Source organism: Crossiella sp. CA198, from assembly GCF_052078295.1.
GTDB lineage: Bacteria > Actinomycetota > Actinomycetes > Mycobacteriales > Pseudonocardiaceae > Crossiella.
The window spans coordinates 115343-173013 of the sequence record NZ_JBQJIM010000021.1; the positions used below are offsets into that span (position 1 = coordinate 115343).

Genomic DNA, 57671 nt, shown 5'->3' on the forward strand with positions numbered 1-57671 from the left:
AGTTCCTGCCCTACGCGCAGCGGTCCACCGCGATCGCGACCATGTTCATGCCGGAGACCGCCGTGGAGGTCGACACCAGCACGTACCCCGGCGAGTTCGCCAACATGCTGATGAACTCGGCCAGCACCGACCACGTGCTGCACACCGCGGCCGAGTCCGGAGTGGACACCACGCTGCCGGCCGCGGTGGCGGAGGTCTTCCGCCGGACGGTGGAGGCGGGCCACGGCAAGGTGGGCTTCTCCAGCACCTTCGAGGTGCTGCGCAAACAGCGCGCCTAGTCGTACCGGGGGCTGCCCGGCGTACGCCTGGCAGATGACGCCCGAATCCACCTCGCTGTGGACTCGGGCGTACCCCCGGGCTGCCTAGCGTTGGCCGCGACGACAAGCGGAACGACTAGGGAGTGCACATGCGCATCACGCTAGAGGTCTTCGGCTGGATCGCCCTGGTCAACGGGGTGGGCTCGCTGCTGAACCGGATGATGAACGGCCAGGACTGGGGCTTCCTGATGCGCCCGCTGGCCGAGTACCAGCCCGGCGCCGCCATCGCGTGTGCGATCGCCGGGGTAGCCCTGCTGGCCATCAGTTTTTCGATGAAGGGAGCGGAGAAGGAACGCGCGCGCAGTTAGTCAGCAGCGCTGAATTTCTTTCTCCTGAGTGGAGACGACCATCGGCGACCTCGACCGTGACTGGGCCGTGTGCGAATCCATCTTCATTGTTAGGCAAACCCGTATTCGCCAGTCCCGCGATCACCTGACTAAGGCAGCAAACCCGCCGCGCGGGCCGCGAGTACGGCCTCGGCCCGATCGCTCACCTTGAGCTTGCCGAACAGCCGCTGCAAATAGGTCTTCACCGTCGGCTCGGTCACCGAAAGCCGCTGTGCGATCTCCGGAGTCCGATTCCCGGTGGCGACCAGCCGCAACACCTGCAGCTCCCGCGCGGACAGCCGCGGCGTGCCCCCGCCGTCCTGGACCCGCGCCACCAGCTGGGGCAGCAGATCGGCGGAGATCGGCGTACCACCCGTGCACGCGCCGCGCACCGCGCTGACCAGGTACTCGCTGCTGGAGGACTTCAGAATGAACCCCCGCGCCCCCGCCTCCAGGGCCCTGACCACCTGGTTACGCGCATTGGAGAAGACCAGCAGCGGCACGTCCGGCAGGGTCCGCGCCGCCCGCCGGATGACCTCGACCCCATCCCCGCCAGGCCCCTCGGCCGCCACCTCGACCAGCAACACATCCGGCGCCTCAGCGGTCAGTCCACCCAGGGCCTGCTCCCAGCCATCGGCCCAGCCGACCAGGTCGATGTCGGCCTGATTCCGGAACACCGCGCGCAATCCCTCGGCCACGATCGGCTGCGGATCCACGAGGAAGACCCGGAACTCCGGAGAATGGGTATTCGGCGCTTGACTGGCCGCTAGGGTGCTGTTCATCGCGTTCCCGGGGGTTGAATGGGACGAATGACAACTGCTGTCATCCGGTGCGGACTACAAGGGCTGTCGTCTTGGCGGCGGACATTTCTTTGTGTTCCGATCACGCGTGCTATTTGGTTTTGGCTTTTTCTGGGTGGAGCGTGCTGCTTCGTGCAGATTTTCCTGAGTGTATCACGATTATTGAATTACTTAGTAGGTGCTTCAAACTTTTGATTCCGCGTAATATAGACCCCAGCTCGGGCGATGTCTACCGGCCCGCCGCATGCTTCCGCCAGTGGGCGAGACTGCGGCGGGTGGCGAGGGTGCCTGGGTGGTCTGGTCCGAGGATGCGGATGCGGTCGGCCAGTACCGCTTCGTGATTGGTGATCGCGGTGGTGGTGTCTCCTGCTTGGCCGCGCCAGTAGGCGAGGTTGTGGCGGGTGGCGAGGGTGCCTGGGTGGTCTGGTCCGAGGATGCGGATGCGGTCGGCCAGTACCGCTTCGTGATTGGTGATCGCGGTGGTGGTGTCTCCTGCTTGGCCGCGCCGGTTGGCGAGGTTGTGGCGGGTGGACAGGGTGGTGGGGTGGTCTGGTCCGAGGATGCGGATGCAGTCGGCCAGCAGCGCCTTGTAGTCGGTGATCGCGGTGGTGGGGTCGCCTGCTGGGCCATGCCAGTAGACGAGGTCGTGGCGAGTGTTGAGGGTGTCGAGGTGGTCTGGTCCGAGGATGCGGATGCGGTCGGTGAGAACCGTTTGGAGTTCGGTGATCGCGGTGGTGGTGTCTCCTGCTTCGCTGCGCCAGTAGGCGAGGTTGTGGCGGGCGGTGAGGGTGCCGACGTGGTCTAGTCCGAGATGTCTCTCAGCAACGGTCCGCAACTGCTCGAAGTAGCTGGCGGCCTCGGATACTCGTCCGCACTGACCCAGACTGCGGCCCGCCTCGAATAGCACGACATGGCCGCTCGAATCCCAGAGGTGTTGCTCGGCGATGGCGTGCAAAGTCATGGTGTTCGCGCGAAGCACCTGGGACAGCGTTGTGTCCTTCTCAATCTCAGGCCACACCTCGGTCAGGGCATCCGCTGCACACCGGGCAAGTGACTTCAGTTGAGTCTCGAACAGGCTGTCGCGGGTTGTCCGCTGCACCAGTGCGTGCACCCGGACCGCGCGGTGTGGCTTCTGGGCATCGTGGTTGATCAAACTCAGTCTATGTAGGCAGCGCAGGGCATCTCGTGCCCCGGCTGCGGTCACCGGGTGTTCCGCGACCTTCCCCAAGTACTCCCGAACCGCCTCGCTCACAAAGACATTGCCCGGAATCCCGTTCGGATCCAGCACGCTTGCCAGTTCCAGCAAGGGCTTCGCGAGCCCGGCCGGGTTGAGGTCGTTCGCCAGCTGCACCGACAACGCCCAGGTGCGAGCCACCGGCTCCCGATGATCCTCCGGCAAGCAGTCCTGCTCTGGAGCCAATGACTCCAGTGAGTTTCCCTGATCCGCCAAGCGTTCCCGGTACTCGGCACAGGTGATGTCCCGATCGAGCACATAGGCCGCCGCCTGAGCCAACGCCAGCGGCAGGTGCCCCAGATCGTTCGCCAGATTCTCCGCCTCTGCCAACAGATGCGAGTGATCGGCGAGCTTGAGTTCCAGGAACGCCAACGATTCCGCCGGACTGAACGTGTCCACATCGACAACCCGCCGGTTCGTCCCTCGCATCGCCGAGTCCCGGCGCCGAGTCGTCACCACCACCTGCCCGACGCTCGTCGTCGGCGGCCACAGATCCCTGAGATCCGCCGGAGACTGCACGTCATCCAGCACGATCAGCCAACGCCCGGTCATCGTGGCCAGGTAAGCCAGGAACCGCTTCGCCGGCGCGTCCGGATCCGTCGACTGGTAACCGGTCAAGTCCGCGATGATCGTCGCGTACTCCGTCAGGATCGCCTGCCGCGAGGTAGCCGTGATCCACACCAGCAGCTCAACCTGATCCGCCACCGACTCCGCGTAGTTCGCCGCCAGCTGAGTCTTGCCAACCCCACCCAGTCCGGCCAGCACACTCGTCCCACCAGCCGACCCCGTGAGCACCGCCGTCGCCCCCGACGCCACCGTCGCCGCCAGCTCCTCCGCGACCGCCCGCTCCTGAAAGCAGTCCACCCGCGACGGCACCACCCCATACCGCCGCGGCCCACCAGCCTGCTGCGGGACCTGGTTGTAGTGCACGCCGCCATAGATGGCCCCCGCCTGCACGCCTTCGAGGCGCTCGGCCGAGTTGTGCGTGTCCGAACCCATCCCCGAATGATCCCGCACGCTCCGTGTCTACCCAGTCACAGCCCCATACCGCTCCGCTTCTCTAGATGTCCATGACAACTTCAGTGTCGAGTGAAATCCCGCCGTTAACACCGAAACGTGCTGCAAGCGTCACAGTCACCGAGCGTTGTCTGGAGAGGAACAAGATCAGGGGAGACGACCGTCACTCTGGGTGGTTATGGTTACGGAAGGTAGCAATCTTGTCCCCGAATTAGGGACCTAAACGCACCCGCTTGGCTCAATCTTGTTTCGGTCAATTGTGCTTCTCGGCCCAATTTATTTACTGATAGTTGGCCTATGTGTGCGCCGTCTCTTGTCCACCGGCGGGCGCTAGTCCGTCTGGCGGTATTGACGCAGGGGGGTCGTGTTGCATTGTTACCGCTGTTCTGCGTTTGATCTGCCTTCGGGAGTCGCGGCCCGATGAGTCATGTCACCGATGAGGGGTCTGTCGTTCCATGTCGTCATACCGCGACGCCTGCGTGGCACAAGTCACTGTTGAGGCCGAGTGGCTGTCCCGCACCCTGTCCACCCTGGTCCGCAAGCATCAGGTTCCTGGCGCCCAGCTCGCTGTGCAGGTCAACGGCGAGACCATCACCGCCGAGGCCGGCGAGCTGCGCTACGGCGGCGGCACACCGGTAACCCGGGACACCGCCTTCCCGATCGGCTCGGTCACCAAGGCCGCCACCGCAGCGCTGGCGATGCTGCTGGTCGCCGACGACGATCTTGAGCTGGACTCGGACGTCACCGAGCACCTTCCTGAACTCGGCGCGCCGCTGACGCTGCGCCAGTTGCTCAGCCACACCAGCGGGCTGGCCTCCGGGCCGGACTCGGCGGTCGCCGCCACGATGTCCCTGCGCCGCTTCGTCTCCGAGCACTGCCGCACCCCCGAACTGGTGCTGCCGGCCGGCGCGGGCTTCTCCTACTCCAACCTCGGTTACGCCGTCGTCGGGCGGCTGATCGAGGAGGTCACCGGCATGACCTGGTGGGAGGCGATCGAGTCGATCCTGTTCCGCCCGTTGGGCATCCGGCCCGCGTTTGTGGTCGCGCCCAACCCGCTGACCTCGGTCAACGTCGCCAGCGGGCACGCGGTCAACACCTCGCACGGACGCACCCGCCCGGTCCTGCAGTCCCTCGTGCTGGGTGAGGCCCCGGCCGGGGCACTCGCGATCAGCGCCGCGGACCTGCTGCGTTTTGGTCTGCTGCAACTGGATCCGGCGGAGAGCGGCCTGCCCGAACTGCTCCCGGCCGAACTGGCCGAGGAGATGCGCCGCATCCAGCCGGGCGCGGACCCGATCGGCCTGGCCGACGGGTGGGGGCTCGGGTTCGGCGTCTTCCGCACCGGGGTGCAGCAGTGGGTCGGGCACGACGGCAACGCCGACGGCACCGACGCGCACCTGCGGGTCAACGCCGACAGCGGCCAGGCCGTCGCCTTCACCAGCAACGGCAACACCGGCATCGGCCTGTGGGCGGAACTTGTCGACGAGCTGGCCGCGGCCGGGATCGAGGTCGGCAGCTACCGGCTGGACGTGCCGGGGCAGCGCACCACGGTGCCGCCGGAGATCTTCGGCAGCTATCACAACGGCGACACCGAGTACACCGTCACCCCGGCCGAGGACGCCACGCTGCGCCTGGCCATCGACGGTGAGATCGTCGCCCGGCTCACCCCGCACGAAGGGCTCATGTTCGCCCAACAGGACTGGGAATCGGGACAACTCGTCCATCCCGGCCGTTTTCTTCGCGACCCGGTAACCGGTGTGCTGGACCGAATTCAGGTTTCCGGCCGACTGGCCCGGCGCACGGTCGGCAGCGGCCGCTGTTAGCAGCGGGAACTGACCCGCTTCAACGCCGTCCGACTAGCTCCTGCATACGCCGTCTGCTGGCGTGGTTTTGCCGCGCCTGAAAGGTTTTGAGTTCATGTCCGCACGCGAGGTGTCCCTGCCCGCCCACGCCCTGCCGTCGTCACTCACCGCGACTGAGTCGACCGGCTTCGTGAGCGCGGCGGACTTGCTGGTGGCGCACAACAGGACTGACCGCGCCGTCAGGCAGGTGACCCTGCCGCAGCTGGTCGAGGCCCAGGCCGCGCGCACCCCGCAGGCGGCCGCGCTGCTGGACGACGAGGGACCGGTGTCCTTCGCCGAACTGGAACGCCGGGCGAACCGGTTGGCTCATCGGCTGATCGGACTCGGTGCCGGCCCGGAGCGGATCGTGGCGCTGCTGCTGCCCCGCTCGGTGGACATCGTGGTGGCACAGCTGGCCGTGCTCAAGGCCGGTGGCGCTTACCTGCCAGTGGATCCGGCCTACCCGGCCGAGCGGATCCGGCTGATGCTGGCCGACGCCGCGCCCGCACTGGTGATCGACGAGGACTTCCTGGCCGCGACCCCGGACGGCCTGCCGGACACCGCACCGACCGACGCGGACCGGCTGTGTCCCTTGGACTTGGACCACCCGGCCTACCTCATCTACACCTCCGGCTCCACCGGCCGCCCCAAGGGCGTGGTGGTCACGCACGCCGGACTGGCCAGCTTCTCGGCCGCGGAGATCGAGCAGTACCAGGTGAAACCGGGCGACCGGGTGTTGCAGTTCTCCTCGCCCAGCTTCGACGCCTCGGTGCTCGAACTCTGCCTGTCGCTGCCCGCCGGGGCGACCCTGGTGGTGCCGCCACCCGGACCGCTGCTCGGCGACCACCTCGCCCAGGTGCTCGCCGACCGCCGGATCACGCACGCGCTGATCCCGCCGGTAGCCCTGGCCACCGTGCCGGAAGGCGTTGACCTGCCGGAGTTCCGCACGGTGATCGTGGGCGGCGACGCCTGTTCCGCCGAGCTGGTCGCCCGCTGGGCGCCCGGCCGCCGGATGATCAACTCCTACGGGCCGACCGAGTCCACCGTGGTCGCCACCTGGAGCGATCCCCTCGTCTCCGGCGGGGTGCCCTCGATCGGCCGCCCGATCTGGAACACCCGGGTGTACGTGCTCGACGAGCAGCTCAACCCGGTCTCCGGCGGAGTGGACGGCGAGCTGTACATCGCGGGCCGTGGGCTGGCCCGTGGCTACCTGAACCAGCCGGGGCTGACCGCCGACCGCTTCCCGCCCAACCCGTTCGGCCTGCCCGGCGAACGCATGTACCGCACCGGCGACCTGGTCCGCTGGACCGCCGACGGCGTGCTGGAGTTCCGTGGCCGGGCCGACGACCAGGTCAAGATCCGCGGATTCCGGATCGAGCCCGGCGAGATCGAGACCCTGCTCCGGCGGCAGCCCACCGTGGCCGAGGCCGTGGTGGTGGCCCGGCAGGACCAAGGCCTCAAGCGGCTGATCGGCTACATCGTCCCGGCCAAGGGTCAGGAACCGGATCCCGCGCACCTGCGTACCGTGCTCGCCGAGTCCCTGCCCAGTCACATGGTGCCAGCCGTGCTCGTGGTGCTGGCCACACTCCCGTTGAGCCCCAACGGAAAACTCGACCGCACCGCACTGCCCGCGCCCACCGGAGTGCTGCCCGGCGGCGAGTCCGCGGTGCCGCCGCGCACCGCTGCCGAACGGGTGCTGGCCCGGATCTGGGCCGAGGTGCTCGGCCTGCCCGAGATCGGCGTCACCGACGACTTCTTCGCCCTCGGCGGCGATTCGGTGCTGGCCTTCCGTGCCCTGGCCCGCATCCGCGCCGCCTTCGACATCACCCTGTCCCCGCGGCTGTTGTTCGAGACCAGCACCATCCGCGCCCTGGCCGCCCAACTGCCTGAACCGTCCACTGTGGACAACACGATTCCGGCCGCGCCCGTCGGCCGGGTGCCACTGTCCTCGGCACAGCACCGGATGTGGGTGCTGGACAACCTGACCGGTGGCACCGAGTACAACACCGGGGTCGGCCTGCGCCTGACCGGACCCCTGGACGCCGACGCGTTGCGCCGTGCCCTGGCCGCCCTGGCCGCCCGGCACGACTCCCTGCGCACCACCTTCACCGAGTCCGGCGGTCTGCCCGAACAGGTCATCGCCGCCACCGGCGACATTCCGCTGCGCACCACCGAGGCCGGTCCGGGCACCCTGGACGATGTGCTCGCGGCCGAACTCGACCGCCCGTTCGACCTGCGCCGCGGCCCGCTCACCCGGGCCCTGCTGGTCCGGCTGGCCGCGCGGGACCAGGTGTTGTTGCTGTGCCAGCACCACATCGTCACCGACGGCGCCTCGGTCGCGCTGCTGGTGGAGGAACTCGCCGAGCTGTACGCGGCCGCCAGGGACAACCGCGCTGCCGACCTGCCCGAGCCCACGCTGCGCTACGCCGATTACGCGGCCTGGCAACAGGATCGGCTCAGCAGCCCGGAACTGGCCGGACAGCTCGCCTACTGGCGGGAGCGTCTGGCCGGGGCCGAGGCCCTGCAACTGCCCACCGACCGCCCGCGCCCGCCGGTGCGCACCAACCCGGGCGCGGTGCACCGGCACCTGCTGCCCGCCACCCTGGTCGACAAGCTCACCACCGCGGGCCGGGATCGCGGCGCCACCCTGTTCATGCTGCTCACCGCCGCGGTCCAGGTGCTCTTCGCCCGCTATAGCAACCGGCAGGACATCGCCGTCGGCACCGCCACCTCCGGCCGCAACCGGGCCGAACTGGAACGCCTGGCCGGGTTCCTGGTCAACACCGTGGTGCTCCGGTCCACTGTGGACCCGAAAATGTCGTTCGCGGAATTCCTCGGCCAGGTCCGGGAAACCGTGCTGTCCGGCTTCGCGCACGAGGACGCGCCATTCGACCGGCTGGTCGAGGAACTGCGCCTGGACCGGGACGCCAGCCGCACCCCGCTGATCCAGGCCCTGGTGGTGCTGCAGAACGCGGTCGTGCAGCCGAGGGAGATCGGCGAACTGCGGATCAGCGAACAGGATCTGCCTCGCCCGCGGGCCCGGTTCGACCTGGTGTGTGAGTTCTGGCCGCGGGCCGAGGGCCTGACCATCGCGGTGGAGTACAACACCGACCTGTTCGACGCCAGCACCATCGCCCGCCTCACCGAACACCTGGAAGTGCTGCTCAACGGCGTGCTCGCCACCCCGGAAGCCCCACTCGGCGAACTGCCACTGCTCACCGGGGCCGAGCGGCACCAGGTGCTACGCGGCTGGAATGACACCGCCCTCGAAGTCGCGCCCACCCTGTACCCGGACCTGTTCGCCCAGCAGGCCGCCCGCACCCCGGACGCGCTCGCGGTCACCCACGCCGGCCGCGCGCTGACCTACGCCGAGCTGAACCGGCGGGCAAACCAGTTGGCCCGCCTGCTGATCAGTCGCGGCGCCGGGCCGGAACGGTTCGTGGGCATCACCATGCCACGCACCGAGCACACCATTGTCGCGCTGCTGGCCATCCTCAAGTCCGGGGCCGCCTATCTGCCGATCGACCCGGCCTACCCGGCCGACCGGATCGAGTTCATGCTCGCCGACGCCGCGCCGGCGCTGGTGCTCACCGCCGAGGAGATCGAGCGGATCCGGCCTGAGCTGGCCGGACTGTCCGATGTGGACATCACCGACGCTGACCGGCTGCGCCCCCTCGATCCGGCGCACGCCGCCTACACCATCTACACCTCGGGCTCGACCGGCCGCCCCAAGGGCGTGGTCATCGCGCACGAGAGCCTGGCCGACCTGACCGCCTGGGCCGCCCGCGACTTCGGGTTGACCGGACTGTCCACTGTGGTCGCCTCCACCTCGCTCAACTTCGACGTCTCGGTGTTCGAGATCTTCTGTCCGCTGGTGCTGGGCGGGGCCATCGAGGTGGTCGACAACGTTCTCGCGCTGGGGGAGGAGCGCGCCGAACCGTGGCGGGCCAGCCTGGTCAGCGCGGTCCCCTCGGCACTGGCCCAGGTGCTGTCCCAGGGCGCGGTCACGGTGTCCGCTGATCACGTGGTGCTGGCGGGCGAGGGCCTGTCCGCGCACGCCACCCGGGAGATCCAGGCCGCGCTGCCCGGCGGGCGGATCGCCAACATCTACGGCCCGACCGAGGCCACCGTGTACGCCACGGCCTGGTACTCCGACGGTGTCGAGCGGGACACCGCGCCGCCGATCGGCAAGCCGGTCAGCAACATCCAGACCTACGTGCTCGACCCGAACCTGCGCCTGGCGCCGATCGGCGTGCCCGGCGAGCTGTACCTGGCCGGGCGGGGCCTAGCCCGCGGCTACCTCAACCGGCCCGGCCTGAGCGCGGACCGGTTCATCGCCAATCCCTACGGCGCGCCCGGCGAACGCATGTACCGCACCGGCGATGTGGTGCGCTGGAACGCCCAGGGCGACATCGAGTACCTGGGCCGGGCCGACGACCAGGTCAAGATCCGCGGCTTCCGGATCGAACTCGGCGAGGTCGAGGCCGCGCTGCTGAGCCACCCCGCGGTCACCGACGCGGTCGCGGTGGCCCGCACCGACGGCGGCCACCAGCGCCTGGTCGCCTACGTGGTCGCCGACACCCCGGTCGACTCGGCCGACCTGCGCACGCACACCGGCTCCCGGCTGCCCGAGTACATGGTCCCGGCCGCGGTCATCCAGCTCGACCGACTTCCGTTGAACCCCAACGGAAAGCTCGATCGCCGCGCCCTGCCCGCGCCGGACTGGGCGGCGGTGGCCGGTGGCGAGTACGTGGCCCCCGGCAACGCCACCGAACGGGTGCTGGCCGACATCTGGGCCGAAGTGCTCGGCCTGGACCGGATCGGCGTCACCGACAACTTCTTCTCCCACGGCGGCGACTCCATCCTGAGCATCCAGGTGGTGGCCAAGGCCCGCGCCGCCGGACTGCAACTCACCTCGCGGGAGGTGTTCCTGCACCAGACCATCACCGCGCTGGCCCCGCAGGTCACCGCGGTGGCCACCCGCCGGATCGCCCAGGGCCCGGTCACCGGCGGCGCCCCGCTCACCCCGATCCAGCACTGGCTGTTCGAGATCCAGCCGGAACACCCCGAACTCTTCGCCCAGCACCTCACCGTCACCCTCGCCGAGGGCGCCGACGAACGTGCTTTACGCACCGCGCTGTCCGCGCTCGTCGAACACCACGACGCCCTGCGCATGCGGTTCGAGCGCACCGAATCCGGCTGGCAGCAGCACAACGCGCCCATCGGCGACACCGAGGTCGGCAACGCGCCGCTGACCCTGGCCGGGGAATCCCTGCTGCGCGCGGAAATCCGCGACCTGCCCGGCGGGCGGCGCGCACTGTTCCTCGCCGTGCACCACCTCGTCGTCGACGGCGTGTCCTGGCGCATCCTCCTGGAGGACCTCGCCACCGGCTACGAACAGGCCGTACGCGGCGAGCCGATCCGGCTCGGCACGAAGACCACCTCCTTCCGCGACTGGGCGATCCGCCTCGCCAAGCACACCGAGTCCGGCGGCTTCGACGCCGACCTGGACCACTGGACCGCCGTCGGCGAGCAGACCCCGCTCCCGGTCGAACGCACCGGCCCGAACACCGTGGCCAGCACCGAGGTCGTCACCGTCCGCCTGGACGAGCACCAGACCCGCGCGCTGCTCCAGGACGTGCCAGCCGCCTACCGCACCCAGGTCAACGACGTGCTGCTCAGCGCACTCAGCCGGGTGCTCACCCGGTGGACCGGGCAGGACCGGGTGCTGGTCGACCTGGAAGGTCACGGCCGCGAGGAACTCTTCGCCGACCTGGATCTCTCCCGCACCCTCGGCTGGTTCACCACCATGTTCCCGGTCGCACTGTCCACACCAGACACTGACTGGGGCCGCACGCTCAAGGCGGTCAAGGAGCAGCTGCGCGCACTGCCGCACCGCGGCCTGTCCTACGGCGCCCTGCACCGCCTCACCGACCGCCTGCCGGACCAGTCCGCACCGCAGATCAGCTTCAACTACCTTGGCACCTTCGAGGCCCCCGCCGCCGCCCTGTTCGACGGGCTGCACGAAGAACTGGCCCTAGCAGCCGACCCGGCAGCCACCCGCCCACACCTCCTCGATGTGGTCGGCCGGGTGGACCGCAAGTCCCTGGAATTCAGCTGGTTCTACTCAACCGACCGGCACACCGAGCCCGCCATCCGTCGCCTGGCCGAAGAACTGCTCACCGCGCTGCGCGAGATCATCGAGCACTGCACCCGATCCGGCGGCCGCACCCCATCCGACTTCCCGCTCGCCAAGCTGGAACAGTCCACTGTGGACAGTCTGGCCGGTGACGGCCGGGACGTCGAGGACATCTACCCGCTCACTCCGACCCAGGCCGGCATGGTGTTCCATCGCCTGGCGCAGGGCGACACCGGCGTCTACTTCCAGCAGCTCACCTTCCAGCTCGACGGTGTCGCCGACCCGCACCGGCTGGCCGAGTCCTGGCAGCAGGTCAGCGACCGGATGCCGGTGCTGCGCAGCCACATCGTGTGGCAGGGCGTGCCCGAGCCGGTGCAGCTGGTCCGCACCCAGGTCCGCGTCCCGGTCCGGCACCTGGACTGGCGCGGTCTGGACGACGCCGCGCGGCAGGCTGAGCTGGACGCGTTCGTGACCGCGGACCGGGCCGCCGGGATCGCGCTGGATCAGGCGCCACTGCAACGGATCGCGCTGGCCAGGATCAGCGACACCGAGGTCCAGGTGGTGTGGACCTTCCACCACGTGCTGCTCGACGGCTGGAGCGTCTTCCAGGTCCTGGACGACGTCTTCGCCGCACACTCCGGCCGCCCGCTGCCCACCCGTCGCCCCTTCGGCGACTACCTGCGCTGGATCGACCGCCAGGACCGCGAAGAAGCCCTCGCGCACTGGCGATCCGCCCTCGCCGGGATCGCCGACCCCACCGCGCTGCCGTATGACCGGCAGCCCGCGGAGACCCAGCACCACGAGTCCACCGCCAGCGTGCTGCGTTCACTGGACACCGGCACCACGACTGAGCTGCGCGAACTCGCCCAGCGGCACGGACTCACGCTAAACACCCTGGTCCAGGGCGCTTGGGCGCTACTGCTGGCCCGGCACAGCGGTCAGGATGATGTGCTCTTCGGCGCCACCGTGTCCGGCCGCCCCGCCGACCTGGCCGGGGTCCAGGACATCACCGGCATTTTCATCAACACCCTGCCCACCCGGGTACACATCCACAATGGACAGACGCTGGCCGGTTGGCTGCGCGCGATCCAGGACACCCAGTCGGCGGACCGCCGCTACGACTTCCTGCCGTTGCCGCAGCTGCGTGCCTGCACCGACCTGCCGGAGCGGGGCAGTCTGTTCGACAGCATCGTGGTGTTCGAGAACTACCCCTTCGACGACACCGCCGCCGCCACGCACGGCCTCGGCCTGCGTGAACTGCGCGGGGTGGAGACCACCAACTACCCGCTGACCCTGGTCGCCTACCCGCACGACGAGTTCAAGGTCAACCTCGGCTACGACCCGGCCCTGTTCGAGCCCGCCACCGCGGAACGCCTGGCCGAGCACCTGCTCACGATGCTCGCCGCGATCCCCGCGCACGCCGACCGACCGGTCGGTGAACTGCCGATGCTCACCGAGGCCGAGCGCCACCGGGTGCTGGTGGAGTGGAACAACACCGCCACCGACCTGCCCACTGGCACGGTGCCGGAAGCCTTCGCCGCCCAGGTCAGGCGCACCCCGCACACCACCGCGGTGATCACCGACGACGGCACCCTGACCTACGCCGAACTCGACGACCGCAGCACCGCCCTCGCCCAGCACCTGATCGGCCTCGGCGTGGAAACCGAACAACCGGTCGGCCTGCTGCTGGCCCGCTCCGCCGACGTGGTCATCGCCGAACTGGCCGTGCTCAAGGCCGGTGCGGCCTACGTGCCACTCGACGTCCGCGCCCCCGCCGCCCGGCTGACCCGCCTGCTCACCGAGACCGGCGTGCGGGTGCTGCTCACCGACCAGACCTGGGCCGCCACCGCCCAGAAAGTCCACAGTGGACAGATCCTCCGGGTGGACGAGGCGATCGTCACCCTGGCCGTGCCGCTGCCCGCCGTGCACGCGGACAACCTCGCCTACATCACGCACACCTCCGGCTCCACCGGCATCCCCAAGGGCGTGGCCGTCCGGCACCACGACATCCTCGCCCTCGCCGCGCACCGCCGGTTCCACCAGGGCGGGCACGCCAGGGTGCTGCTGCACTCCCCGCTGGCCTTCGACGCGGTCACCTACGAACTGTGGATGCCGCTGCTCAGCGGTGGTCAGGTCGTAGTGGCCCCGGACGGCGATGTGGACGCCGAGGTGTTCCGCCGCATGATCGGCGAGCACGGCGTGACCGCGATCTTCCTCACCGCCGGCCTGTTCCGGCTGATCGCGCAGGAGGACCCCGGCTGCTTCGCCGGCGCCCGGGAGGTCTGGACCGGCGGTGAGGTGGTGCTGGCCGAGTCGATGCGCCGGGTGCTAACCGCCTGCCCCGGCCTGCTCGCGGTGGACGTCTACGGCCCCACCGAGACCACCACCTTCGCCACCCACCACGACCTGCCGGTCGCCGCCGAGGTGCCGGAGTTGCTGCCGATCGGCCGCGCCCTGGACAACATGCGGCTCTACGTGCTCGACCGCGCGCTGCGCCCGGTGCCCGCCGGGGTGCCCGGTGAACTGCACATCGGCGGCTCCGGTGTGGCCCGCGGCTACTACGGCCGCCCGGGACTGAGCGCGACCTGTTTCGTGGCCGATCCGTTCGGCGCGCCCGGCGAACGCATGTACCGCACCGGCGACACCGTGCGCTGGAACCGCGACGGCGAGATCGAGTTCCTCGGCCGCACCGACGACCAGGTCAAGATCCGCGGCTTCCGGATCGAGCTGAGCGAGGTCGACAACGCGCTGCTCCGGCACGAAGCACTCGGCCAGGTGGTGGCCGCGGTGCTGCTGGACGGCTCCCGCCGCAAACGCCTGGTCGCCTACCTGGTCCCGGCCGAAGGCCACCCGGTCCCGGCCGCCGCCGAACTGCGCGAGTTCCTGGCCAAGTCGGTGCCGGACTACCTGGTGCCCTCGGTGTTCGTGCCGCTGACCGCACTCCCGTTGAACGCCAACGGAAAGGTCGACCGCCGCGCCCTGCCCACCCCGGACTGGGGCCTGGTCGCCGCCGCCGGATTCGTCGCACCCAGCACCGAAACCGAACGGGTGCTCGCCGACATCTTCGCCACCGTGCTGAACCTGCCCAGGGTCGGCGTGGAGGACAACTTCTTCGAGCTGGGCGGCGATTCCATCGTCAGCATCCAGGTCGTCTCCCGCGCCCGCCAGGCCGGAATCGGCCTGATGCCACGGGATTTGTTCCGCACACCCACGGTCGCCGGACTGGCCGCCACCGCCACCGAGACCACCCGGCCCAGCACCGACCAGGGCCCAGTCACCGGCGAGGCCCCGCTCACCCCGATCCAGCACTGGTTCTTCGCCACCCAGACCGCGGAGCCCGCGCACTTCACCCAGTCCGTGCTGCTCGACCTCACCGAACGCCCCGACCCGGTGCTCCTGGATGAGGCCCTGCGCGCGCTGGCCCGCCACCACGACGCACTGCGCCTGCGCTTCACCGGCGGCAGGCAACAGCACGCGGACACCCCGGCCGAAATCCTCCAGCTCGGCGGCCCCGCCGACCACACCGGCCTGGACCTCGAACACGGCCCACTGCTCAAGGCCGTGCTCCTGGACAGCGACCAGCTTTTCCTGGCCGTGCACCACCTTCTGGTCGACGGCGTGTCCTGGCGCATCCTCCTGGAGGATCTGGACACCGCCTACCAGCAGCTGCGCGCGGGCAACCCGGTCCGCCTGGAAGCCAAGACCACCTCCTTCCGCGACTTCGCCCGCACCCTGACCACCCTGGCCGCCAAGGGCGAGTTCGACGCGGAAATCCCGTACTGGAACAGCGTTTCCGCCGACCCGGCCATCCCGGTCGACGGCAGCGGCGCCAACATCGTGGCCGGGGAACGGAACCTGACCGTCGCACTCGACGAGCAGACCACCCGCGCCCTGCTCCAGGACGTGCCCGGCGTCTACCGCACCCAGATCAACGACGTGCTGCTCACCGCGCTCGGCCGGGTGCTCGGCGAATGGACCGGCCGGGACCGGGTGCTGGTCGACCTGGAAGGCCACGGCCGCGAGGACCTCGGCGGCGACATCGACCTGTCCCGCACGGTCGGCTGGTTCACCACCATGTTCCCGCTCGCCCTGCCCGGTTGCCCCGGCCTCGGCTGGGGCGAGGCACTCAAGATGGTCAAGGAACAACTCCGCGCGATTCCGCGGCGTGGCCTCGGCTACGGCGCGCTGCGCCACCTCACCGACCGCCTGCCCGCGCAACCGACCCCGCTGGTCGGCTTCAACTACCTCGGCCAGTTCGACCGTCCACAAGAGACGGACAGCCTGATCGCCGGACTGCCCGAGGGTCTCGGCGGCGAGTCCGGGGCGGGCAACCAGCGTCCGCACCTGCTCGACGTCATCGGCAGCGTCGAGTCCCGGCGGCTGACCTTCACCTTCTCCTACGCCCAGGGCAGCCACGCCGAGACCACCATCCGCGCACTGGCCGAGGCATTCCGCGCCGCACTGGTCGAGGTCGTCGAGCACTGTGCCCAGCCCGGCGCCGGTGGCCGCACCCCGGCGGACTTCCCGCTGGCCCGCATCACCCAGTCTGAAGTGGACACCCTGGTCGGCGACGGCAAGGAGATCGCCGACCTCTACCCGCTGACCCCGATGCAGGCGGGCATGGTGTTCCACAGCCTGATGGAAGAGGGCAGCACCGCCTACTTCAACCAGGTGCAGCTGCGACTGACCGGCGTCACCGATCCGGCCGCCTTCGCCACCGCCTGGCAGCAGACCGCCGACCACAACCCGGTGCTGCGCAGCCGGATCGTCTGGGAGGGCGTCAGCGAACCCCTCCAGCTCGTGCCGCGCACCGCCGTCATCCCCACCCGGCACCTGGACTGGACCGGTCGCACCAACACCGAAGCGGATCTGCGCGAACTCCTGGATGCCGACCGCGCCGAGGGCTTCGGCCTGGCCACCGACTCGCTGCTGCGGATCGCGGTGATCACGCTGTCCGGCAACGAGATCCTGCTCGTCTGGACCTTCCACCACGTGCTGCTCGACGGCTGGAGCGCGGCCCAGGTCTTCGGCGAGGTCTGCGCCCGCTACGCCGCGCTCACCGGCGGAGCCCCGCTGCACCCGGTGTCCCGCAGGCCCTTCCGCGACTACCTGGACTGGCTCGCGAGCCAGGACTCCGAACAGGCCGCCACCTACTGGCGGAACGCACTGGACGGCTTCAGCACTCCCACGCCGTTGCCGTTCGACCGGCAGTCCCGGGAGGCGCACCGCGCCGCGTCTTCCGGGACCGTCCGGGCCCAGCTCAGCACCGCCGACACCACCCGGCTGCGCGAGGTGGCCCAGCACAACGGACTCACCCTCAACACCGTGTTCCAGGGGGCCTGGGGCCTGCTGCTCTCCCGGTACAGCGGCGAGTCCGAGGTGGTCTTCGGCACCACCGTTTCCGGCCGCCCCGCCGACCTGGCCGGGGTGGAGTCGATGGTGGGCCTGTTCATCAACACCATCCCCACCAGGGCCGACATCCACAGTGGACAGTCGCTGCTGCCCTGGCTGCGTGAGTTGCAGACCACCCAGGCCGAATCCCGGCGGTTCGACTTCGTCTCCCTGGCCCAGTTGCAGAGCTGGCTGAACCTGCCCGGCGGCACCGGGTTGTTCGACAGCATCGTGGTCTTCGAGAACTACCCGTTCGACCCGGCCGCCATCGCCGCCACCGGCCTGACCATGGCCGAATCCCGGGACGAGGAACCGACCAACTACCCGGTCAGCGTGGTCGTCTCCCCGGGTGCCGAACTGTCCTTCGCCCTGGACTACGACCCGGACCTGTTCGACGCGGACACCGTGCAGGCCATGGCCGACCGCCTGGCCCTGCTGCTCACCGGCATCGCCCGCGACCCCGAACACACCCCGGCCCAGCTGTCCCTGCTCACCGACGCCGAACGCCACCGGGTGCTGGAAACCTGGAACGCCACCGCCCACCCGCTGCCCACCGGCAGCCTCGGCGAGCTGTTCACCGCCCAGGCCACCCGCACCCCACAGGCCATCGCACTGGCCTTCGACGGCGGCCAGTACAGCTATGCCGACCTGGAAGCTCGCGCGAACCGCCTGGCCCACCGGCTGATCGCCCTCGGTGTCCGCCCGGAGCAGCCGGTCGCCCTGCTCGCCGAACGCGCCCCGGAACTGGTGGTCGCCGAACTGGCCATCGTCAAGGCCGGTGGCGCCTATGTGCCGCTCGACCTGCGCGCCCCCGCCGACCGCCTGCGCCTGGTGCTCGCCGAATCCGGGGCCAGGGTGCTGCTCACCGACCAGCACCGCTCCGCCACCGCCGCCGAAGTCCACAGTGGACCCACGATCCGGATCGACGAGCCCCTGGACGGCCCGGCCGAACCGCCCACGGTCCCCGTGCATGGCGACAACCTGGCCTACGTCATGTACACCTCCGGCTCCACCGGCACGCCCAAGGGCGTCGCGGTCCGGCACCGGGACGTCAGCGCACTCGCGCACGACCGCTGCTTCCGCGGTGACGCGCACGAGCGGGTGCTGCTGCACTCGCCGACCGCCTTCGACGCCGCCACCTACGAGGTGTGGGTGCCGCTGCTCAACGGCGACCGGGTGATCGTCGCCCCCAGCGGCGACCTCGACGTGGACACCCTGCGCCGCCTGGTCACCGAGTACGGCATCACCGGACTCTGGCTCACCGCGGGCCTGTTCCGGCTGATCGCCCAGGACGCCCCGGACTGCCTGCACGGCGTCCGCGAGGTCTGGACCGGCGGCGACGTCGTGCCCGCCCCTGCCGTGCGCCGGGTCCTCGCCGCCTGCCCCGGACTGTCCGTTGTGGACGGATACGGCCCGACCGAGGCCACCACCTTCGCCACCCACCACCGGATCCCCTCGGGCAGCGCCGTGCCGGACCTGGTGCCGATCGGCCGCCCGCAGGACAACATGCGGGTCTACGTCCTGGACGCCGACCTGCATCCGGTCCCGCCGGGCATCGCCGGTGAACTGCACCTCGCCGGAGCCGGTCTGGCCCGCGGCTACCTCAACCAGCCCGGCCTGACCGCGGACCGCTTCCTGCCCGACCCCTTTGGCCCGGCCGGAACCCGGATGTACCGCACCGGCGATGTGGTCCGCTGGACTGCCGAGGGTGTGCTGGAGTTCGTGGGCCGCGCCGACGAGCAGGTCAAGATCCGCGGTTTCCGGATCGAACTCGGCGAGATCGAGGCCGTGCTCGCCGCACAGCCCGGCGTCACCGAGGCCGTGGTGCTGGCCCGCGCCGACCAGGGCGTCAAACGCCTGGTCGCCTATCTCGTCGGCGCCGACCTGGACGTGGCCGCGATCAAGGCCACCGCCGCCGACCTGCTGCCCGACTACATGGTCCCGGCCGCGTTCCTGCTGCTGGACCGGCTGCCGCTGAGCCGCAACGGCAAACTCGACCGCCGCGCCCTGCCCGCCCCGGACTTCGCCGCCCTCGCACAAACCGGTTATGTGGCACCGCGCACCGAGACCGAACAGGTCCTCGCCCAGGTGTGGGCCGAGGTGCTCGGCCTGCCCAGGGTCGGCGCCGCGGACAACTTCTTCGCCCTCGGCGGCGACTCCATCCTGAGCATCCAGGTGGTCTCCCGCGCTCGCCAGGCCGGCCTCGGCCTGATGCCCCGGGACCTGTTCCGCGCCCAGACCATCGCCGACCTCGCCGTGCTGGTCGCCGACGCGCAGCCGGACACCGCCGAACAGGGCGAGGTCACCGGCGAGGTCCCGCTCACCCCGATCCAGCACTGGTTCCTGGCCGGATCAACCGCGAACCCGGGCCACTTCAACCAGGCCATGACCCTGGACCTGGCCCCCGACGTGGACGAGTCCGCACTGCACACCGCACTCGCCGCCCTGGTCAGCCAGCATGACGCGCTCCGCCTGCGCTACACCCGCGACGGCGACACCTGGCGCCAGCACAACCACCCGGTCAGCGACACCGACCTGAGCACCGAACAGCCGCTCGGCGAGTTCGACCTGACCGGCCCACTGCTGCGTGCCCACCGGGACGGCGACCAGCTCCACCTGTGCGTGCACCACCTGGTCATCGACGGCGTGTCCTGGCGCATCCTCCTCGAAGACCTGGACACCGCGTACCGGCAGGCGATCACGGGGGAGACCGTCCACATCGGACGTAAGACCACCTCCTTCCGCGACTGGTCGCACCGCCTCACCGAACACGCCCGCACCGGCGGCTTCGACCACGAGCTGGACCACTGGACCAGCACGAACATCACGGCGAATATTCCGGCAGACCTCAACGGCCCCAACACCCTTGCCTCCACCGCCTCGGTCACCGTGCACCTGGACGAGACCGAGACCCAGGCGCTGCTCCAGTCCGTGCCGCCGGTCTACCGCACCCAGATCAACGACGTGCTGCTCAGCGCGCTCGGCCGGGTGCTCACCGAGTGGACCGGCCAGGACCGGCTGCTGATCGACCTGGAGGGCCACGGCCGCGAGGACCTGTTCCCCGGGGTCGACCTCTCCCGCACGGTCGGCTGGTTCACCACCCTGTTCCCGGTCGCACTGTCCACACCGGACACCGGCTGGGCAGTGACCCTCAAGTCCGTCAAGGAACAGTTGCGCGCCATCCCCGGTCGCGGCCTCGGCTACGGCGCGCTGCGCTGGCTCACCGACCGGCTGCCCGGCATCGCCCCGGCCCCGGTCAGCTTCAACTACCTCGGCCAGTTCGAGTCCGGCACCGGCGCCGGACTGGTCCGCGGCAGCAGCGGCATCCAGTCCGACGTCAGTCTGGACGGCGACCGGGACCGGATCTTCGACATCGTCGGCGCGGTCGAGCAGAAGCAACTCCAGCTCACCTGGTTCTACTCCACCAACCGGCACACCGAGGCCACCGTCACCGCACTGGCCGAGCGGTTCCGCACCGCGTTGCGCGAGATCATCGAACATTGTGCCCAGCCGGACGCGGGTGGTCGCACCCCCTCGGACTTCCCGCTCGCCGGACTCGACCAGTCCACAGTGGACAAACTGGTGGCCGCCGGTGACGTCGAGGACAGCTACCCGCTGACCCCGATGCAGACCGGCATGGTCTTCCACGGCCTGTCCCAGCAGGAGCAGGGCGTCTACTTCGAGCAGGCCAAGTTCGTGCTCGACGGCGTCACCGACCCGCACCGCCTGGCCGCCGCCTGGCAGCAGGTGGTCGACCGCACCCCGGTGCTGCGCAGCCGGATCGTCTGGTCCGGCGTGCCCACGCCGCTCCAGGTCGTGCAGACCAAGGTCACCGTCCCGGTCACCCACCTGGACTGGACCGCACTGTCCGAAGAGGACCGTCGCACCGCCCTTGCCGAACTGCTGGAACAGGACCGGGCCACCGGCCTCGACCTGACCGCGGCCCCGCTGCTGCGGGTCACCCTGGCCAGACTGTCCGCGAACTCGGTGCAGGTCGTCTGGACCTTCCACCACGTGCTGCTGGACGGCTGGAGCGTTTTCCAGGTGCTCTCCGACGTCTTCGCCGCGCACGCCAAGCGCCCACTGCCCAGCCGCCGCCCGTTCGCGGACTACCTGCGCTGGCTGGACGCCCAGGACCACGGCCAGGCCGAGGTGTACTGGCGCGAGGTGCTCACCGGCTTCGACACCCCGACCCCGCTGCCACTGGACCAGCCCAAGACGGCCGCGCACAACACCCGCTCCGGAACCTGGACCGGGTTCGCGCTGCCGAAGACCGAGGCGAGCAGGCTGTACGAGTTCGCCAAGCGGCACCGGCTCACCCTCAACGCGGTGGTCCAGGGCGCCTGGGCACTGCTGCTGTCCCGGTACAGCGGACAGGCCGATGTCTGTTTCGGCGCAACGGTCTCCGGCCGCCCCGCGGACCTGCCCGGCGGCGAGGACATCACCGGCATCTTCATCAACACCCTGCCGGTCCGGCTCACCGTCGACCCGGCCGCCGACCCGGTCACCTGGTTGCAGGACCTCCAGTCCGCCCAGGCCGAATCACGCAGGTTCGACTTCGTGGCCCTGTCCCAGCTCCAGTCCTGGAGCCAGATCGAGGGCGGCACCGAACTCTTCGACAGCATCGTGGTGTTCGAGAACTACCCGATCAACGACGAGGTGGCCGCCGCCAACGGCCTCGGCGTCCGCGAACTGGAAGCCATCGAGACCACCAACTACCCGATCAGCCTGGTCGTCTCGCCGGGGGAGAAGTTCCACCTGGAGTTCGGCTACGACCCGGACCTGTTCACCGCGGGCACCATCGAGCGGATGGCCGGGCACCTCACCGAAGTCCTGCGCGCACTCGCCGCCGACACCCGGGAACCCCTGTCCCGCCTGGACATCCGCACCCCGGCCGAACGCGAGCAGCTCCAGGCCTGGAACAACACCGCCGACCACACCGCGCCGACGGTGTTCCCGGAACTGTTCCAGGCCCAGGCCGAGCGCACCCCGCTGGCGGCCGCGCTGATCATCGGCGAATGCGAGATCTCCTTCGTCGAGCTGGAACAGCGCGCGAACCGGTTGGCACACCAGCTGATCGGCCTGGGCGTGGGCCCGGAGACGATCGTGGCACTGCGGCTGCCGCGCTCGGCGGAGATCGTGATCGCCCAGCTCGCCGTGCTCAAGGCCGGTGGCGCCTACCTGCCGATCGACCCGAACTACCCGGCCGACCGGATCGAGTTCATGCTCACCGACGCCAAGCCGGTGCTGGTCATCGACCAGGACTTCCTCGCCGAGCAGGGCACCCGCACGGACGCGCCCACCAACGCGGACCGCAACGCCCCACTGCGACCGGAGCACCCGGCCTACGTCATCTACACCTCCGGCTCCACCGGCACCCCCAAGGGCGTGCTCGTCACCCACGCCGGACTCGCCAGCTTCTCGGCCGCGGAAATCGAGCACTACCAGGTCAATCCGGGCGACCGGGTGTTGCAGTTCTCCTCACCCAGCTTCGACGCCTCGGTGCTCGAACTCTGCATGTCGCTGCCCGCCGGCGCCGCTTTGGTTGTCCCGCCGGAAGGTTCGTTGCTCGGCGAGCAGCTGGCCGAGGTGCTGCGCGACCAGCGGATCACCCACTCGCTGATCCCGCCGGTCGCACTGGCCACCGTGCCCGAAGACGCCGACCTGCCGGACTTCCGCACGGTGATCGTCGGTGGCGACGCGTGCACCGCAGAACTCGTCGACCGCTGGGCCCCGGGCCGCCGGATGATCAACTCCTACGGGCCGACCGAGTCCACCGTGGTCACCACCTGGAGCGATCCGCTGACCCCTGGCGGGATCCCGCCGATCGGCCGCCCGATCCGCAACACCCGGGTGCACGTCCTAGACGGCGACCTCAACCCGGTCCCGGTCGGCGTGCCCGGCGAGCTGTACGTGGCCGGAGCCGGACTCGCCCGCGGCTACCTCAACCGTCCCGGCCTGACCGCGGATCGCTTCCTGCCCAACCCGTTCGACGCACCCGGCGAACGCATGTACCGCACCGGCGACCTGGTGCGCTGGCGGGCCGACGGGCAGCTGGAGTTCCTCGGCCGAGCCGACCAGCAGGTCAAGATCCGCGGCTTCCGGATCGAACCCGGCGAGATCGAAACCCTGCTGCGCCAACAGGAAGGCGTCACCGACGCGGTGGTGATCGCCCGCGAGGACGACGGGGCCAAGCGCCTGGTCGCCTACCTGGTCGGCGAGAGCCCCGGCGTGCCGGAACTGCGCGCCACCCTGGCCGGGCGGCTGCCGGACTACATGGTCCCGGCCGCCTTCGTCACCCTGGAAGCACTGCCGTTGACACCCAACGGAAAGCTCGACCGCCGCGCCCTGCCCGCGCCCACCGGGGGGCTGGTCGCGCAGACCGGTTACGTGGCGCCGGAAACCGAGACCGAGGAAGTGCTGGCCGAGATCTGGGCCGAGGTGCTCGGCCTGGACCGGGTCGGCATCGAGGACAGTTTCTTCGACCTCGGCGGCGATTCCGTGCGCAGCCTGCAGATCACCGCCAAGACCAAGGAAGCCTTCGACCTCGCCCTCACGCCCAAGGACGTGCTGACCGCCCGCACGGTCGCCGCCCTGGCCGAGCTGGTGGAGGAGAAGGTCCTCGCCGAACTGGAACGCCTCGCCTTCGGTGACGGCACCGGCAACGAACTCTGAAGGGGGACAACCAGCAATGCCGTCGTCGAAACAGAGCCGCACCGCAGCCCTGCCCGCGCACCTGCAGGAGCTGATGCGCAAGCGCCTGGCCGGAAAGGCCCAGCGCACCGACACCATCCCACCGGCCGAGCGCACCGGCGAACCGCTGCCGCTGTCCTTCGCCCAGCAGCGACTGTGGTTCCTGCACGAGTTCCAGCCCGGCGGCGCCGAGTACAACAGCGCGCTCGCCCTGCGCCTGCGCGGACCCCTCGACGTCACCGCGCTCGCCGACGCGGTCGCCGCGCTGGTGGCTCGGCACGAATCCCTGCGCACCACCTTCGACGAGGTGGACGGCCGGGGCGTGCAGATCACGCACCCGCACCAGGACATCGCCCTCGCGGCCGCGGCCACCAGCGAGGCGGAGCTGCCGGAGTTGCTGGCCGCCGAGTACGCCAGGCCGTTCGACCTGCGCCGCGGGCCGTTGTTCCGGGCCGCGCTGTTCGAGCTGGGCGCCCAGGACCACGTGCTGCTGCTGGCCGCGCACCACATCATCATCGACGGCTGGTCCATGGGCGTGCTCGGTAGCGAACTGGCCGCCCGGTACGCGGGCCAGACCGAGCTGCCCGACCTGCCCATCCAGTACGCCGACTTCGCCGTCTGGCAGCGCGACCGGCTCACCGGCGACGCTCTGGAGCAGCAACTCGCACACTGGACCGAACGGCTCAAGGGCGTCGAACCCCTTGCCCTGCCCACTGATCGCCCGCGACCCGCGGTGCGCGGCTCGGCCGGTGCCCGGCACGAGTTCGCCTTCCCGACCGAGGTCAGCACCAAGCTCGCGGAGCTGGCCCGTGCCGACGAGACCACGCTGTACACCGCGATCGTGGCTGCCACCCAGTTGCTGTTCGCTCGCTACTCCGGGCAGCGGGACATCGCCATCGGCACCGTCACCGCGGGTCGCAACCGGCCCGAACTGGCCAAGCTGGTCGGCTTCTTCGTCAACACGGTGGTACTTCGGTCCACTGTGGACGACGAACGCAGCTTCCGCGAGTTACTCGCGTCCGTCAAGGACACCGTGCTCGACGCCTTCGCCCACGACGAAGCCCCGTTCGACCGACTCGTGGACGCCGTTGGCGGCGAACGGGATCTGAGCCGCAACCCGCTGTTCGACGTGATGGTGCTGCTGCAGAACGCCCAGGGCGAAGCCCCGGTGTTCCCCGGTCTCCAGGCCGAGCCAGTCTCGTTGACCCGTGGCACCGCGAACTTCGACATCACCGCCGAGTTCGAGGAAGGCCCGGACGGCCTGGCCGGAGTCTTCGAGTACAACACCGACCTGTTCGACGCGGCCACCATCGAGCGGATGACCGGCCACCTGGTCCGCCTGGTCACCGAGGTGGTCGCCCACCCCGACCGCCCGCTCACCGAGCTTTCCCTGCTCTCCGAACAGGAACGCCACCAGGTCATCGTCGAGTGGAATACCACCGGCACCGAGCTGCCGACCGGCGCCGTGCCCGCGTTGTTCGCCGAGCAGGGCCGCCAGGATGCGGCCGCGACCGCGCTGATCACCGAACACGGCCCGGTCACCCGCGGCGAACTCGCCGCACGGGCCAACCGCCTGGCCCACCACCTGATCGCCCTCGGCGTCCGGCCGGAACAGCGGGTCGGCGTGCTGATCGAGCGCTCCGCCGACCTGGCCGTGGCCGAACTCGCCGTGCTCACCGCCGGTGCCGCCTACGTGCCCCTGGACCAGCGCGCACCCGCCGATCGGCTGCGCATGGTGCTGGCCGAGTCGGGTGCACAGATCCTGCTCACCGACCAGACCTGGCAGGCCACCGCCACCGAAGTCCACAGTGGACTCGTCGAACTCGTCGACGCCGACCACGCCGGCCTGAGCCCGCAGCCGCCCGCGATCGCGATCGACCCGGCAAACCTGGCCTACGTCATGTTCACCTCCGGCTCCACCGGCCGCCCCAAGGGTGTCGCCGTCTGCCACCGGGACATCGTGGCCCTGGCCCACGAACACCGCTTCGGACCCGGCCACCAGCGCGTGCTGCTGCACTCGCCGAGCGCCTTCGACGCCTCCACCTACGAGCTGTGGGTACCGTTGCTCGCCGGCGGCCAGACCGTGATCGCCCCGCCCGGCGACGTGGACGCGGACCTGATCCGCCGCATGATCAGCGAACACGGCGTCACCGGCCTGTTCCTCACCTCCGGCCTGTTCCGCCTGGCCGCGCAGGAAGATCCGGGCTGCTTCGCCGGTGCCCGCGAGGTCTGGACCGGCGGCGACATCGTGCCCGCCGCCGCCATCCGCCGGGTCCTGTCCGCCTGCGCCGGATTGCGGCTCACCGACGTGTACGGCCCCACCGAGACCACCACCTACGCCACCCAGCACACGATGTCCACAGTGGACTCGGTGCCGGACACCGTGCCGATCGGCCGCCCGCTGGACAACATGCGGGCCTACGTGCTGGACCACAACCTCACCCCGCAGCCGGTCGGCATCCCCGGCGAGCTGTACCTCGCGGGCGCCGGTCTGGCCCGCGGCTACCTGGACCGCCCCGGCCTGACCGCGTCCAGCTTCCTGCCCGACCCGTTCGGTCCGGCGGGCACCCGGATGTACCGCACCGGCGACACCGTGCGCTGGAACGGCGCCGGGAACCTGGAGTTCCTGGGCCGCGCCGACGACCAGGTCAAGATCCGCGGCTTCCGGATCGAACTCGGCGAGATCGAGGCCGCGCTCACCGCACACCCGGCCGTCACCGAGGCCGTGGTGCTCGCCCGCACCGACCACGGCCAGAAACGCCTGGTCGCCTACGTGGTCGGCACGGACCTCCCGGACCTGCGGGACCACTTGCGCGCCGGACTGCCCGAGTACATGGTGCCCTCGGTCTTCGTCGCGCTGCCCGCACTGCCGCTGACCGCCAACGGCAAGATCGACCGCCGCGCGCTGCCCGCCCCGGAAGCCGAGGCGGAGACCGGTGAGTACGTGGCCCCGGCCACCGCGACCGAACAGGCCCTGGCCGCGGTCTGGGCCGAGGTGCTCGGCGTGGAACGGGTTGGCCTGCGGGACAACTTCTTCTCCCTCGGCGGCGACTCGATCCTGAGCATCCAGGTGGTCTCCCGGGCCCGGAAGGCCGGACTTCGCTTGACCTCCAAGGACGTCTTCCTGCACCAGAGCATCGCCGAGCTGGTGGCCGCGGTGCCGGATCTGGCCGCGGCCGAGCAGGCACCGGTGGAGATCATCGAGGGTCCGGCCCCGCTCACCCCGATCCAGCGCTGGTTCTTCACCGAACACGGCGCCCAGCCGCACTTCAGCATGTCCATGACCCTGGAACTCGCCGCGGACACCGAGGCCACCGCCCTCGGCCAGGCCGTCGAAGCCCTGGTGCGGCAGCACGAATCACTGCGACTGCGCTTCACCCAGGTCGACGGTCAGTGGCAGCAGGACTCCGCCGAGTCCGAACCACAGCCCATCCTGCGCGTGCTTGATCTGTCCACTGTGGAGGATCAGCAGGCGGCCATGCACGCCGAGGCCCTCGCCGTGCAGACCGACCTGCACCCCGGCAGCGGCCCGCTGATCGGCGCGATCCTGTTCCAGCTCGGCCCCGATCGCGCCCCGCAGCTGTTCCTGGCCGTGCACCACCTGGTGGTCGACGGCGTGTCCTGGCGCATCCTGCTCGACGACCTGGAATCCGGCTACCGCCAGGCCAGAGCGGGCCAGGACATCAGCCTCGAACCGGTCAGCACCCCGTTCACGCACTGGTCGCACAAGCTGATCGAGCACGTCGAGGCCGGTGGCCTGGCTGCCGACCTCGCCTACTGGACCACCCAGACCGGCGCCGTGCCCGCAGACCTGCCGATCGACCATCCCGGCGCGAACACCGTGGCCAGCACCAGAGCGGTCACCGCCCGGCTGGACGAGGCCACCACCCGCGCGCTGCTCCAGGACGTGCCCGAGGCCTACCGCACCCAGGTCAACGACGTGCTGCTCAGCGCACTCGGCCACGTGCTCGCTGAGTGGAGCGGACAGTCCGGCGCGCTGCTGGCCATGGAGGGTCATGGCCGCGAGGAGATCCTGGACGGCATCGACCTGTCCCGCACCGTCGGCTGGTTCACCTCCCAGTTCCCACTCGCCCTCACCATGCCCGCGGACATGGGCTGGGGCTCGATCCTCAAGTCCGTCAAGGAACAACTCCGCGCCGTCCCGCACCGCGGCCTGTCCTACGGCGCACTGCGCTACCTCACTCCCGACAGTCCGCTGCACGACGGCCCGGCCCCGCGGATCAGCTTCAACTACCACGGCCAGTGGGACTCCGGCCCGGCCAACCCGGAGAGTCTGGTGCGCGGCCGCGGCATCCCGCTCGGCAAGGACCAGGCCGCCGAGGAGACCCGCACGCACCTGATCGACATCGCCGGACTGGTCGACGGCGGCGAACTCGAACTCACCTGGCTCTACTCGGCCAACGTGCACAACGAACGCACCATCAGCGACCTCGCCGAGATGCTGATGGACACCCTGCGCGAGATCACCGAACACTGCGCCACCCCCGGCACCGGCGGCCGCACCCCCTCGGACTTCCCGCTCGCGGGCATCAACCAGTCCACAGTGGACCTACTGGTCGGCGACGGCCGCGAGATCGAGGACCTCTACCCGCTCACCCCGCTCCAGGCCGGCATGCTCTTCCACAGCCTGGTCGACGCCGACCGCGGCGCGTACTTCGACCAGGCCAGGATGGACCTGTCCGGGGTCACCGACATCGACGCGCTGGCCCATGCCTGGCAGCTCGTGGTCGACCGCACCCCGATCCTGCGCAGCGCCCTGGTCTGGGAAGGCGTGCCACAACCACTCCAGGTGGTCCGCCGCCAGGTGCACCTGCCCATTGCCCAGCACGACCTGCGCACACTGTCCGAAGTGGACCGGGACGCCGAGCTGGACCGGATCGTGGCCGCCGACCGGGCCGCCGTCATCGACCTCACCGCCCCGCCGCTGCTGCGCCTCACCCTGGTGCGCACCGGCGCGGACGAGGTCGTGCTGGTCTGGAGCTTCCACCACATTCTGCTGGACGGCTGGAGCCTCGGCCAGGTCTTCGCCGAGGTCTGCGCCCAGTACGCCGCCCAGCTCACCGGCACCCCGCCGAACCTGGTGACGCGTAGGCCCTTCCGCGAGTACCTCCAGTGGCTGGACCGGCAGGACCCGGCCGCAGCCGAAGCGCACTGGCGCACCGTGCTGGCCGGATTCACCAGCCCCACCCCGCTGCCGGTCGACCACCAGCCCGGCCCCAACCACGCCGCCGAATCCGCGAACATGGTCGCCCTGGAACTGAGCACGGAGCAGTCCGCCCGGCTCAGCAAGCTGGCCAAGGCCAACGGACTCACCGTCAACACCCTGGTCCAGGGCGCCTGGGCACTGCTGCTGTCCCGGTACAGCGGGCAGCGCGACATCGTCTTCGGCACCACCGTCTCCGGCCGTCCCGCCGAACTCCCCGGCGTGGAGGCCATGGTCGGCCTGTTCATCAACACCGTGCCCACCCGGATCGAAGTCCATAGTGGACAGACGCTCCTGAGCTGGCTGCGTGATCTCCAGACCGGGCAGACCGAATCACGCCGGTTCGACTTCGTCTCCCTGGCCCAGCTGCGCTCCTACAGCGACCTGCCCGGCGGCAGCACCCTGTTCGACAGCATCGTCGTTTTCGAGAACTACCCCTTCGACGACAAGGCCGTTGACGAGACCGGACTGCGCATCCGCGAGGTCAAGGCCGTGGACACCACCAGCTTCCCGCTCACCCTGAGCGCCTATCTGCTGGACCGCCTCAAGTTCGAGCTGTCCTACGACCCGCAGCTCTTCGAACCCGGCACCGCCCGCGACATCGCCGACCGGCTGGCCCTGCTGCTCACCGAGTTCGCCACCAGCCCTGCTCGCCCACTCGGCCGCATCCCCTGGCTCACCGAGGAAGACCGCGCCAGCACGCTGACCCGGTGGAACAACACCGCACTGGCCACCAACGGCCAGCTCTACCCGGAGTCCTTCCAGGCCCGCGCCGCCCAGTTCCCCGGCCGCACCGCACTCGTCTTCGGCGACACCAGGTTCACCTTCGCCGAACTCAACGCCAGCGCGAACCGGTTGGCCCACCACCTGATCGGCCACGGCGCCGCTCCGGAACGCCTGGTGGCCCTGCGGATGAGCCGCTCACCCGAGTTCATCATCGCCTTGCTCGCCGTGCTCAAGAGCGGCGCCGCCTACCTGCCGGTCGACCCCGAGCAGCCCGCCGATCGCATCGAATTCCTGCTCGGTGACGCCAACCCGGTGCTTGTGCTCACCGACGACCTGCTCGCCGCCACTGACCTGAGTCAGCAGCCCGACACCGACCCCGCGGTGCGGATCGACCCGGCCAGCCCGGCCTACGTGATCTACACCTCGGGCTCCACCGGCAAACCCAAGGGCGTGCTGATCGAGCACCGCCAGCTCGCCAACCTGCTGCACAACCACGCCGAGGAGCTGTTCCACCCGGAGTCCGGCCCCAGCAGGCTCGCGCTGACCGCGGTGTTCTCCTTCGACACCTCGTGGGAGGGCCTGCTCGGCATGGCCTGCGGCCACGAGCTGCACCTCATCGACGACCAGACCCGCCTCGACCCGAAGGCCCTGGTCGACTACGTGGCCGGGAACCGGATCGACTTCCTCGACCTCACCCCGTCCTATGCGCAGCAACTGATCCCGGCCGGACTGCTCACCGACTCCAGGCACCGGCCGAGGATCCTGATGCTCGGCGGCGAGGGCACCAGTCCCGCGCTGTGGCGCGAGCTGGCCGCCGCCCCGGACACCACGAGCTACAACTACTACGGCCCCACCGAATGCGTGGTCGACGCGGTCTACTGCCGCATCGACGAGTCACCCCGCCCGGTGATCGGCCGACCGCTGCGCAACCTCCAGGCCTACGTGCTGGACAGCGACCTCCAGCCGGTCCCGGTCGGCGTGCCCGGTGAGCTGTACCTGGCGGGGGAGCAGGTGGCCCGCGGCTACCTCAACCGCCCCGGCCTGACCGCGGATCGCTTCCTGGCCAACCCCTTCGGCGCACCCGGCACCCGGATGTACGCCACCGGCGACCGCGTCCGCTGGACCGCCAGCGGGCTACTGGACTTCCTCGGCCGGGTGGACGACCAGGTCAAGATCCGCGGTTTCCGGATCGAACCCGGCGAGATCGAAGCCGTGCTGGCCAGTGCGGTCTGGGCGGCCGAGGTCGCGGTGATCGCCAGAGAGAACCGCCTGGTCGCCTACCTGGTCCCGGCCGAACACGCGCTGATCCCGGCCATCGCCGAACTGCGCGCCTTCGTCGGCTCCCGGCTGCCCGACTACATGGTCCCGGCCGCGTTCGTCACCCTGGACGCGCTGCCGTTGACCCGCAACGGAAAACTCGACCGTCGGGCCCTGCCCGCGCCCGAGTTCACCACGGCCGAGCAGGTAGCCCCGCGCACCGAGCTGGAACGCCAGGTGGCCGAGGTCTGGGCCGAGGTGCTCGGCCTGCCCACGGTCGGTGTCACGGACAACTTCTTCGAGCTGGGCGGCGACTCCATCCTCAGCATCCGGGTGATCTCCCGGCTGCGCGCCCTGTTCGGCCCCGAGGTCGCGCCGCGCGCGGTCTTCACCAGCCCCACCGTCGCCGACCTGGCCCGCATCCTGCCTGCCGCCCAGTCCACAGTGGACCTGACCATCCCGGTGCAGTCCAGGGACGGCGCGCTGCCGCTGTCCTTCGCCCAGCAGCGGCTGTGGTTCCTGGACCAGTTCGAGCCCGGTGGCCTGGAATACCTGTCCCCGACCGTGCTCCGCCTCACCGGCGACCTGGACACCGACCGCCTCCGGGACGCGCTGACCCACCTGGTCGCCCGGCACGAACCCTTGCGCACCACCTACAGCACCGTCGACGGCCAGGGCCGCCAGCTCATCCAGGCCCCGTACCCGGTCGAGCTGCCGATCACCGACCTGGCCCCGGCCGACCTGGACGCCGCGCTGCTCGCCGAGGCGGGCACGCCGTTCGACCTGGCCACCGGCCCGGTGCTGCGGGCCCGGCTCTACCGGCTCGCCCCGGCCGAGCACGTGCTGCTGATCCTGGTGCACCACATCGCCACCGACGGCTGGTCCACCGGCGTGCTCACCGCCGAACTGAACGCCGTCTACACCGGCGCCGAACTGCCGCCACTGCCGGTGCAGTACGCCGATTTCGCCGCCTGGCAACGCGACCAGCTCACCGGCGAGGTGCTGCAGAACCAGCTCGACTACTGGCGCACCCGCCTGGACGCCCTGGAACCGCTGAACCTGCCCACCGACCGCCCGCGTCCGCCGGTGCAGACCCGCAACGGCGCGTTCGTCGAACGCGTGCTGCCCACCGAGATCGCGCACACCCTCACCGCCCTCGGGCGGCAGCACGGCGGCACCCTGTTCACCACCCTGGTCGCGGCCACCCAGCTGTTACTGCACCGCTGGTCCGGCCAGCCGGACATCGCCCTGGGCACGGTGACCTCCGGCCGGGAGCAGGCCGAGCTGGACCGCCTGGTCGGCTTCTTCGTCAACACCGTGGTGCTGCGCTCCACTGTGGACGGACGGGATTCGGTGGCCGGGTTCCTCGGCCAGGTCCGGGACGCCGTGCTGGATGCCTTCGCCCACCAGGACCTGCCGTTCGAGCGGGTGGTGGACGAGCTGCGGCCCGAACGCGACACCAGCCGGACCCCGTTGTTCCAGGCCATGATCGTGCTGCAGAACACCCCGGACCAGCAGCCCGGCCTCGGTGACCTCGCGGTCGAGGAACTGCCGATGCCGGTGGTGGCGGCCACCTTCGACCTGCTGTTCCAGTTCGTGCACACCCCGGACGGCCTGCACCTGGCGGTCAACTACAACACCGACCTGTTCGACCGCGGCACCGCCGACCGCCTCGCCGAACACCTCGGCCGCCTGCTCGACGCTCTCGGCCGCGACCCGGAACAGCGCCTCGCCGACCTGCCGCTGCTCGGCCCGGCCGAACGGCGCCGCATCCTCACCGAGTGGAACAACACCGGCCCGGACACCGAGACCGACACCGTGCCGGACCGATTCGCCGCCCAGGTCTGGGCCACCCCGCAGGCCACCGCGGTCATCGCGGGCGCCGACCGGCTCAGCTACGCCGCCCTGGACACCCGGGCCAACCGCCTCGCCCAGCGGCTGCGCGCCGCGGGCGTGGACACCGAAGCCCCGGTCGCCCTGCTGATGGACCGCTCCGCCGACCTGGTGGTCGCGGTGCTGGCCATCCTCAAGGCAGGCGCGGCCTATGTGCCACTGGACATCCGCGCCCCGCAGGAGCGGCTGCGCGCCATCCTGGCCGCCACCGGCGCCCAGGTGCTGATCACCGACGGCGGCTGGGAGAAGAGCGGCCACGCCGTCCACAGTGGACGGATCCTGCGAGCCGACCAGCCGGGGGACACCCCGCTGCGCGCCGCACCCGTGGTGACGCCGGAGAACCTGGCCTACGTGATGCACACCTCCGGCTCCACCGGCGAACCCAAGGGTGTGGCCATCCGGCACCGGGACGTGGTCGCACTGGCCGCCGACCGCCGCTTCCGGCACGGCCATGACCGGGTGCTGCTGCACTCGCCGACCGCCTTCGACGCCTCCACCTACGAACTGTGGGTGCCACTGCTCAACGGCGGCACCGTGGTGGTCGCCGCACCCGGGGACGTGGACGCGGCCGCGATCCGCGGCTACGACATCACCGGACTCTGGCTCACCGCCGGCCTGTTCCGGCTGGCCGCCCAGGAGGACCCGGGCTGCTTCACCGGTATCCGCGAGGTCTGGACCGGCGGCGACATCGTGCCAGCCGAATCCGTCCGCCGGGTACTGGCCGCCTGCCCGGACCTCACCGTGGTCGACGGCTACGGCCCCACCGAGACCACCACCTTCGCCAGCACCCACCGGATGTCCACTGTGGACTCAGTGCCGCCGGTGATCCCGATCGGCCGCCCCCTGGACGGCATGCGGGCCTACGTGCTCGACCCGCAGCTCCAGCCCGTCCCGGTCGGCGTCCCTGGTGAGCTGCACCTGGCGGGCGCTGGCCTGGCTCGCGGCTACCAGAATCGGCCCGGCCAGACCGCGAACAGGTTCCTGGCCAACCCGTTCGGCCCGCCCGGCGACCGGATGTACGCCACCGGCGACCAGGTCCGCTGGCTCCCGGACGGCTCGCTCCAGTTCCTCGGCCGCATCGACAACCAGGTCAAACTGCGCGGCTTCCGGATCGAACTCGGCGAGATCGAGGCCGCCCTGCTCCGGCACCCGGAGATCAGCGAGGCCCTGGTCCAGGTCCGCACCGACAGCGGCCGCAAGCGCCTGGCCGCCTACCTGGTCGGCGCCGCGACCGCGGAAACCCTGCGCCCATTCCTGGCCGAACAGCTGCCCGACTACATGATCCCGGCCGCTTTCGTGACCCTGGCACGGTTCCCGGTCACCGCCAACGGCAAACTCGACCGCCGCGCGCTGCCAGCCCCGGAAGCCGAGGCCACCGGCCGGATCGCGCCGCGCACCCCGGTCGAAACGCGACTCGCCGCGGTCTGGGCCGAGGTGCTCGGTGTCGCCGAGGTCGGCATCACCGACAACTTCTTCGGCCTCGGCGGCGACTCCATCCTGAGCATCCAGGTGGTCTCCAGGGCCCGGCAGGCCGGACTTCGCCTGACCTCCAAGGACATCTTCCTGCACCAGACCATCGCCGATCTCGCCCCGGTGGTCGGCACCGAGGAGATCACCCGCGCCAGGGTCGAGCTGACCGGACCCAGCGCGCTCGGCCCGATCCAGCGCTGGTTCTTCAGCACTGAACCGGCGCACCGGCACCACTTCACCATGTCCATGCACCTGGAACTGGCCCCCGGCACCGATCCCGCCGCCCTGCGCACCGCCCTCGCCGCGGTGGTCGCGCACCACGAAGCCCTGCGCATCCGGTTCAGCGAGCAGGACGGCGAATGGCACCAGGACGGGCACGAGCGGGGCGAGTTCTTCTCCGAACACGACCTGTCCACCCTGGCCGAGGCCGCCGCCGAAGCGCAGGCAAGCCTGGACCTGGAGCACGGCCCGCTGTTCCGGGCACTGCTGTTCGGTGCGGACCGGCTGTTCCTGGTCGTGCACCACCTGGTCATGGACGGCGTGTCCTGGCGGGTGCTGCTCGGCGATCTGGACACCGCCTACCGCCAGACCGTCGCCGGGCAGCCGATCCGGCTCGACCCGGTGGGCACCGGCTTCCGCGAGTGGACCCAGCTGCTCACCGAACACACCACCGCCGGTGGCTTCGACGCGGATCTGGACCACTGGACCGGACTGTCCACAGTGGAACATGCCGCGCTGCCGGTGGACCTGGACGGCCCGAACACCGCCGACTCCACCCGCACCGTCTCCGTCCAGCTCGACCGCGGCACCACCGACGCGTTGCTGCACCAGGTGCCGGAGGTCTACCGCACCCAGATCAACGACGTGCTGCTCAGCGCACTCGGCGCCGCGCTCACCGGCTGGACCGGCCGGGACCGGGTGCTCGTCGCCCTGGAAGGCCACGGCCGGGAGGAGATCCTGGACGGCGTCGACCTCTCCCGCACCATCGGCTGGTTCACCACCCAGTTCCCGGTCGCCCTCGGCGCGGACGGTGACTGGGGCCGCGTGCTCAAGACGGTCAAGGAGCGCCTGCGCGCCGTGCCACACCGCGGCATCGGCTATGAAGCCCTGCGCCGCCTGACCACGGACAGCCCCCTGGCCGCCGACCCGGACCCGCTGATCAGCTTCAACTACCACGGCCAGTTCGAGGTCGGCAGCGCCGGAGAGGGCCTGATCCGCGGCCAGGGCGAGAGCCTCGGCAGTGACAACGCACCCGGCTCGGCCCGCCCCTACCTGATCGACGTGGTCGGCGCGGTCACCGGCGGTGAACTGCACCTGTCCTGGCAGTACTCGGCGAACCGGCACCAGGAACAGACCATCCGCGCCCTCGCCGAGCAGATGACCACCGCCCTGCGCGAGATCGTCACGCACTGCGCCGCCCCGCATTCCGGTGGCCGCACGCCCTCGGACTTCCCACTGGCCCGGCTCGACCAGTCCACAGTGGACCGGCTGGCCGGGAACGGCCGCGAGGTCGAGGACATCTACCCGCTCACCCCGCTGCAGGCCGGCATGCTCTTCCACAGCCTGGTCGACACCGACGGCGGCGCCTACGTGGACCAGGCCCGGCTCCGGCTCACCGGCGTCCGTGACCCGCGGGCGCTCGGCCTGGCCTGGCAACGAGTGGTCGACCGCACCCCGGTGCTGCGCGGTCACCTGGAATGGCAGGGCCTGGACCAGCCAGTTCAGGTAGTGCACCGCCGGATTGATCTTCCGGTGGAATATTTCGACTGGCGTGCACTGTCCGAAGAGGACACCCGGGCCGAGCTGGACCGGCTGCTCGCCGCGGACCTGGCCGTGGGCATCGACGTCACCCAGGCCCCGCTGCTGCGACTGAAGATCGCCCAGCTCGGCGAGGACGAGGTGCTGCTCGTCTGGACCTCGCACCACGTGCTCCTGGACGGCTGGAGCACCAGCCAGGTCTTCGCCGAGGTCTCCGAGCAGTACGCCGCCATCACCGCCCACCGCACCCCCGACCTGCCGCTGCGGCGGCCCTTCCGCGAATACCTGCACTGGCTGGACCGGCAGGACCTGACCGCAGCCGAGGACTTCTGGCGGCAGGCGCTGTCCGGAGTGGGCAGTGCAACCGCACTGCCCTTCGACCGGCAGCCACGCGAGGCACACCGGGCCGAGTCCACCGGCGAACTCGGCCACCACCTCACCGTCGAGCAGTCCGCCCGGCTGCACGAGGTCGCCAAACGCAACGGGCTCACCGTCAACACCCTGGTACAAGGAGTGTGGGCACTGCTGCTGTCCCGGCACAGCGGCCAGACCGACATCATCTTCGGCAGCATCGTGTCCGGGCGCCCGGCCGAACTGCCCGGCGTGGAGTCGATGGTCGGCATGTTCATCAACACCGTGCCCACCAGGGTCCGCGTGCAACCGGACCGGCCGCTGCTGCCCTGGCTGCGTGAGTTGCAGGCCGAACAGTCCGAGGCCCGCCGGTTCGACTTCGTCTCGCTCAACCAGGTGCAGGGCTGGAGCGAGATCCAGGGCAACCTGTTCGACAGCATCGTGGTCTTCGAGAACTACCCGCTCGGCGATGACTCCCTGGACGGCGCGCCCAAGGTCGGGCAGGTCGACATGGTGGACACCACCACCCTGCCCCTCGCACTGGCCGCCTTCCTGGACGAACGGCTGCGACTGGAACTCTCCTACGACCCCAAGTTGTTCGACACGGACACCGTGCGCCGCCTGCTCGACCAGACCGCGCTGCTGCTCACCGAGCTGGCCGCGCAACCCGGGCGCACGCTCGCCGAGCTGCCCTGGCTGTCCACAGTGGACCGCCAGCAGGTGCTGCTCGACTGGAACGACACCGCGCGTGAACTGCCCGTGGCCACCTACCCTGCCATGTTCGAGGCGCAGGTCCGGCGCACGCCACAGGACCTCGCGCTGGTTTTCGGGGACACCCGGTGCACCTTCGACGAGCTGAACACGCGGGCCAACCGGTTGGCCCGTCAGCTCGTCGTCCAAGGTGCGGGGCCGGAGCGCATCGTCGCGGTCGCTCTGCCCCGCACCGCTGACCTGGTGGTGGCGGTCCTGGCCGTGTGGAAGGCCGGGGCCGTCTACCTGCCGGTCGACCCACGGCTCCCGGCGGAACGGATCGAGACCCTGCTCGCCGACGCCCGGCCCGCCGTCACACTGACCGAGGAGCTGTACCACTCGGCCGAGTTCACCGCCGCCACCGCCATCCAGGACGGCCACGACCTGGACAGTCCACTTCGGATGGACAACGCGGCCTACGTCATCTACACCTCCGGCTCCACCGGCAAGCCCAAGGGTGTCAGCGTCGAACACCACAGCCTGGTCAACCTGCTGCTCAACCACCGCGACGACTTCGTCGCGGACGCGGGCGGCAGGCTGCGGGTGGCCACCACCGCGGTGTTCTCCTTCGACACCTCCCTGGAAGGCCTGGTGCTGCTGGCCGACGGCCACGAACTGCACCTCATCGCCGACGAGGTCCGCCTGGACCCGCGCGCGCTGGTCGACTACGTGCACGCCCAGCGGATCGACTTCCTCGACCTCACCCCGTCCTACGTGCAACAGCTCATCCCGGCCGGACTCCTGGACGGCGCGCACCGGCCCAAGGTGCTCATGCTCGGCGGCGAAGCCCTCGGCGAATCCCTGTGGACCGAGCTGAGCACCGCGGAAACGGCCAGCTACAACTTCTACGGCCCCACCGAATGCACCGTGGACGCCTTGTCCTGCAAGGTCGACGGCGACCGCCCGGTGATCGGCCGCCCACTGCGCAACCTCCAGGCCTACGTGCTCGACCCGGCCCTCCAGCCGGTCCCGGTCGGTGTGGCCGGGGAGCTGTACCTGGCGGGGGAGCAGGTCGCTCGCGGCTACCTGCACCGCCCCGGCCTCACCGCCGACAGGTTCCTGGCCAACCCCTTCGGCGCACCCGGATCCCGGATGTACGCCACCGGCGATCTGGTCCGCTGGACTGTGTCAATGGTCGATCCCGCGAGCGGATCTTCGGCAGACGGCAGCATCGAGTTCCTGGGTCGCACCGACGAGCAGGTCAAGATCCGCGGCTTCCGGATCGAACCCGGCGAGATCGAGGCCGCGCTCACCGCCCTGCCCGGCATCACCGCGGCGGCCGTGATCGCCAGGGAGGACCAGCCCGGCGTGCACCGCCTGGTCGCCTACCTGGTGCGGGACAACGAGTCCACCGACCCGCGCACCGAACTGGGCCGGGTGCTGCCCGAGTACATGGTCCCGGCCGCCTTCGTCACCCTGGACGCACTGCCGTTGACCCGCAACGGAAAACTCGACCGCCGCGCCCTGCCCGCCCCCGGGTACACCAGCGCCGCCGCCGGCTACCGGGCACCGCGCACCGCCGCCGAACAGGCCGTGGCGCAGGTGTGGGCCGAGGTGCTCGGCCTCGGCCAGGTGGGCGCGCTGGACAACTTCTTCGAGCTGGGCGGCGACTCCATCCTCAGCATCAAGGTGGTGTCCAAGCTGCGTGCCGCACTCGGCGTGGACGTCTCGCCGCGACTGGTGTTCAGCCACCCCACCCTCGCCCAGCTCGCCGCCGTGATCGGCAGCGAGACCACGGAAGCGATCCCGGCGGTGCCGCGTACCGGCGCGCTGCCACTGTCCTTCGCCCAGCAGCGACTGTGGTTCCTGGACGAGTTCGAGCCGGACAGCGCCGCCTACATCTCACCCACCGCGCTCAGCCTGGACGGCCAGCTCGACCTGCCCGCGCTGCGCGCCGCGCTCACCGGCCTCATCGCCCGGCACGAATCCCTGCGCACCACCTTCTCCTCGGTGGATGGCCGCGGTGTCCAGGTCGTGCACGCGCCCACCGAGGTCGACCTGGACCTGGTCGACCTGGACGGGGACGCGGAAGCGCTGACCGCCCGGTTGCAGCAGGAGGCCGTCCGGCCGTTCGACCTGCGGCACGGGCCACTGCTGCGGGTCCGGCTGTTCCGGCTCGCCGACGACTGGCACGTGCTCAGCCTGATGCTGCACCACATCGTCACCGACGGCTGGTCCACCGGCGTGCTGCTGGCCGAACTCAGCGAGCTGTACCGGGCCGCGACCCTGGGCCAGACCCCGGAACTGCCCGCACTGCCCATCCAGTACGCCGACTTCGCGGTGTGGGAACGCGCCACCCTGGCCGGTTCCGCGCTCAGCGAGCAGCTCGACTACTGGCAGTCCACATTGGACGGCGCGGTGCCGCTCGAACTGCCACTGGACCGGCCGCGTCCGGCCGTGCGCACCAGCACCGGGGCCGAACACGAGTTCGCCGTGCCCGCCGAGGTCGCCGACGCGCTCAAGGTCCTCGGCCGGGCACACGGCGGCACCCTGTTCATGACCCTGCTGGCCGCCACCCAGCTGGTGCTGCGCCGCTGGTCCGGTCAGGACGACATCTCGGTGGGCACCGTGGTCTCCGGCCGGGAACGCCCCGAACTGGAACGACTCATCGGGTTCTTCGTCAACACCCTGGTGCTGCGTTCCACAGTGGACGGACAACGCACCTTTACCGAGTTCCTCGGCCAGGTTCGCGAGACCGTGCAGGGTGCGTTCGCGCATCAGGAGGTGCCGTTCGAGCGGGTGGTGGATCACCTCCAGCCCGAACGCGACACCAGCCGAACCCCGCTGTTCCAGGCCATGGTGGTGCTGCAGAACACCCCGCATTCGGGGGTCGACCTGCCCGGCCTCGCGGTGGACAACGTGCCGCTGCCACTGGTCAACGCCAGCTTCGACCTCACCGTGGAGTTCGTCGAGCACGAGGGCGGCCTGCACACCGCGATCACCTACAACGCCGACCTGTTCGACTCCGGCACCATCACCCGGCTCGGCGAACACCTCGGCGTGCTGCTGGCCGGCATCGCCGCGGACCCGGCCCGGCCGGTCGACGACCTGCCGCTGCTCGGTGCGACCGAGCGGGACCGGCTGCTGGTCGAGTGGAACAACACCGACCAGACGGTGGCCCCGGCCACCCTGGCCGAACTCCTCGAAGCCCAGGTGCAGCGCACCCCGGACGCCCCGGCGGTGATCAGTCCACAGGGGACGATCAGCTTCGCCGAGCTGAACGCCAGGGCCAACCGGCTGGCCCGGTTCCTGGTCGGCCGGGGCGCCGGGCCGGAACGGATCGTCGCACTCGCCCTGCCCCGGTCGGTGGAGATCATCGTGGCCCAGCTGGCCGTGCTCAAGGCAGGCGCCGCCTTCCTGCCGGTCGACCCGGCCTACCCGGCCGAGCGGATCGAGTTCATGCTCACCGACGCAAAGCCGGTACTCGTGCTGGACCAGGACTTCCTCATCCAAACCCAGTCCACAGTGGACCAGTGCCCGGCCCACGACCTGCCCAACGCGGTCGCACTGGGCAATGCCGCCTACGTCATCTACACCTCCGGCTCCACCGGCACCCCCAAGGGCGTGGTGGTCTCGCACGCCGGACTGGCCGGCTTCTCCGCCGCCGAGATCGACCGGTTCGAGGTCCAGCCCGGCGACCGGGTCCTCGAATTCGCCTCGCCCAGCTTCGACGCCTCGGTGCTCGAACTGTGCATGGCGCTGCCCGCAGGCGCCGCCCTGGTGGTGCCGCCGCCCGGCCCGCTGCTCGGTGACCAGCTCGCCGAAGTCCTGGCCAGCCAACGGGTCACGCACGCGCTGATCCCGCCGGCAGCACTGGCCACCGTGCCGGCCACCGACCTGCCCGAGTTCCGCACCCTGATCGTCGGAGGCGACGCCTGCTCGGCCGACCTGGTCGCCCGCTGGGCGCCCGGCCGCCGGATGATCAACGCCTACGGGCCCACCGAGTCCACCGTGGTCGCCACCTGGAGCGAACCCCTTGTCCCTGGCGGGATGCCGCCGATCGGCGGGCCGATCTGGAACACCCAGGTGTACGTGCTCGACCAGCGGCTGCGACCGGTGCCCACCGGCGTGCCGGGCGAGCTGTACGTGGCAGGGGACGGCCTGGCCCGCGGCTACCTCCACCGCCCCGGCCTGACCGCGGATCGGTTCCCGCCCAACCCGTTCGGCCCGGACGGCAGCCGGATGTACCGCACCGGCGACATCGTCCGCTGGACCAGCGCGGGGCAACTGGAGTTCGTCGGCCGCGCCGACGACCAGGTCAAGATCCGCGGCTTCCGGATCGAGCTGGGCGAGGTGGAAGCGGTGCTGCTGCGCCACCCCTACCTCGCCGAGGCCATCGCTGAGGTCCGGGTGGAGGGCCAGCGCAAACGCCTGGTCGCCTACGTGGTCCCGGCCGGGCAGGAGGTCACCGCGCTGGAACTGCGTGAATTCGTCGCGGCCACCCTGCCCGACTACATGGTGCCCTCCTCGATCACCCTGCTGGAGCGATTGCCGTTGACCCCCAACGGCAAGGTCGACCGCAAGGCACTGCCCGAACCCGAGGCCGGACCCGAACTCACCGCGGCCTACCGGGCGCCGGAAACCCCTGCGGAGAAGGCACTGGCCGAGATCTGGGCCGAGGTGCTCGGCCTGGCCAGGGTCGGCACCGCGGACAACTTCTTCGAGCTGGGCGGCGACTCCATCCTCACCATCCAGGTGGTCTCCAGGGCGCACAAGGCCGGCTACGCCTTCACCACCAAGGACCTCTTCGCCAACCAGACCATCGGCGGGCTGGCCAAGGTGGTCACCGAGATCGAGGCCGGGCAGGCAGGTCAGGAGGCCGCGGTCGGCGCGGTGCCGCTGACTCCGATCCAGGACTGGTTCTTCGGCGCCTACCAGGCCAACCCGCACCACTTCAACCAGTCCGCGCTGCTCGAACTCGACCACCAGGCCGACCCGGCCGCCCTGGAAGCCGCGGTGCAGGCGCTACTGGAACACCACGACGCGCTGCGGATGCTCTTCGAGCAGGTCGACGGCCAGTGGCACCAGTACAACCCGCCATACACCCCCGGCGAGATCATCCGCCGCCACGATCTGTCCACAGTGGACCCAGCCGAACAGCGGGCCGCGATGGAACGGGTGGCCGACCAGGTGCACGCGAGCTTCGACCTGGGCGAGGGCCCGCAGCTCAAGGCGGTGCTCTTCGACTGCGGCCCGGCCCGCCCGCACCTGTTCCTGGCCGTGCACCACGCGGTGGTGGACGGAGTGTCCTGGCGGGTGCTGCTGGACGACCTGGAGACCGCCTACCAGCAGGCCGCCCGTGGCGCCAAGGTCGACCTCGGCCCGCGCTCGACCTCCTTCCGGGACTGGGCCATCCGGCTGGCCGAACACGTCGCGAGTGGTGGTCTCGACCACGAGCTGACCCACTGGACCCGCGCGCAGGACGGCGCGCTGCTGCCGGTGGACCACCAGGACCGGCCGGTGGAGGAACCCGCCACCGTCACGGTGGAGCTGAGCCGGGAGGCCACCGAGGCGCTGCTGTTCGCCGCGCCCACGGTGTACCGCACCCGGATCAACGACGTCCTGCTCACCGCGCTGGCCTGGGCGATCAGCCGGTGGACCGGCCAGGAACGGGTGTCGGTGGACCTGGAGGGCCACGGCCGGGAGGAGATCCTGGACGGCGTCGACCTCTCCCGCACGGTCGGCTGGTTCACCACCATGTTCCCGGTCGGCCTGGAAGTCCCGGCCACCGGCGAGACCAACTGGCGCACCCTGATCAAATCCGTGCGGGGGCAACTGCGGGCCTTACCCAACAACGGGTTCGGCTTCGGCGCGCTCCGCCACCTCGGCACCCCCGAGGTACGCGAGCAGCTGGCCGCGGACCGGCGCGCGCAGATCGTGTTCAACTACCTCGGCCAGTGGGACAGCGCGGTCCGCGGCGAGGCCGAAGCCGGTCTCTACCACGCCGCGCACGGCTCCATCGGCCAGGAGGAGGACCACGCCAACCAGGGCGAGCACCTCCTGGAAGTGGTCGGCGCGGCCGGTGGCGGCCAGCTCCGCTTCGCCTGGCACTACCGGCCGGACACCCACGATCAGTCCACAGTGGAGCGAGTGGCGGCGGACTTCCGCACCGCACTGGAGCAGATCGCCCTGGACTGCGGAGGAAAGCAGTGAGCAGCACCGACACCCGCGTGGTCCCGTTGTCCCGCAACCGGAACTACCAGCTGCTGTGGGTCAGCCAGGCCAGCGCCGAACTCGGCGTCAACATCACCACCATCGCCTTCCCGCTGCTCGTGCTCGCGGTCACCGGTTCACCCGCGGCCTCTGGACTGGTGCTGGGCACCATGTCCGCGATGCGGCTGCTGGTCGGCCTGCCCGCCGGCGCGCTGGCCGATCGCTGGAACCGCAAGGCGGTCATGGTGCTGTGCGAGGCCGCGCAGGCCATCGCCGCGGCCAGCCTGGTGCTCGCGCTGTGGTGGGACATGGCCACCGTGCCGCACATGGTCGCGGTCGCCGCGGTGATCGGCATCGCCGCCGCGCTGTTCGAGCCAGCCGAGGAAGCCACCCTGCCCAGCCTGGTGCCGGTGGACCAGCTCGGCACCGCGGTGTCCATCAACGCCGCCCGCGGCTACCTGGCCCAGCTGCTGGGCACCGCGGCCGGTGGTTTCCTGTTCGCGCTCGGCCGGGTGGTGCCGTTCCTGGCCGACCTCATCACGCACACGGTCGCCTTCCTCGGCCTGCTCTTCCTGCGCTTGCCCAAGCAGGAGAAGAAGAACGCGCCGATCGGCAAGCTCGGCGGCGAGATCGTCACCGGCGTGCGCTGGGTCTGGCAGCAACGTCCACTTCGGACGATGGCGCTGTGCGCGGTGCTGCTCAACCTGTTCTTCACCGCCTTCTACCTGGTCGTGATCATCCTGGCGCAGAGCCGGAACGTGCCAGCTGGCGAGATCGGTGTGATGGCCGCGATGCTGGGCGTCGGCGGACTGCTCGGCGCACTGGCCGCCCCGCTGCTGCACCGGGTGATCAGCCCCGCGGTGTCCATCATCGCCGTGTTCTGGGTACTCGCCGCGCTGACCCCGCTCACCCTGCTGATCCACAGCGGCTACCTGATGGGATTGCTGTTCGCGGGCATGGCCTTCACCCTGCCCGCGGCCAATACCACGATCAGCACCTACCAGCTGCTGTTGACCCCGGATGAGCTGCGCGGCAGGCTGGGCGGCGTGATGGGGGTGGCCACCGGCGTCGCGGGCACCGCGGGTCCCGCCCTCGGCGGCGTGCTGATGGAGACCCTCGACGCCCAGACCGCCGTACTGGTCTGCACCACGGGAATCGCACTGGTCGCCCTGCTGGTGACCTTGAGCCCAACCCTACGAAACTTCCCCCGGCCTGATGAGGCCACCACCACTGAGAAAGGGCAGGTCAATGTCTGAGGACGGCAAGTACCAGGTGCTGGTCAACGACGAGGAGCAGCACTCGCTGTGGCCGGTGGGCACCGAGCTGCCGGCCAGGTGGCGGGCGGTCGGCAAGCAGGGCAGCAAGGACGAGTGCATGAAGTACGTGGACGAGGTCTGGACCGACATGCGCCCGAAGAGCCTGCGCGAACGAATGGACAACGGCGCGCGCTGACCCGCGCCACGGGGACGCCGGAACACACCCGGCGTCCCCGTTCCATGCGATCATCCCGGTATGGCGCGGATCCTGTGCATCGGACGTGGCGGCAACCTGGGCCCGGCGGACTGGGCGGTGATCGGCCCCGCCGACCGCGCCACCCGGCAAACCCTGCGGGACCGCGGCATCCGGACTTTCCTGGACCTCGGCCCGATCACCGACCGCGCCGACCTGGTCGAGCAGGCCGACCGCCTCGCCGAGGTGATGACCGACCTGGCGCCCGACGGCATCGCCCTGCACCTGGCGCACAACGGCCTGGACGCGGAGGCCGCCGCGAACATCCAGTCCGCCGCCGAGTCCGTGCACCCCGCGGTGGAAATGCTGTTGATCTGCACCCAAACCCCGGATTTCGCCGAACTGGACGAGTTCGCCGACCACTACGCCATCCCCGGCGCGGACGCCTGCACCCGAGCCCGCACCACCCGCACCGTCCTCACCTTCACCCCCGCCTCACCCAAACAGGTCGACGGCGTCTACGTCCCGCACTGACCAGCCCACCGCCGTCGACTTGGCCAAAGTGGTACGCCCAGTTTGGCCAACCAGGCGTACGACTTGGGCCAACTCGACGGGGGCCTGCTGGCTCAGCCTCTGGCGCCGCGACTGAACCGGATGCCCAGGGCCACGAAGATCGCGCCGGAGACCAGGGCGTACCAGGCGAGCAGGGTCCACAGTGAGGCTTGTTCGGTGGACACGTTCATCACCAGCACACCGACCACAATGGACAGTGTGCCGCTGATCGCGAAGCCGATCCTGGCGAAGAGTTCCTTGACCCGCACCGCGACCAGCGCCTGCCCGATGCCGTTGATGATCGGCCATCCGGCGCTGACGATCACCACCCCGAACAGCGAGATGAGCGGGGTGATCGCGAAACTCGCCGCGGTGATGGTGATGCCGGTCAGCAGCAGGAAACCGGGTAGCGCGAACAACGTCCGGTCCAGCGCGGGCGCGTCCTTGCCGCGGAAGGCGAACAGCAGCGCGAACACACCCTCGGCGAGCAGGTAGGCGATCAGCACCGCGAACTGCACCACCCAGTCGGCATCCTCCGGCCAGGCGAAGAAGGCGAGCAGGGCGAACACGATCGCGACCGCGCCGCGGATGGTCATCAGCCGGTGACGGCCGCGCAGGAGTTCCAGCACCTGTCCATGATCGCGCCTACGCGGGTCCGGCGGCGCACTGGGTTTGTTGCGCACGGCAACATCGCTGGTAGCGGGCTTGGCAGTGGCCCCATTTGGCGGGTTGCGCCGAGCTGGAGTTGCCCCTTACGGTGCTGACCATTCGCACATAAATAGGGAGGTTTCTTTACTGTTGACCTGACGTTCACCCTCGCCGATGCCGGCACCCCGCCGCCGCCACGCGCCGGTTGTCGTCGACACCGCCTCGCCGAGGAGATCAACACCGCCATGAAAATACGTGTCCTTCCCGCGTTACTCGTCACGGTCGCGGTCGCCGCCGCGACCACCCCGTTGCTGACCGCCAGCGCCGCCGCTGACACGCTGCTCTCGCTCAACAAACCCACCACCACCTCCAGCACCGAGGCCGCCGACTTCGACGGCGGCAAGGCGGTCGACGGGGACAACACCACCCGCTGGGCCAGCGCCGAAGGCGTCGATCCCCAGTGGATATCGGTTGACCTGGGCGGACCGGCCACCGTCAACCGGGTCAGCCTCAACTGGGAAACCGCTTTCGCCAGGGACTACCAGGTGCAGGCGTCCGCCGATGGCCGCACCTGGACCACCATCCGCTCGGTCACCGAGTCCGACGGCGGCGTCGACGAGCTGACCTCGTTGAACACCGCGGCCCGCTACATCAAGGTCAACGGCACCCGCCGGGCCACCAGCTACGGCTACTCCCTCTGGGAGATCGCGGTCTACGGCACCCGCACCGGCACCGGCGACACCCAGGCGCCGACCACCCCGGCCGGGCTGGCCGCACCATCGTCCACTTCGGACACCATCACGCTCGGCTGGGCCGCCTCCTCGGACAACGTCGGGGTGACCGGGTACGAGGTGCTGCGCGATGGCAACCTGGTCGGATCCTCGCCCACCACCTCCTTCACCGACACGGGCCTGGCCTCCGACACCGGGTTCAGCTACACGGTCCGGGCGCGGGACGCGGCGGGCAACATCTCCGGCGAGAGCGCCCCGCTGGCCGCCCGCACCAAGCCCGGCGCGCCGGGTGGCACCGTCGTGGTCGCGGCGGGCGACATCGTGCCGGTCTGCGCCGGAAGTTCCTGTGCCAGCACCAAAACCGCGAAGCTGGTGGAGCAGATCAAGCCCTCGCTCATCGTGACCGCGGGCGACAACCAGTACAACAGCGGGACGATTGATGAGTTCCGCAGGTACTACGACCCCACCTGGGGCAAGTTCAAGGGCATCACGAAACCGAGTCCTGGCAACCACGAGTACGACGACCCGGCGGGCAAGGGCAAGGGCTACCAGCAGTACTTCGGCGCCGCGGCCACGCCGCTGGGCGGCGGAAAGATGTACTACAGCCATGACGTCGGCGACGTGCACTTCGTCGCGCTGGACTCCATGGCGCAGAAGGCCAACGACAAGGCCCAGCTCGAGTGGTTGCGCGCCGACCTGGCGAAGAACCAGAAGCGCTGCGTCATCTCCTACTGGCACCACCCCAGGTTCAACTCCGGTGAGTACGGTGACAACCCGACCATGGGTCCACTGTGGAATGAGCTGCTGAAGGCCAAGGCGGATCTGGTGCTCAGCGGGCACGATCACCACTACGAGCGGTTGAAGCCGTTGAACGCCAGCGGCAAGGTCGATGAGGCGAACGGCCTGCGGTCGGCGGTCATCGGCATTGGTGGCGACTCGCTCTACACCAATATCAAGAACCGCGAGGGGGTCGAGGTCTCCTTCGCCAAGCACGGTGTGATGAAGCTGATCCTCAACGGCCCCACCATTGCCTGGGAGATCATCGGCATCGACGGCAAGCTGCTCGACAAGGCCGGCCCGTACACCTGTCGCTGAGGGGGTAGCACCCGATGTACCTCGCCACCACCCGGTCCGCTGACACCCCACGCCGCGAACGTGGCGGTGCTCGGCGGGCGGTAGCCGGAAATGTGCTCGCACTGGGTATGGTCAGCCTCATCACAGACATCTCCGCCGAGATGGTGACGGCTGTCCTGCCGCTCTACCTGGTGCTGGGACTGGGATTCAGTCCGCTGCAGTTCGGTTTGCTGGACGGGCTGTACTCCGCGGCCACCGCGATCGTGCGGGTCCTCGGGGGGCACCTCGCGGACCGGTGGCAACGCCGGAAACTGGTGGCGGGGCTTGGTTACGGCATGTCCGCCGTGGCCAAGCTGGGGCTCATCGCGGCGGGCGGTTCGGCCGCCGCGATGGGCCTCGTCCTCGCCGTCGATCGCACGGGCAAAGGATTGCGCACCGCGCCACGGGACGCGCTGATCTCACTGTCCACTCCGGAGGATCAACAGGGCCGGGCCTTCGGGATCCATCGCGCGATGGACACCGTCGGCGCCTTCCTCGGTCCGCTGACCGCGTTCCTGTTGCTGGGCTTCGTCGCCGGCGGCTACGACACGGTGTTCTTCGTCAGTTTCTGCTTCGCCACCCTGGGCGTGCTGGTCTTCGGTCTGTTCGTGCGGGACCAGCGCGGACCGGCCACCACGCAACGGATTCCGCTGCGTGCCTCCTTCGCCCTGTTGCGTGGCAAGCGGTTCCGCCGGATCGTCGGCTGGGCCACCCTGCTCGGCCTGGTCACCGTCGGCGATTCCTTCCTGTACCTGTTGCTGCAGAAGCGGTTGGAGCTGGAACCGGCCTACATCGCGATGCTGCCGCTGGGCACCGCGGGGGTGTACCTGTTGCTGGCCATGCCTTTCGGCAGGCTGGCGGACAAGATCGGCCGCTGGCAGGTCTTCGTCGGCGGTCACGTGTTGCTGTTGCTGGCCTACGCGCTGGTGGCCGGACTGGCCGACGGGATCGTGTTGCTCTTCGGCGCGTTGCTGGCACACGGCATGTTCTACGCCGCCACCGACGGGGTGCTGATGGCCGCGGTCGCGCCACTGCTGCCCGAGGATCAGCGGACCAGTGGCATGGCCGTGCTGCAGACCGCGCAGGCGGTGGCGAAGTTGTTGTCCGCGGTGGCCTTCGGCGCCGCGTGGACCTGGTGGGGCCTGTACCCGGCCGTGCTCGTCGCCTGCGGCGCGCTCGCGATCGTGGTGGCCGGCGCGATGTTCCGGTTGCGGGAGGCGCGATGAGCACGCGGTTGCGGATGTTGCTGGCGGCCCTGGCCGCGGTGGTGCTGGGCTCGGCCGCCATCCTCTACACCATGCACGCCAGGGCCACCGCGCCCGACCGGCAGCCCGCGGTCGACCTGGCCGTGGACCCGGCGCCGTTGCGGCTGGGCGAACCGGGACGGCTGGTGTTCCGCAACACCGCGCCCGGCCCGCATTTCGGCGTCATCGCCTCGGTGTCGCTGACCGATCCCGGCGGCCCACGCCGGCTCAGCCAGCTGCGCTGCGAGCGGTTCTCCACCGCGGCCGGCCGCGGGCTGTGCGTGGCGGCGCACCCCGCGCCGACCCCGCGGGCGATGGTGCTGCTCCTCGACGATCAGCTGCGCGAGCTGAAGCGGATCGAGATCGTCGGCACCGTCAGCCGCGCCCGGCTGTCCGCGGACGGGGAGATCGCCGCCTGGACCACCTTCGTCACCGGCGATGCCTACAACTCGGCCAGCTTCTCCACCCGCACCGGCATCTACAGCCACCGCGAGGACCGGCTGCAGACCAACATCGAGGAGATCCCGCTGCAACTGGGCGGCCAGCAGCACATGTCCGAGGATGTCAACTACTGGGGCGTGAGCTTCACCCCGGACAGCGAGACCTTCTACGCCACCGTGTCCACCGGCGGCCGGACCCACCTGGTCCGCGCGGCCTACCAGGACTGGCGGGCCGAGACCCTGCGGGAGAACGTGGAATGCCCCTCGCTGTCCCCGGACGGCAAGCGGATCGCATTCAAGAAACGCATGTCCTCCGACGGCGCCCGGCCCTGGCGGATCCACGTGCTGGACCTGGCCACCATGACCGAGACCGCCATCGCCGAACCCGCCGGGATCGACGACCAGGTGGCCTGGCTGGACGAGAAAACGCTGGTCTACGGCCTGCCGGGGGAGGAGGTGTGGACCGCGGCCGCCGACGGGAGCGGCGCCAGCCGGAAGCTGGTGGCCTGGGCCTCCTCACCGTCCGGTCCGGGGACCCGCTGAGCGGCGGCGAGTATCGTCGGCGGTCGTGTCGAGTCCGCAACTGCTGGCCACCAGCGACCTCCACTGTGACCGCGCCGCCAACCGCGAGGTGGTGGCCGCCATCCGGCCCGAGTCCGACCAGGACTGGTTGATCGTCGCCGGGGATGTGAGTGACACGGTCGCGGATGTCGACTGGGCGCTGCGCACCCTGCGGGAGCGCTTCGCCAAGCTGATCTGGGTGCCCGGCAACCATGAGCTGTGGACGGTGCCCAAGGACGAGGTGCGGCTGCGCGGCGAGGCCAGGTACCGGCACCTGGTCGAGCTGTGCCGCAGCCTGGACGTGGTGACCCCGGAGGACGAGTTCCCGGTCTGGCACGGAGAGCAGGAGGACCTGGTCATCGCGCCGCTGTTCCTGCTCTACGACTACTCCATCGGCCGCCGCCCAGGCGAGACCAAGGAGCAGGCCCTGGCCAGGGCCAGGGAGGCAGGCGTGGTCGGCACCGACGAGGTGCTGCTGCACCACGACCCCTACCCCAGCCGCGACGCCTGGTGCCACGCCCGCGTCGAGTACTCCCAGAAGCGCCTGGACGCCATCCCCGCCGACCGGCGCACCGTGCTGGTCAACCACTTCCCGCTGCACCCCGGCCCGACCAAACGCCTGCACTACCAGGACTTCGCGCTCTGGTGCGGCACCACCCTGACCGAGGACTGGCACCTGCGCTACCGCGCCGCCGTGGTCGTCTCCGGCCACCTGCACATCCCGCTGACCGACAAGTTCGACGGCGTCCGGTTCGAGGAGGTCTCCCTCGGCTACCCACGCGAATGGCAGCCCCGCAAGACCCGCCGCCCCCTGCTCCGCCCGGTCCTGATCGACTCCGAACCGCAGCACCCCCTCCCGTCGTGATCGAGGAACTGCTCCCCGCCGGCGTCCGCGCCGCCGAAATCCTCGGCGACGACCCCACCGCGTACCTGCTCCCCGAGGAAACCGCCGCCGTCGAACGCGCGGTGGAACGCCGCCGCAAGCAGTACACCCAGGCCCGCACCTGCGCCCGCCGCGCCCTGTCCGCCCTGGGCCTGCCGGAACAACCCATCCTGCGCGGCCCGAAGCGAGAACCGTTGTGGCCCAACGGAATCGTCGGCAGCATCACGCACTGCGAGGGCTACTGCGCGGCCGCGGTGGCCGACCGGGAAACCATCCGCTCGGTCGGTATCGACGCGGAGGTGCACGACGCGCTGCCCGACGGGGTGCAACGGCTGGTGGCGGTGCCCGCCGAACACGAGTGGCTGGCGGCGGCGGGGGCGGAGCTGCACTGGGACCGGGTGCTGTTCAGCGCCAAGGAGAGCGTGTACAAGGCGTGGTTCCCGATCACCGGGGCCTGGCTGGGGTTCCAGGACGCGGAGCTGAGCTTCGACCGCTCGGGCGGTTTCCGGGCGAAGGTGCTGATCGAGCCACCGGTGGTGGAGGGGCGAGCGGTGGCCGGGTTCGAGGGGCGGTACCTGGTGCGGGACGGGCTGGTGCTGACCTCGGTGGTCGTGCCCGGGTAGCCACGACCGGAGGAAATCGTGCACACGACCACCCTTCATGTGTACGATTTCCTCCGTGGAGACCGGCACGGCGGACGAACGGGCGATGCTGCCCTCGCCGTTCACCTACAACGACGCCCAGCGCCGGGGCATGTCGGACCGCCGCCTGTACGCGTTGCGGGACTCCGGCGCCATCGAGTCGATCGGGTGGGGCCTGTTCCGCTGGGCGGAAGACGGTGAACTCACCGATCCCGACCTGCTGGAGATCAGTGTGCGGGCGCCGGAAGCGACGCTGTGCCTGACCACCGCCCTGGCCCGGCACGGACTGACTGATCAGATCCCGGCCGCGATCGACATCGCGCTGCCCCGTGGCCGCCGCAGACCACAGGTGCGAGTCCCGGTCTCCTGGCACCTCTTCGCCCCTGGCAGCTTTTCGATCGGCCAGGAACGGCTGGCCCTGTACCAGACCCACGGCATCGGCATCTACAACGCCGAACGCTGCCTCATCGACGCCTTCCGGCTCCGCAGGTGGGAAGGACCGGAGTTAGGCAACGAGGCACTCCGGCGCTGGCTCCGGCGACCAGGCACCCAGCCTTCTTCGCTGCTGCGCATGGCCCGAGAGTTCCCCCGTACCGAGAAGTCCCTGCGACACGCGCTTGAGGTTCTGCTGTGACTCCGGCTCGACCCACCCGTTCCACCAAATCCGGCTCCATCTATCTGGACCTGCAGAACCTGGCCCGCCGGACCAAGCGGCCAACCGACGAACTGCACCAGCTCTACGCGCTGGAGGGTTTCCTGGTTCGCCTGGCGGGTTCCGCCAGCGCGGATCGCCTGGTGCTCAAAGGCGGCGTGCTGCTTGCCGCCTACGACACCCGTCGCCCCACCAGGGATGTCGATCTCCTGGGCCGATGGATGTCGAACGAGGTCGAGGCCGTCCTGGAGCTGGTGCGTTCCATCGCGGCACTGCCGGTTGACGACGGACTGGTCTTCGACGTCGATTCGGCGACCGCGGAGACGATCCGGGACGAGGACGACTACAGCGGAGTCCGGGTGACCATGACCGGAAGCCTTGCCACCGCACGGCTGAGCCTGCACGTCGATGTCAACGTAGGTGATCCGGTCTGGCCGGAACCGCAGACCGTCCTGTTGCCCTGATTGCTGGGCGATTCGTTGGCCATCACCGGATATCCGCTGACCATGGTGCACGCGGAGAAGATCGTCACCGCCGTCGCGCGGGGCGTGGTGAACACCCGTTGGCGTGACTTCACCGATGTCCACCTGCTGAGCAGACGTCACGACGTGCTCGGCGACGAACTGCGCACCGCGCTCACCACCGTTGCGGCCCACGGAAAACGGACCTCGCACCGCTCAGCGAGGTGCTGGTGGGCTTCGCCGATCTCGCCCAGCCACGCTGGCAGGCCTGGCGGCGCAAACAACAGCTCCAGGAGCGGACACCGGCGAGTTTCTCGGACGTTCTCACGCAGGTGAAGGCCTTCGCCGATCCCTGCCTGGCCGACCAGGTCGGCGGGAAGACTTGGCGGGCGGCCGAGGGGCACTGGACCTGAGTAGTACGCCCCAGGGTGGGCACCCCGGGGTCAGATCAGGGAGATAGCCGGATGACCGCGACCCACCCTCCTCCCTACCCTCAATGATCACCAGGCGCGGACTCGCGCGCCCACGAGGAGGTCACTGATGCGCACCCACCCGGCTCTGCTCGCCACCAGCCTGGCCCTGGTCGCCGGTCTGCTGACGGCCGGCGCCGCGCCCGCGGTGGCCGCGGATCGCCCGGAGATCCGCCAGGTCATGCAGGAACTGCTCACCCAGGGTGCGGTCGGCGTCCAGGTGCGGGTGCACGACGGGCACGGGGACTGGGCGGGCAGCGCGGGCACGACCCGGATCGGGGGCCGGACGCCGGTGCGCACGGACGCGCGGTTCCGGGCGGGCAGCATCACCAAGACCTTCGTGGCCACCGTGCTGCTCCAGCTCGTGGACGAGGGCCGGATCGGGCTGGACGACCCGGTCACCCGGTACCTGCCGCGGTTCGGGCTGGACCAGCGGATCACCGTGCGGATGGTGCTCCAGCACACCAGCGGCCTGTTCAGCCACACCGGCGAGTTCCGCCCGGACGGCACCATGGACCACCCGATCCCCCTGGAGGGCAGGAAGTTCGCCGCCAACCGGTTCCGCACCTACACGCCGGATGACCTGGTGCGGGCCTCGCTGACCCGGCCGCCGCGGTTCGAGCCGGGGGCGGACTGGTCCTACTCCAACACCAACTACGTGGTAGTCGGACTGCTCATCGAGCAGGTGACCGGCACGCCATACGCCACCCAGGTCAACCGCCGGATCATCGAGCCGCTGGGCCTGCGCGCCACCAGCCTGCCGGGCACCAGGGCGCTGATCCCCGGCCCGCACGCGCAGGGCTACTACTCCTACCGGGACGGCGCGAAGGTGGCCACCGAGAACGCCACCGTGCTCAACCCGTCCTGGGCGCACGCGGCCGGGGAGATCATCAGCACCACCGCGGACCTGGACACCTTCCTCGCCGCGCTGCACGGCGGGAAGCTGCTCGCCCCGCACCTGCTGGCCGAGATGCGCAAGCTGGTGCGCAAGGGCAACGGCGGCTACGGGCTCGGCCTGGCCGCCTCGAACCCCGCCCCGGGCTGTGACGTCTTCTTCGGCCACAGCGGCGGCATCCACGGCTACAACTCGCACCTGTACGGCAACGCCGACGGCAGCAGGCGGATCCAGATCGCGATCAACACCGCGGGCGGCGACCTGGACTCCGGCGACGTGGTGCCGCCCATGACCGAGCCGACCGCGTTCAAGGCGATCAAGGCCGTCTTCTGCGCGAAGGCCTGACCGGGTACCGGCCGACGCCCAGTGCGCCGGCCGGTCACCGGGGTCAGCCGACCGCGATCAGGTCCACCACGAAGATCAGCGTCTCGCCCGGCTTGATCGCCGCGCCCGCGCCCCGGTTGCCGTAACCCAGGTGCGCCGGGATGACCAGCTGGCGGCGGCCGCCGACCTTCATGCCCTTCACGCCCATGTCCCAGCCCTTGATGACCCGGCCCCCGCCCAGCGGGAAGGAGAAGGTGTCGCCGCGGTCCCAGCTGGCGTCGAACTGCTGGCCGGTGCTGTGCGACACGCCCACGTAGTGCACGGTCACCTCCTGGCCCACCACGGCCTCGGGGCCCTCGCCGACCTCCAGGTCGGTGATGTCCAGGTAGTCCGGCGACGGGCCGTCGGGCACGGTGACGGTGGGCTTGGTCTTGCCCATGGGGTGTCCTCCTCGAATGGCTTGCAGCCCGCCGACCCTAACTGAACGGCTCTGAACGGCTGTGGAACCCACCAGCCGGACGGCCGGGGCGGCGGACCGCCGCGCGCCGGAGGATCTCCGGGTATGGCTGAGCTGATCGTCATCGGGTCCGGGCCCGCCGGGTACACCGCCGCCGTGTACGCCGCGCGGGCGCAACTGCGGCCGGTCGTCTTCGAGGGCACCGGCTACGGCGGCGCGCTGATGACCACCACCGAGGTGGAGAACTACCCAGGCTTCAAGGACGGCATCCTCGGCCCCGAGCTGATGGAGCAGATGCGGGCGCAGGCCGAGCGCTTCGGCGCCGAGCTGCGGGCCGAGGACGTCGAGGCCGTCGACCTGTCCGGGCCGGTCAAGTCGGTCACCGCCAACGGCGTCACGCACCAGGCACGGGCCGTGGTGCTGGCCATGGGCGCGGCCGCCCGCTACCTGGACGTGCCCGGTGAGCAGCGCCTGCTCGGCCGCGGCGTGTCCTCCTGCGCCACCTGCGACGGGTTCTTCTTCCGGGACCAGGACATCGCGGTGATCGGCGGCGGCGACTCGGCCATGGAGGAGGCGATCTTCCTGACCCGGTTCGCCCGCACGGTCACCGTGATCCACCGCCGTCAGGACTTCCGCGCCTCCCGGATCATGCTGGAACGGGCCCGCGCCAACGACAAGATCCGCTGGCTGCTGGACACCCGGGTGCTGGAGGTGCTCGGCGACCAGACCGTGCAGGGCGTGCGGGTGCGGCACACCGGGACCGGCGCGGAATCGGTGCTGCCGGTGACCGGGTTCTTCGTGGCCATCGGGCACGAACCGCGCTCGGCGCTGGTGCGCGGGCAGGTGGAGATCGACGTGGACGGGTACGTGCGGGTGGCCAGTCCGGGCACCGCGACCAACCTGGACGGGGTCTTCGCCGCCGGGGACCTGGTCGACCACAGCTACCGGCAGGCCATCACCGCCGCCGGGTCCGGCTGCGCCGCCGCCATGGACGCCGAGCGCTGGCTGGTCAGCTGATTTTCACTTAGCCCCTGGTCAGCCTTGCTTAAGCGAGGGCGGTCCTGGATTCTCGTCGCACCATGACCGCGACCTTCCATGAGATGCTGCACCTGGCCATCACGCACAGCGGGCTCAGCCTGGAGAGCATCCAGCGCAGGCTGATGGACCGGAAGATCGCGGTCAGCCTGGCCAGCCTCAGCTACTGGCGGCGCGGCCGGACCCGGCCGGAACGCCGCACCTCGCTGGCCGCGGTGACCGCCCTGGAGGAGATCCTCGCGCTGCCCAGCGGGTCGCTGCGCAGGCTGCTCGGCAAGGCCCCGCAGCCGCCTGGCCAGGAATGGGCGATGCGGTCCAGCTCCTTCGAGGAGAAGCTGGAGTGGAAGCTGGCCACCGCCGAGCTGCGCGCGGAGACCAACAACGCGCTGGCCGTGATCAGCGTGGAGATCGACCTGCACCTGGGCCCGGACCGGCAGCAGGTCCGGATGGTCAACCGCAGGCTGCTGATGTCGCTGGCCGACGGCATCAACCGGTACGTCACCCGCTACGCCGCCGAACCCGGCGAGGAGCTGCCGGTGCTCGGCGAGGTGCTCGGCGCGACCACCGGTGAGCAGCTGCGCGACCTCTCCCGCCAGGTCAACAGCGCCGAACTGTGCTTCGACCATCCGCTGCCCGCCGGTGAGACGCTGCACCTGGAATGGACCTGGGACTTCCCGCTCGGGCTGGGCACCAGCTCGGTCAGCCGCACCGTGCTCAGCGGCGGCGCCCGCTCGCTGGGCTACCGGCTGTTCTTCCACCCCGACGCCATCCCGCCGCGCTGCCACCGCACCTGGCGGCCCGCGCTGGCGGTGCCCGAGGAACGGGTGGCCGAACTGCGCATCGGGCCGCGCGGCAGCACCCATTACCTGCTCGCGGACGCCTCCGCGGGCTGGCACGGCGTGGTCTGGGACTGGGACTGATGGCCGACCAGCGGCAGGAATCCGCCCTGCACCAGGCGCTGTCCACCGGACCGTTCCACCTGGCCTTCCGGCTGGCCATCCGGCGTAGCGGCCTGGGCATCGAGGGGGTCAGCCGCCGCCTGCACGCCAGGGGACTGCCGGTGAGCACCTCCAGCCTGAGCTACTGGCAGCGCGGCAACCGGCGGCCCGAACGCGAGGAATCGCTCAACGCGGTGCGCGCCGTGGAGGAGCTGGCCGGGCTGCCCGCGGACTCGCTGGTCGCGCTGCTGGGCCCGCGCCGACCGCGCGGTAGGTGGCTGGACCGGGTGCACGGGCGGCCCAAGGTCGAGCACAGCCTGGAACTCAGCGCGCCCGCCCGTCTACCGGAGCTAGACACCGGTCGGGCGAACGCGCAGCTGCGGCAGCTCAAGCACGACTGGCTGTGCCTGGTGGACGCGCGGCGGCACGAGGTCGAGCACCGGGTCCGGCAGGTGTTCCAGGCCCTGGAGGACGGGGTGGACCGGTTCGTGGCCTTCCAGGCCGTGCCACCCGGCGCGATCCGGCCTGCCTACCGAGCGGTCACTGACTGCCGGATCGGCCGCCAGACCCACGACCCGGAGTCCGGGCTATTCGCGGTGGAGATCGTCTTCGACCACGTGCTGCGGGCCAGGGAGACTTACGCGATCGAGACCGCGCAGCTGCCCGCGCCCGGCCAGGCGGACGGGTTCATCCAGTACGGCTGCCGGGCCGAGGTCCGCGACCTGCTGCTGCGGGTGCGCTTCGACCGCGCGGAACTGCCGCTCCGCTGCCACCGGTACCGCAGCCGCCTCGGGGCCGGGGACCGGGAGGTCTTCGGGGAGATCACGCCAGGTCCGAGCG

General features: G+C 70.3%; 23 protein-coding genes and 1 pseudogene (2 of these 24 running past the window's edge). 20 read left to right on the forward strand and 4 right to left on the reverse strand.

Annotated features, from left to right (window positions below):
- Positions 1 to 278, forward strand: the 3' portion of a protein-coding gene (locus ACTOWY_RS31670; protein ID WP_441313273.1) for an NAD(P)-dependent oxidoreductase. Its footprint begins 580 nt before the window's first position; the window shows 278 of its 858 coding nt (coding positions 581-858); its start codon lies off the left edge, out of view; its stop codon occupies positions 276 to 278.
- A gap of 128 nt (positions 279 to 406) precedes the next feature.
- Positions 407 to 625: a hypothetical protein gene (locus tag ACTOWY_RS31675; RefSeq protein ID WP_441313274.1), complete on the forward strand. Its 219-nt coding sequence runs from the start codon at positions 407 to 409 to the stop codon at positions 623 to 625.
- Between the two features lie 128 nt (positions 626 to 753).
- Here ACTOWY_RS31675 and ACTOWY_RS31680 read toward each other — a convergent pair whose 3' ends face one another.
- Positions 754 to 1359 (reverse strand): LuxR C-terminal-related transcriptional regulator, encoded by a 606-nt coding sequence (locus ACTOWY_RS31680; protein WP_441313275.1) that lies wholly within the window; start codon positions 1357 to 1359, stop codon positions 754 to 756.
- A gap of 313 nt (positions 1360 to 1672) precedes the next feature.
- Positions 1673 to 3676: a tetratricopeptide repeat protein gene (locus ACTOWY_RS31685; protein ID WP_441313276.1), complete on the reverse strand. Its 2004-nt coding sequence runs from the start codon at positions 3674 to 3676 to the stop codon at positions 1673 to 1675.
- Between the two features lie 497 nt (positions 3677 to 4173).
- Here ACTOWY_RS31685 and ACTOWY_RS31690 point away from each other — a divergent pair, with 497 nt between their 5' ends.
- The 6 genes from ACTOWY_RS31690 (at position 4174) to ACTOWY_RS31715 (ending at position 45320) form a co-directional block, all read left to right on the forward strand.
- Positions 4174 to 5514: a serine hydrolase domain-containing protein gene (locus ACTOWY_RS31690; protein WP_441313277.1), complete on the forward strand. Its 1341-nt coding sequence runs from the start codon at positions 4174 to 4176 to the stop codon at positions 5512 to 5514.
- A 94-nt stretch (positions 5515 to 5608) separates the two neighbouring features.
- A complete protein-coding gene (locus ACTOWY_RS31695) occupies positions 5609 to 23737 on the forward strand; it encodes a non-ribosomal peptide synthase/polyketide synthase (RefSeq protein ID WP_441313278.1) in 18129 nt (6042 codons plus the stop codon).
- Between the two features lie 16 nt (positions 23738 to 23753).
- Positions 23754 to 43337, forward strand: a complete 19584-nt coding sequence (locus tag ACTOWY_RS31700; protein WP_441313279.1) for a non-ribosomal peptide synthase/polyketide synthase — start codon at positions 23754 to 23756, stop codon at positions 43335 to 43337.
- Complete coding sequence (locus ACTOWY_RS31705; RefSeq protein WP_441313280.1) at positions 43334 to 44593, forward strand: MFS transporter; 1260 nt, start codon at positions 43334 to 43336, stop codon at positions 44591 to 44593. The genes ACTOWY_RS31700 and ACTOWY_RS31705 overlap by 4 nt, the downstream gene beginning before the upstream one ends.
- Positions 44586 to 44789: an MbtH family protein gene (locus ACTOWY_RS31710; RefSeq protein ID WP_441313281.1), complete on the forward strand. Its 204-nt coding sequence runs from the start codon at positions 44586 to 44588 to the stop codon at positions 44787 to 44789. Before ACTOWY_RS31705 ends, ACTOWY_RS31710 begins: the two co-directional genes overlap by 8 nt.
- 60 nt (positions 44790 to 44849) lie before the next feature.
- Positions 44850 to 45320, forward strand: coding sequence for a hypothetical protein (locus ACTOWY_RS31715; protein ID WP_441313282.1), 471 nt, complete (start codon positions 44850 to 44852; stop codon positions 45318 to 45320).
- A gap of 92 nt (positions 45321 to 45412) precedes the next feature.
- Here the strand turns inward: ACTOWY_RS31715 and ACTOWY_RS31720 are convergent, their stop codons facing one another.
- Positions 45413 to 45967 carry a DUF308 domain-containing protein gene (locus tag ACTOWY_RS31720; protein ID WP_441313283.1) on the reverse strand — a complete coding sequence of 185 codons (555 nt, stop codon included), beginning with the start codon at positions 45965 to 45967 and terminating at the stop codon, positions 45413 to 45415.
- A 264-nt stretch (positions 45968 to 46231) separates the two neighbouring features.
- Between ACTOWY_RS31720 and ACTOWY_RS31725 the strand changes: the two genes are divergently transcribed.
- The 9 genes and pseudogenes from ACTOWY_RS31725 (at position 46232) to ACTOWY_RS31765 (ending at position 54422) form a co-directional block, all read left to right on the forward strand.
- The gene (locus ACTOWY_RS31725) at positions 46232 to 47812 is read left to right on the forward strand and encodes a discoidin domain-containing protein (RefSeq protein ID WP_441313284.1); all 1581 of its coding nucleotides are present in this window, start codon (positions 46232 to 46234) and stop codon (positions 47810 to 47812) included.
- Between the two features lie 14 nt (positions 47813 to 47826).
- Complete coding sequence (locus tag ACTOWY_RS31730) at positions 47827 to 49056, forward strand: MFS transporter (protein WP_441313285.1); 1230 nt, start codon at positions 47827 to 47829, stop codon at positions 49054 to 49056.
- Positions 49053 to 50057, forward strand: coding sequence for a hypothetical protein (locus ACTOWY_RS31735; RefSeq protein WP_441313286.1), 1005 nt, complete (start codon positions 49053 to 49055; stop codon positions 50055 to 50057). Before ACTOWY_RS31730 ends, ACTOWY_RS31735 begins: the two co-directional genes overlap by 4 nt.
- A 25-nt stretch (positions 50058 to 50082) precedes the next feature.
- Entirely contained in the window at positions 50083 to 50940 is an 858-nt protein-coding gene (locus ACTOWY_RS31740; protein ID WP_441313287.1) for a metallophosphoesterase family protein, read from the forward strand.
- A complete protein-coding gene (locus ACTOWY_RS31745; RefSeq protein ID WP_441313288.1) occupies positions 50937 to 51581 on the forward strand; it encodes a 4'-phosphopantetheinyl transferase family protein in 645 nt (214 codons plus the stop codon). The genes ACTOWY_RS31740 and ACTOWY_RS31745 overlap by 4 nt, the downstream gene beginning before the upstream one ends.
- Before the next feature lie 55 nt (positions 51582 to 51636).
- Positions 51637 to 52233, forward strand: coding sequence for a type IV toxin-antitoxin system AbiEi family antitoxin domain-containing protein (locus ACTOWY_RS31750; RefSeq protein ID WP_441313289.1), 597 nt, complete (start codon positions 51637 to 51639; stop codon positions 52231 to 52233).
- Positions 52230 to 52904, forward strand: a pseudogene (locus ACTOWY_RS31755) (nucleotidyl transferase AbiEii/AbiGii toxin family protein); the annotation flags it as partial. The gene ACTOWY_RS31750 and the pseudogene ACTOWY_RS31755, both read left to right, overlap by 4 nt.
- 38 nt (positions 52905 to 52942) lie before the next feature.
- Positions 52943 to 53125, forward strand: a complete 183-nt coding sequence (locus ACTOWY_RS31760; protein WP_441313309.1) for a hypothetical protein — start codon at positions 52943 to 52945, stop codon at positions 53123 to 53125.
- A gap of 127 nt (positions 53126 to 53252) precedes the next feature.
- Complete coding sequence (locus ACTOWY_RS31765) at positions 53253 to 54422, forward strand: serine hydrolase domain-containing protein (RefSeq protein WP_441313290.1); 1170 nt, start codon at positions 53253 to 53255, stop codon at positions 54420 to 54422.
- Between the two features lie 43 nt (positions 54423 to 54465).
- On the opposite strand, the gene ACTOWY_RS31770 is transcribed toward ACTOWY_RS31765, so the two are convergent.
- Entirely contained in the window at positions 54466 to 54840 is a 375-nt protein-coding gene (locus tag ACTOWY_RS31770) for an FKBP-type peptidyl-prolyl cis-trans isomerase (RefSeq protein ID WP_441313291.1), read from the reverse strand.
- Positions 54841 to 54963: 123 nt separating this feature from the next.
- Between ACTOWY_RS31770 and trxB the strand changes: the two genes are divergently transcribed.
- The 3 genes from trxB to ACTOWY_RS31785 form a co-directional block, all read left to right on the forward strand.
- Positions 54964 to 55875 carry a thioredoxin-disulfide reductase gene (trxB, locus tag ACTOWY_RS31775; RefSeq protein ID WP_441313292.1) on the forward strand — a complete coding sequence of 304 codons (912 nt, stop codon included), beginning with the start codon at positions 54964 to 54966 and terminating at the stop codon, positions 55873 to 55875.
- 62 nt (positions 55876 to 55937) lie between these two features.
- Positions 55938 to 56813, forward strand: coding sequence for a hypothetical protein (locus tag ACTOWY_RS31780; protein ID WP_441313293.1), 876 nt, complete (start codon positions 55938 to 55940; stop codon positions 56811 to 56813).
- Positions 56813 to 57671 carry the 5' portion of a hypothetical protein gene (locus tag ACTOWY_RS31785; RefSeq protein ID WP_441313294.1) on the forward strand. Its footprint extends 71 nt past the window's final position, so the window shows 859 of its 930 coding nt (coding positions 1-859); the start codon lies at positions 56813 to 56815; the stop codon falls past the right edge of the window. Before ACTOWY_RS31780 ends, ACTOWY_RS31785 begins: the two co-directional genes overlap by 1 nt.

Bases quoted from the DNA above. Each gene is read 5' to 3' on its own strand.
- ACTOWY_RS31675 (WP_441313274.1), top strand. From the start codon at position 407: ATGCGCATCACGCTAGAGGTCTTCGGCTGGATCGCCCTGGTCAACGGG.
- ACTOWY_RS31685 (WP_441313276.1), bottom strand. From the start codon at position 3,676: ATGGGTTCGGACACGCACAACTCGGCCGAGCGCCTCGAAGGCGTGCAG.
- ACTOWY_RS31695 (WP_441313278.1), top strand. From the start codon at position 5,609: ATGTCCGCACGCGAGGTGTCCCTGCCCGCCCACGCCCTGCCGTCGTCA.
- ACTOWY_RS31700 (WP_441313279.1), top strand. From the start codon at position 23,754: ATGCCGTCGTCGAAACAGAGCCGCACCGCAGCCCTGCCCGCGCACCTG.
- ACTOWY_RS31710 (WP_441313281.1), top strand. From the start codon at position 44,586: ATGTCTGAGGACGGCAAGTACCAGGTGCTGGTCAACGACGAGGAGCAG.
- ACTOWY_RS31715 (WP_441313282.1), top strand. From the start codon at position 44,850: ATGGCGCGGATCCTGTGCATCGGACGTGGCGGCAACCTGGGCCCGGCG.
- ACTOWY_RS31725 (WP_441313284.1), top strand. From the start codon at position 46,232: ATGAAAATACGTGTCCTTCCCGCGTTACTCGTCACGGTCGCGGTCGCC.
- ACTOWY_RS31730 (WP_441313285.1), top strand. From the start codon at position 47,827: ATGTACCTCGCCACCACCCGGTCCGCTGACACCCCACGCCGCGAACGT.
- ACTOWY_RS31735 (WP_441313286.1), top strand. From the start codon at position 49,053: ATGAGCACGCGGTTGCGGATGTTGCTGGCGGCCCTGGCCGCGGTGGTG.
- ACTOWY_RS31765 (WP_441313290.1), top strand. From the start codon at position 53,253: ATGCGCACCCACCCGGCTCTGCTCGCCACCAGCCTGGCCCTGGTCGCC.
- ACTOWY_RS31770 (WP_441313291.1), bottom strand. From the start codon at position 54,840: ATGGGCAAGACCAAGCCCACCGTCACCGTGCCCGACGGCCCGTCGCCG.
- trxB (WP_441313292.1), top strand. From the start codon at position 54,964: ATGGCTGAGCTGATCGTCATCGGGTCCGGGCCCGCCGGGTACACCGCC.
- ACTOWY_RS31780 (WP_441313293.1), top strand. From the start codon at position 55,938: ATGACCGCGACCTTCCATGAGATGCTGCACCTGGCCATCACGCACAGC.